General features: G+C 70.5%; 50 protein-coding genes and 4 pseudogenes (1 of these 54 only partly in view). 16 read left to right on the forward strand and 38 right to left on the reverse strand.

What is annotated here, in order from left to right; translation table 11 throughout:
- From ACVJO7_RS23240 to ACVJO7_RS23270, 7 genes are all read right to left on the reverse strand, one after another.
- Positions 1–933 (reverse strand): hypothetical protein (locus ACVJO7_RS23240; RefSeq protein ID WP_491674626.1); only part of this gene is annotated, 933 nt, incomplete at its 3' end.
- On the reverse strand, positions 930–2177 hold the full coding sequence (locus tag ACVJO7_RS23245; RefSeq protein ID WP_491674627.1) for a tyrosine-type recombinase/integrase: 1248 nt from the start codon (positions 2175–2177) through the stop codon (positions 930–932). The genes ACVJO7_RS23245 and ACVJO7_RS23240, both read right to left, overlap by 4 nt.
- Before the next feature lie 673 nt (positions 2178–2850).
- Positions 2851–4512: an AMP-binding protein gene (locus ACVJO7_RS23250; protein ID WP_491674628.1), complete on the reverse strand. Its 1662-nt coding sequence runs from the start codon at positions 4510–4512 to the stop codon at positions 2851–2853.
- 126 nt (positions 4513–4638) lie between these two features.
- The gene (locus tag ACVJO7_RS23255) at positions 4639–5943 is read right to left on the reverse strand and encodes a bifunctional 3,4-dihydroxy-2-butanone-4-phosphate synthase/GTP cyclohydrolase II (RefSeq protein WP_491674759.1); all 1305 of its coding nucleotides are present in this window, start codon (positions 5941–5943) and stop codon (positions 4639–4641) included.
- Between the two features lie 114 nt (positions 5944–6057).
- Complete coding sequence (gene lipP1 / locus ACVJO7_RS23260) at positions 6058–7011, reverse strand: LipP1 family hormone-sensitive lipase (protein ID WP_491674629.1); 954 nt, start codon at positions 7009–7011, stop codon at positions 6058–6060.
- Between the two features lie 33 nt (positions 7012–7044).
- Complete coding sequence (locus ACVJO7_RS23265) at positions 7045–7749, reverse strand: alpha/beta fold hydrolase (RefSeq protein ID WP_491674630.1); 705 nt, start codon at positions 7747–7749, stop codon at positions 7045–7047.
- 80 nt (positions 7750–7829) lie between these two features.
- The gene (locus tag ACVJO7_RS23270; protein WP_491674631.1) at positions 7830–9077 is read right to left on the reverse strand and encodes an LLM class flavin-dependent oxidoreductase; all 1248 of its coding nucleotides are present in this window, start codon (positions 9075–9077) and stop codon (positions 7830–7832) included.
- Between the two features lie 179 nt (positions 9078–9256).
- Between ACVJO7_RS23270 and ACVJO7_RS23275 the strand changes: the two genes are divergently transcribed.
- Positions 9257–9886, forward strand: coding sequence for a TetR/AcrR family transcriptional regulator (locus ACVJO7_RS23275; protein ID WP_491674632.1), 630 nt, complete (start codon positions 9257–9259; stop codon positions 9884–9886).
- A 167-nt stretch (positions 9887–10053) separates the two neighbouring features.
- Here the strand turns inward: ACVJO7_RS23275 and ACVJO7_RS23280 are convergent.
- A pseudogene (locus tag ACVJO7_RS23280) lies at positions 10054–10646 on the reverse strand (AMP-binding enzyme); the annotation flags it as partial.
- A 56-nt stretch (positions 10647–10702) separates the two neighbouring features.
- Between ACVJO7_RS23280 and ACVJO7_RS23285 the strand changes: the two are divergent.
- Positions 10703–11148: pseudogene (locus ACVJO7_RS23285) on the forward strand (phosphotriesterase family protein).
- A gap of 115 nt (positions 11149–11263) precedes the next feature.
- Here ACVJO7_RS23285 and ACVJO7_RS23290 read toward each other — a convergent pair.
- The 9 genes from ACVJO7_RS23290 to ACVJO7_RS23330 form a co-directional block, all read right to left on the reverse strand.
- Entirely contained in the window at positions 11264–12313 is a 1050-nt protein-coding gene (locus ACVJO7_RS23290) for an alcohol dehydrogenase catalytic domain-containing protein (RefSeq protein ID WP_491674633.1), read from the reverse strand.
- Positions 12310–13599, reverse strand: coding sequence for an acyl-CoA dehydrogenase family protein (locus tag ACVJO7_RS23295; protein ID WP_491674634.1), 1290 nt, complete (start codon positions 13597–13599; stop codon positions 12310–12312). The genes ACVJO7_RS23290 and ACVJO7_RS23295 overlap by 4 nt, the downstream gene beginning before the upstream one ends.
- A gap of 40 nt (positions 13600–13639) precedes the next feature.
- Positions 13640–14686: a phosphotransferase family protein gene (locus tag ACVJO7_RS23300; RefSeq protein WP_491674635.1), complete on the reverse strand. Its 1047-nt coding sequence runs from the start codon at positions 14684–14686 to the stop codon at positions 13640–13642.
- On the reverse strand, positions 14683–15426 hold the full coding sequence (locus ACVJO7_RS23305) for an SDR family NAD(P)-dependent oxidoreductase (RefSeq protein ID WP_491674636.1): 744 nt from the start codon (positions 15424–15426) through the stop codon (positions 14683–14685). The genes ACVJO7_RS23300 and ACVJO7_RS23305 overlap by 4 nt, the downstream gene beginning before the upstream one ends.
- On the reverse strand, positions 15414–16082 hold the full coding sequence (locus ACVJO7_RS23310) for a TetR/AcrR family transcriptional regulator (RefSeq protein WP_491674637.1): 669 nt from the start codon (positions 16080–16082) through the stop codon (positions 15414–15416). The genes ACVJO7_RS23305 and ACVJO7_RS23310 overlap by 13 nt, the downstream gene beginning before the upstream one ends.
- Positions 16070–17200, reverse strand: coding sequence for a CaiB/BaiF CoA transferase family protein (locus ACVJO7_RS23315; protein ID WP_491674638.1), 1131 nt, complete (start codon positions 17198–17200; stop codon positions 16070–16072). The genes ACVJO7_RS23310 and ACVJO7_RS23315 overlap by 13 nt, the downstream gene beginning before the upstream one ends.
- Before the next feature lie 67 nt (positions 17201–17267).
- Positions 17268–19298: a hydantoinase B/oxoprolinase family protein gene (locus ACVJO7_RS23320; protein ID WP_491674639.1), complete on the reverse strand. Its 2031-nt coding sequence runs from the start codon at positions 19296–19298 to the stop codon at positions 17268–17270.
- Positions 19295–21451 carry a hydantoinase/oxoprolinase family protein gene (locus ACVJO7_RS23325; RefSeq protein WP_491674640.1) on the reverse strand — a complete coding sequence of 719 codons (2157 nt, stop codon included), beginning with the start codon at positions 21449–21451 and terminating at the stop codon, positions 19295–19297. Before ACVJO7_RS23325 ends, ACVJO7_RS23320 begins: the two co-directional genes overlap by 4 nt.
- Positions 21452–21477: 26 nt before the next feature.
- Positions 21478–23166 (reverse strand): AMP-binding protein, encoded by a 1689-nt coding sequence (locus ACVJO7_RS23330; RefSeq protein WP_491674641.1) that lies wholly within the window; start codon positions 23164–23166, stop codon positions 21478–21480.
- 346 nt (positions 23167–23512) lie between these two features.
- Between ACVJO7_RS23330 and ACVJO7_RS23335 the strand changes: the two genes are divergently transcribed.
- From ACVJO7_RS23335 to ACVJO7_RS23350, 4 genes are all read left to right on the forward strand, one after another.
- The gene (locus ACVJO7_RS23335; RefSeq protein WP_491674642.1) at positions 23513–23986 is read left to right on the forward strand and encodes a transposase family protein; all 474 of its coding nucleotides are present in this window, start codon (positions 23513–23515) and stop codon (positions 23984–23986) included.
- A gap of 263 nt (positions 23987–24249) precedes the next feature.
- Positions 24250–25500, forward strand: a complete 1251-nt coding sequence (locus tag ACVJO7_RS23340) for an IS256 family transposase (protein WP_491674643.1) — start codon at positions 24250–24252, stop codon at positions 25498–25500.
- 498 nt (positions 25501–25998) lie between these two features.
- Positions 25999–26448 (forward strand): reverse transcriptase N-terminal domain-containing protein, encoded by a 450-nt coding sequence (locus tag ACVJO7_RS23345; protein WP_491674644.1) that lies wholly within the window; start codon positions 25999–26001, stop codon positions 26446–26448.
- Positions 26449–26476: 28 nt separating this feature from the next.
- Positions 26477–26704 (forward strand): DUF5372 family protein, encoded by a 228-nt coding sequence (locus ACVJO7_RS23350; protein WP_491674645.1) that lies wholly within the window; start codon positions 26477–26479, stop codon positions 26702–26704.
- 173 nt (positions 26705–26877) lie between these two features.
- On the opposite strand, the gene ACVJO7_RS23355 is transcribed toward ACVJO7_RS23350, so the two are convergent.
- The 3 genes from ACVJO7_RS23355 to ACVJO7_RS23365 form a co-directional block, all read right to left on the reverse strand.
- Positions 26878–27123, reverse strand: coding sequence for a mycobacterial-type methylenetetrahydrofolate reductase (locus ACVJO7_RS23355; protein ID WP_491674646.1), 246 nt, complete (start codon positions 27121–27123; stop codon positions 26878–26880).
- Between the two features lie 423 nt (positions 27124–27546).
- Positions 27547–27924 carry a hypothetical protein gene (locus ACVJO7_RS23360; RefSeq protein ID WP_491674647.1) on the reverse strand — a complete coding sequence of 126 codons (378 nt, stop codon included), beginning with the start codon at positions 27922–27924 and terminating at the stop codon, positions 27547–27549.
- Between the two features lie 4 nt (positions 27925–27928).
- Positions 27929–29233: a hypothetical protein gene (locus tag ACVJO7_RS23365; RefSeq protein ID WP_491674648.1), complete on the reverse strand. Its 1305-nt coding sequence runs from the start codon at positions 29231–29233 to the stop codon at positions 27929–27931.
- 173 nt (positions 29234–29406) lie between these two features.
- Here ACVJO7_RS23365 and ACVJO7_RS23370 point away from each other — a divergent pair, with 173 nt between their 5' ends.
- The 6 genes from ACVJO7_RS23370 (at position 29407) to ACVJO7_RS23395 (ending at position 33615) form a co-directional block, all read left to right on the forward strand.
- On the forward strand, positions 29407–30072 hold the full coding sequence (locus tag ACVJO7_RS23370; protein WP_093355359.1) for a hypothetical protein: 666 nt from the start codon (positions 29407–29409) through the stop codon (positions 30070–30072).
- Positions 30065–30421, forward strand: a complete 357-nt coding sequence (locus tag ACVJO7_RS23375; RefSeq protein WP_177238811.1) for a hypothetical protein — start codon at positions 30065–30067, stop codon at positions 30419–30421. The genes ACVJO7_RS23370 and ACVJO7_RS23375 overlap by 8 nt, the downstream gene beginning before the upstream one ends.
- Positions 30418–31416 (forward strand): tyrosine-type recombinase/integrase, encoded by a 999-nt coding sequence (locus ACVJO7_RS23380; protein ID WP_491674649.1) that lies wholly within the window; start codon positions 30418–30420, stop codon positions 31414–31416. Before ACVJO7_RS23375 ends, ACVJO7_RS23380 begins: the two co-directional genes overlap by 4 nt.
- Positions 31417–31720: 304 nt before the next feature.
- Entirely contained in the window at positions 31721–32368 is a 648-nt protein-coding gene (locus ACVJO7_RS23385; protein ID WP_143105623.1) for a DUF6230 family protein, read from the forward strand.
- Positions 32365–32811, forward strand: a complete 447-nt coding sequence (locus tag ACVJO7_RS23390; protein ID WP_281248747.1) for a DUF6114 domain-containing protein — start codon at positions 32365–32367, stop codon at positions 32809–32811. Before ACVJO7_RS23385 ends, ACVJO7_RS23390 begins: the two co-directional genes overlap by 4 nt.
- Positions 32812–33615 carry a MerR family transcriptional regulator gene (locus tag ACVJO7_RS23395; protein WP_093355350.1) on the forward strand — a complete coding sequence of 268 codons (804 nt, stop codon included), beginning with the start codon at positions 32812–32814 and terminating at the stop codon, positions 33613–33615.
- A 95-nt stretch (positions 33616–33710) separates the two neighbouring features.
- Here ACVJO7_RS23395 and ACVJO7_RS23400 read toward each other — a convergent pair whose 3' ends face one another.
- From ACVJO7_RS23400 to ACVJO7_RS23415, 4 genes are all read right to left on the reverse strand, one after another.
- Positions 33711–34823 carry a BtrH N-terminal domain-containing protein gene (locus ACVJO7_RS23400; RefSeq protein ID WP_218163008.1) on the reverse strand — a complete coding sequence of 371 codons (1113 nt, stop codon included), beginning with the start codon at positions 34821–34823 and terminating at the stop codon, positions 33711–33713.
- Positions 34820–35257: a PaaI family thioesterase gene (locus ACVJO7_RS23405; protein ID WP_491674650.1), complete on the reverse strand. Its 438-nt coding sequence runs from the start codon at positions 35255–35257 to the stop codon at positions 34820–34822. Before ACVJO7_RS23405 ends, ACVJO7_RS23400 begins: the two co-directional genes overlap by 4 nt.
- Before the next feature lie 122 nt (positions 35258–35379).
- Entirely contained in the window at positions 35380–35562 is a 183-nt protein-coding gene (locus ACVJO7_RS23410) for a ferredoxin (RefSeq protein ID WP_342743056.1), read from the reverse strand.
- A 96-nt stretch (positions 35563–35658) separates the two neighbouring features.
- The gene (locus ACVJO7_RS23415; RefSeq protein ID WP_093355335.1) at positions 35659–36960 is read right to left on the reverse strand and encodes a cytochrome P450; all 1302 of its coding nucleotides are present in this window, start codon (positions 36958–36960) and stop codon (positions 35659–35661) included.
- A gap of 201 nt (positions 36961–37161) precedes the next feature.
- Here ACVJO7_RS23415 and ACVJO7_RS23420 point away from each other — a divergent pair, with 201 nt between their 5' ends.
- On the forward strand, positions 37162–37761 hold the full coding sequence (locus ACVJO7_RS23420) for a TetR/AcrR family transcriptional regulator (RefSeq protein ID WP_177238810.1): 600 nt from the start codon (positions 37162–37164) through the stop codon (positions 37759–37761).
- Between the two features lie 99 nt (positions 37762–37860).
- Here ACVJO7_RS23420 and ACVJO7_RS23425 read toward each other — a convergent pair whose 3' ends face one another.
- The 5 genes from ACVJO7_RS23425 to ACVJO7_RS23445 all read right to left on the reverse strand — a co-directional run bounded on the left by ACVJO7_RS23425 (position 37861) and on the right by ACVJO7_RS23445 (position 44024).
- Positions 37861–39063, reverse strand: a complete 1203-nt coding sequence (locus tag ACVJO7_RS23425; protein ID WP_491674651.1) for an acyl-CoA dehydrogenase family protein — start codon at positions 39061–39063, stop codon at positions 37861–37863.
- Between the two features lie 94 nt (positions 39064–39157).
- A complete protein-coding gene (locus ACVJO7_RS23430) occupies positions 39158–40195 on the reverse strand; it encodes an alpha/beta hydrolase fold domain-containing protein (RefSeq protein WP_093355323.1) in 1038 nt (345 codons plus the stop codon).
- A 112-nt stretch (positions 40196–40307) separates the two neighbouring features.
- Positions 40308–41882, reverse strand: a complete 1575-nt coding sequence (locus tag ACVJO7_RS23435; RefSeq protein WP_245773913.1) for an acetyl-CoA acetyltransferase — start codon at positions 41880–41882, stop codon at positions 40308–40310.
- 53 nt (positions 41883–41935) lie between these two features.
- Positions 41936–42586, reverse strand: a complete 651-nt coding sequence (locus tag ACVJO7_RS23440; protein WP_245773912.1) for an enoyl-CoA hydratase-related protein — start codon at positions 42584–42586, stop codon at positions 41936–41938.
- Positions 42587–42872: 286 nt separating this feature from the next.
- Entirely contained in the window at positions 42873–44024 is a 1152-nt protein-coding gene (locus ACVJO7_RS23445) for an NAD(P)H-dependent flavin oxidoreductase (protein ID WP_245773911.1), read from the reverse strand.
- An 87-nt stretch (positions 44025–44111) separates the two neighbouring features.
- Here ACVJO7_RS23445 and ACVJO7_RS23450 point away from each other — a divergent pair, with 87 nt between their 5' ends.
- Together ACVJO7_RS23450 and ACVJO7_RS23455 are read left to right on the forward strand one after the other, a co-directional pair.
- Complete coding sequence (locus ACVJO7_RS23450; protein ID WP_093355319.1) at positions 44112–44735, forward strand: TetR/AcrR family transcriptional regulator; 624 nt, start codon at positions 44112–44114, stop codon at positions 44733–44735.
- Positions 44736–45044: 309 nt separating this feature from the next.
- The gene (locus tag ACVJO7_RS23455; RefSeq protein WP_093355314.1) at positions 45045–45353 is read left to right on the forward strand and encodes a transposase; all 309 of its coding nucleotides are present in this window, start codon (positions 45045–45047) and stop codon (positions 45351–45353) included.
- A 162-nt stretch (positions 45354–45515) separates the two neighbouring features.
- Here the strand turns inward: ACVJO7_RS23455 and ACVJO7_RS23460 are convergent, their stop codons facing one another.
- The 7 genes and pseudogenes from ACVJO7_RS23460 to ACVJO7_RS23490 form a co-directional block, all read right to left on the reverse strand.
- Positions 45516–46667 (reverse strand): acyl-CoA dehydrogenase family protein, encoded by a 1152-nt coding sequence (locus tag ACVJO7_RS23460; RefSeq protein WP_093355310.1) that lies wholly within the window; start codon positions 46665–46667, stop codon positions 45516–45518.
- A 13-nt stretch (positions 46668–46680) separates the two neighbouring features.
- Positions 46681–47469: an enoyl-CoA hydratase/isomerase family protein gene (locus ACVJO7_RS23465; protein WP_093355305.1), complete on the reverse strand. Its 789-nt coding sequence runs from the start codon at positions 47467–47469 to the stop codon at positions 46681–46683.
- Positions 47462–49138, reverse strand: coding sequence for a long-chain-fatty-acid--CoA ligase (locus ACVJO7_RS23470; RefSeq protein ID WP_491674652.1), 1677 nt, complete (start codon positions 49136–49138; stop codon positions 47462–47464). The genes ACVJO7_RS23465 and ACVJO7_RS23470 overlap by 8 nt, the downstream gene beginning before the upstream one ends.
- Before the next feature lie 29 nt (positions 49139–49167).
- The gene (locus ACVJO7_RS23475) at positions 49168–50328 is read right to left on the reverse strand and encodes a thiolase family protein (protein WP_093356739.1); all 1161 of its coding nucleotides are present in this window, start codon (positions 50326–50328) and stop codon (positions 49168–49170) included.
- Positions 50329–50393: 65 nt separating this feature from the next.
- Positions 50394–50837, reverse strand: coding sequence for a class I adenylate-forming enzyme family protein (locus ACVJO7_RS23480; protein ID WP_491674760.1), 444 nt, complete (start codon positions 50835–50837; stop codon positions 50394–50396).
- 79 nt (positions 50838–50916) lie between these two features.
- Positions 50917–51909 (reverse strand): annotated as a pseudogene (locus ACVJO7_RS23485) (AMP-binding protein); the annotation flags it as partial.
- Positions 51906–52766, reverse strand: coding sequence for a CoA transferase (locus ACVJO7_RS23490; protein ID WP_093356738.1), 861 nt, complete (start codon positions 52764–52766; stop codon positions 51906–51908). The gene ACVJO7_RS23490 and the pseudogene ACVJO7_RS23485, both read right to left, overlap by 4 nt.
- Before the next feature lie 127 nt (positions 52767–52893).
- Here ACVJO7_RS23490 and ACVJO7_RS23495 point away from each other — a divergent pair, with 127 nt between their 5' ends.
- On the forward strand, positions 52894–53520 hold the full coding sequence (locus ACVJO7_RS23495) for a TetR/AcrR family transcriptional regulator (protein ID WP_093356734.1): 627 nt from the start codon (positions 52894–52896) through the stop codon (positions 53518–53520).
- A gap of 149 nt (positions 53521–53669) precedes the next feature.
- Here ACVJO7_RS23495 and ACVJO7_RS23500 read toward each other — a convergent pair.
- Both ACVJO7_RS23500 and ACVJO7_RS23505 read right to left on the reverse strand, forming a co-directional pair.
- Positions 53670–54524, reverse strand: a pseudogene (locus ACVJO7_RS23500) (HARBI1 family protein).
- A gap of 131 nt (positions 54525–54655) precedes the next feature.
- Positions 54656–56856: the 3' portion of a Tn3 family transposase gene (locus ACVJO7_RS23505; RefSeq protein WP_491674761.1), read on the reverse strand. 157 nt of this gene lie beyond the right edge of the window; only the last 2201 of its 2358 coding nucleotides appear in the window; its start codon lies off the right edge, out of view — the gene reads right to left on this strand; the stop codon is at positions 54656–54658.

The raw sequence follows: 56856 nt of genomic DNA on the forward strand, positions 1-56856 counted from the left end.
GAGGTCCTTCCAGAACACGTTGGCCAGCATCCGAGCCAGATTGTCCCGGGTGGCGTAGTCGTGGGTGGGCTCCAGCTCGGTCAGGTAGTCGATCAACAGAGCGCGCACCGGTGCGCTGGCTACCTGGTAGCGGTCGACGAGCTCGGTCGCAGATAGTCTCCGGGAGCGGAGCAGCACCTCGATGGTGTCCGGTTCCCCTGCCAGCAGGCCCGCGGCGCGGGCATGATGCCAGGCCATCGCGACTCTGCTGCGGGAGGTGCTGCGGCCGGTGGCATCGAGGAAGTCGCGGTGATGCAGCATGTGCTCGGCACGGATCTGTTCGACGCCGATGCCGTGCCGGATACAGATCCGGACCAACACCGTTGCACTGGACCGTAGCAGCTGCTTCGACGCGTTCGTTGCGGCCCCAGCGGCGAAGAACCGCTCCCAGACCTGCCGATCGTGGTAGTCGGTCCAGTCCCACCACAGCTTGGTCAGATGCGCGGTCAGCAACCATTCGTCGCTGGGACGAATCACCCCGAGCAGGATCAGCGCGCTGGCCGCGACGCGGATGCCCGGGCGTCTGCGCGGGTTGGACAGCCCCGGCGCCCAGTCCGGCCCGCCCTGGTCCGCGCCGCTGGCCACCCACCGCTGCTGATAGGAGCTCCCGTGAAGGGAATCCAGCCAGTCCAGGAACAGCAGCACGTGCCGGCGCGCCGCCGCGACGGTGTCGGAACGGTGGTCGAGGCCGAGAAAGTTGCGGGAGAGCTCACCGGCGGCGACGGCGATCCGCTCGCGTTCCTGCTCGGTGGCTGGTCGTTCAAACCAGGGATGCGGCGGGTCACGGTGAGGAGCGCCATCGGCACGGTCAACGGTGCCGGCCATCGTTTGCGTGCGCACGCCGCCTGCGGCTACTCCGGCTTCGGTTCCGGTGTCGGCGTCGGTCTTGCTCATGCGTCGGGTCCGGTGACCGTGTCCTGGCCGAACAGAACCGCCAGATCGGCCGGGTCGTAGCCGATGGCTGGACGTGGCGGTGGTGCGGGCGGACGTGCGTAATGCGCGAGCAGCCGCTCGACCAGGTCTTCCATCCGGGTTCGCAGATAGACCTGGGTCGTGCTCAGTGATGCGTGCCGCATCAGCTCCTGCACGTCGGTGATCAGCAGTGTCGGGTCGGCCGCTAACCGGTAGGCATACGTGTGCCGTAGGTCGTGGAAGGTGATGTTCGTGCCCAGCGCGGTGTTGGCACGCTCGAGCACCTGCCGCAGCGACCAGTAGGTCATCGGGCGCGGTTGCCCGCGCAGGGCCAGCCACAGCGGATCCGCCGGGCCGAACCCGCCCGGACGGTCCGCCAGATACAGACTGATCCACATCAGCGAGTCCGGGGAAGTCCGGACCGGTTGGTACTCCCGACGGCCCTTACCGATCACCTCGATCGTGTGGGTATCGACCTGCACCCCACACGGGCGCATCGACAGCATCTCCGCCGCCCGCGCCCCGCTGGAGACCGAGGTCGACACGATCGCCCGATCTCGCACCGTAGGGAGCTGGGCGAAGAACTCGTTGAACAACTCGTCCGGGACTGCCCGGGGCGCGCGCTGCTCGCGCTTCTGCCGATACGGCGCCCGGCGCTGCGGTTGCGGAGTCTCCATCGGACCCTGCCGGGTCCGCAGCTCCCGCGTGCGCCGAGCCGGTGACCTGGGCACCGGATTGGCCAACGGCCCCAGCCCGGTTGCTACAGCGAACTCGTAGAACTCGCTGACCACCGACAACAAGTGATCAATCGTGGCCGGCGCGTACTCGTTCCGCAGGTAGGGCTTCGCGGTCCGGGGATTCACCGACCCGGCCGGTGGACGCGTCCCAGCCTGCCCGGCCCGGGATCGCCGCCGCTGCGGATTGTCGGCCATGCGGTACCACCGCACGACATCGCGGACGTCGGCGAGGCTGGCAGCCGCCCAGTCGACGTGCATCGCATCCAGCAACCGAAACCAGGCGAGTAGGTCATATGCATACGAGCGCAACGTCCCCGGCGAGTAATCACTGGCTGCCAGCTCGATCAGCCACCGCGACACCGCATCGATCTCGACACCGTCGGGACCGAGGACCGCCCACGCCTGGTCGGTGCGGCCCGTGGCCGCAACCCGACCGCTCGGCAGGACGACGAGATCAGACACTTCGCGGACTGGATTCAGATCGTCCATTCCCGACCGACCCTTCCTGACAGGCGACCAGCAGGTTCCGGCGGTGGCGACCCTGGCACCACGCCTAACGAGCGCCGGATCAACTTTGATACGCCCGCCGCCGCGGACCTCGAACAGCCACCGTGCGAGTCCACCGACGCATCTGAAATCGCGTGCGGCGTTTGCGACTGCGCAATCTCACGCGGGCGTCCGGACGGACGGGTGCTGGGCTCCTGTGACCTCGACCGGGACGAGGCCGCCGCGAACCAGCCGATCAACCGCCTCGACACCGCCGAGGAGATGGCAGCCGCCGTGCTGGGGCTGTACAGCCCCGCTGCCAGCTCGCCGTCGGCGTCGCCCTCCCCGTCGACGGCGGCCACACCGCCCGCTGACCCCACCGGCCCACTCGTTCTGGTGAGTCCCACTGGCGACCTGGTTCGCCCAGACGGCTCTGGGAAGCGCCCGCCGCCGTTCACCCAGCGCAGACTTCGGCGCGCCCGTGGCCTCGGCCTTCACGGCTGCCATCCAGGGGGTCAACGTTCACCCGGAGCCCGCGAGTCAGGATTCACCTGGAGCACACCGGCTCGACCATGCGCGAACTCGGCCGCACCGCCGCGGACCTCTGCGCAGGCGCTGTCGTCTGACCCTCCCAAACCTGTGAAAGGACCTTCCATGAGCTCACTGAGCTCCCGCCTCAGGTACTCCGCACGGCTGCGGCGTCGCCGATGCCGAGCAGGTCGACCGACTTCTCCCGCATCTCCACCTTGCGGACCTTGCCGGTGACCGTCATCGGGAACTCGTCGACGGCCAGCACGTAGCGCGGGATCTTGTAGTGCGCGAGCTTGCCGGTGGCGAACTCGCGCAGCGACTCGGCGGTCATCTCCGCCGCGCCCTCGCGCAGGATGACCCAGGCGCAGAGCTCCTCGCCGTAGCGCTCGTCCGGCACCCCGATGACCTGTGCGTCGAGGACGTCCGGGTGGGTGTAGAGGAACTCCTCGATCTCGCGGGGGTACACGTTCTCCCCGCCGCGGATCACCATGTCCTTGATCCGGCCGGTGATGTTGACGTACCCCTCGTCGTCCATCACGCCGATGTCGCCGGTGTGCATCCAGCGAGCCTGGTCGATCACCTCGGCGGTCTTCTCCGGCTGGTCCCAGTAGCCGAGCATCACCGAGTAGCCGCGGGTGCACAGCTCACCGGCCTCGCCGCGGGGCACGGTCTTCCCGTTCGCCGGGTCGACGATCTTGACCTCCAGATGCGGGTGCACCCGGCCGACGGTGGAGACCCGGCGGTCCAGCGAGTCGTCGGCCCGGGTCTGGATCGACACCGGCGAGGTCTCGGTCATGCCGTAGCAGATCGTCACCTCGCCCATCCCCATCCGCTCCACGACCTGCTTCATCACCTCGACCGGGCACGGCGAGCCGGCCATGATCCCGGTGCGCAGGCTGGACAGGTCGTAGGACTCGAACTCCGGGTCGTTGAGCTCGGCGATGAACATCGTCGGGACGCCGTAGAGCGAGGTGCAGCGCTCCTGCTCGACGGCCTTCAGCGTCGCCTTCGGGTCGAAGCCCTGGGCCGGGATGACCATGGTGGAGCCGTTGGTGGTGCAGCCCAGGTTGCCCATGACCATGCCGAAGCAGTGGTAGAACGGCACCGGGATGCAGACCCGGTCGTGTTCGGTGTAGCCGCACAGCCGGCCGACGTAGTAGCCGTTGTTGAGGATGTTGTGGTGCGACAGCGTCGCGCCCTTCGGGAACCCGGTCGTCCCGGACGTGTATTGGATGTTGATCGGGTCGTCCGCGGTGAGCGACGCCTGGATCTCGGCCAGCTCGGCCCGGTCGGCAGCGGCACCGCCGTCGGCCAGCGCCGTCCACTCGTCCGACCCGATGATGACGACGCGCTGCAGGTCCGGGCAGTCCCCCCGGACCTCGCCGATCATCTTCTCGTAGTCCGAGGTCTTGAACGCGCTCGCCGCGACGAGCGTCGAGATCCCGGCCTGCTTCAGCACGAACTCGAGCTCGTGCGTCCGGTAGGACGGGTTGATGTTGACCAGGACGACGCCGAGCTTCGCGGTGGCGTACTGGACCAGTGTCCATTCGGCCATGTTCGGCGCCCAGATGCCGAGCCGGTCCCCGGTCCGGACGCCCGCGGCGAGCAGGCCGCAGGCGAGCCGGTCGACGTCCTCGCGCAGCTGGGAGTAGGTCCAGCGGCGAGCGGTCGCCATCTCGACCAGTGCGTCGTTGTCGCCGAACGCCGCGGCGGTGCGGTCGAAGTTGTCGCCGATGGTGTCACCGAGCAGCGGGGTGTCCGAGGTCCCGGAGGCGTACGAGAGCAGTGGCAGACCCGTGTCGGCCATGGTCGATCTCCTATCGCTACGTTCTGGTTGCGGCGGTACCTACCGTTCGGCGGCTCGTCGGGTTGCATTCCGGCTGTGAGCCGAGTGTCGTCGTGTCGGGCGGGGACGGGGCATACCCCGCACAGGTCACGAGACCTCGATCCCGCCGAGCCGATGGTCCAGGCGAGTCCTCTTCGTGGCCAGGTAATGGAGGTTGTCGGGGTTCGGCGCGACAATGATCGGCTCTCGTCCGGCGATACGGATGCCGTGTGCTGCGAGGCCGCGGTACTTGACCGGGTTGTTGGTCATCAGGCGGATGTTGTGTACGCCGAGGTCGCCGAGGATCTGTGCGCCGATGCCGTACTCCCGACTGTCGACGGGCAGGCCCTGTGCGGTGTTGGCATCTACGGTGTCGAGGCCGGCGTCCTGCAGCGTGTAGGCGCGTAGCTTGTGCGACAGGCCGATCCCCCGGCCTTCGTGGCCACGCAGATAGACGATCACGCCACGTCCACGCTCGCCGATCAGACCGATCGCCGCGTCCAGCTGCTCGCCGCAGTCGCAGCGCCGGGACCCGAAGACATCGCCGGTGAGACACTCGGAGTGAACCCGGACGAGAACCGGCTCGGCGTCTGGCTCACCGCGCTGGTTGACGTCACCGAGGATCAGCGCGACGTGCTCGATGCCGTCGGTGGTCGACCGGAACGAGACCGCGGTGAACTCGCCGTGGTCGGACGGTATGCGTCCCATCGCCTCGCGTTGCACGAGGGCGTCGCGCCGCCGACGGTAGGAGACGAGGTCGGCGACCGACAGGGTGACGATGTCGTGTTCGGTTGCGAACCGACGCAGCTCTGGCCGACGCGCCATGGTGCCGTCGTCGTTTGTGATTTCGGCGAGGACTCCGACCGCTTCCAGCCCGGCGAGCCGGCACAGGTCGACGGTGCTCTCAGTGTGTCCGCCGCGCTGGAGCACGCCACCCGGCCGGGCGATGAGGGGGAAGACGTGACCCGGACGGCACAAATCCGTGGGGCGGGTCGCCGGGTCGGCCAGAGCCCGGACGGTGAGGGCGCGGTCCGCCCCCGACACTCCCGTCGTCGTGCCCGCGCGCAGGTCGACCGAGACTGTGAAGGCCGTCCCCTTCGGATCGTCGCCGTCGACCACCATGGGAGGCAGCTGCAGCTCCTCGGCACGCTCTTCGGTGACCGCGACACAAAGCAGGCCGCTGGTATGGCGGATCATGAACGCCATCTGCTCGGCCGTGGCCAGCTCGGCGGCCATGATGAGGTCGCCCTCGTTCTCGCGGTCCTCGTCGTCGACCACAAGAACGAGCCGACCGCGACAGAGCTCGGCGAGTGCCCGCTCCACGCGTTGTTCGGATGTGGTGGGGCCCGGTGACCGCTTCTCGCCCGTCGAGCCTGTGCCCACGGTGCTACCTCCATGAATAACTCTGTTCACACACGCCAAGGACGCTGCCGATGACGACGGCGGTGTCCGGTGCGCAGCCATCAGCCGCTCACCGGACACCGGACACCGGTCCGACTGACTACCGATGTGGCCGTCCCTGCGAGGTCAGCCGATGGACGAGACTCCACTAGGCTCGAAAGCCCGAGTCAGATGTGCGACGGCGTCCTCTACCGCTTCGTCGGTACGGCTCAGCACTCCGACCATGCTGAAGAATCCGTGGAAGACCCCGGGGTAGCGCTTGAGGACGACGTCGCCCCCGGCCTCGCGGAGCCGTTCGGCATACTGCTCACCGTCGTCCCGAATCGGGTCCTGCTCGGCGGTGAGTACGAAGGCGGGCGGAAGCCCGGCCAACGAGGAGGCGTTGGCCGGGGTGGCACGGGGATCGACCCGGTCTGCCTCGTCGCGGAGGTACTGTCCCCAGAACCAGGTCACGTCCTCCGAGGTCAGCATCGGTGCGGAGGAATGTTCGACCCACGACGGTCGCTCGACCGCATACTCCGTGGCCGGGTAGGCCAGCAGCTGGAGGGCGATCGACGGTCCACCCCGGTCTCGGGCGAGTAGGCAGATCGCCGCGGACAGGTTGGCCCCCGCGCTGTCGCCGCCGACGGCGATCCGTCGCGGGTCACCGCCCACCTCGTCTGCATGGGTGGCCACCCACTCGACTGCGGCGTAGCAGTCGTCGACGGCCGCAGGGAACTTGTGTTCCGGTGCGAGGCGGTAGTCGACCGACACCACTGCGCAGCCAGCCTTGGCCGACAGTGTGCGACAGAGCGCCTCCACACCGTCAAGACCGCCGATGGTCCAGCCGCCTCCGTGGTAGTAGACCAGTACCGGAAGGCCTTCGGTCGGACCTGGTCGGTAGACGCGTATCGGGATCGGGCCGCCCGGGCCGGGGACCGTCCGGGCCTCGACGGAGTGTAGCGGCGGGGGAGGTGGGCTCTGCTCGCCGAGCTGGTCGACGAACGCGCGGGCCCCCGTGACACCGAGTGAGTACAGCGGGCCCGGCATGAGCGAGGACAGATTCTCGGCCAGTTCCTGGGCATCAGGGTCGAGCGCCATGGAGGAACTCCTTTCGTACTCGGTCGGCTCAGCTCAGGCCAGGAAGTCGAGAACTCGGCGACTGACCGATTCCCGCTGCTCGACGTGGGGGTAGTGGGCGGCGCCCTCGACGATCTCGACCTGCGCGGCTGGAAGGTGGCGGCGGAACTCTTCGGCGTAGCGCGGAGGAACGAGCCCGTCCTCAGCACCCCACAGCAGCAGCGCCTCGGCCCGGACCCGGCGGAGACGCTTGGCCAGGCCCCGTTCGGGGATCGGTGAGGTGAAGTGAGCGACGCTCGACAGAGATACAAACTGTTTGATGACCTGCGTCTGTGCCTCGGCGACGTCGTCGGACGGCGTGATGCGCTCGGCGACCTCAGGCTTGGTGACGTCCGACCAGAGCTGCGAGAGCAGGACTTCTGGTGAGACGGTGATGAAGTCCTCGACCGGGACCTCGTCGGTCCACAGTCCCATGCTGTCGATCAGAACCAGCTTGCGGACCTTTGCCGGGTGGGCCGCCGCGTACTCGGCGGCGATCATCCCGCCGTAGGAGTGCCCGATGAGGTCGAACGGGACGTCGAGGCCGAGGTTCTCGAAGAGCTCGTCGTAATAGAGGACGAGGTCGTGCATGTCGTCGAGGAGTTCGAGGTCTCCTGGCTCCTCGGCACCCGGGTTCGCCGGAGCCAGGACATGGTGTGCACCCGCGAGATCCTCGAGGAAGCCCGGCCACTCCTGACCGAACGGACCGTGCAGGAACACGACCGGTGATCCACTGCCCTCACCGATCACCGGGTTCGGGCTGAACGCGCCACTGAGCGCGACACGGTCGGACGCAGTGGTCATCGTGCCTCCCCCGTGGACACGGCGGCGGGCGCCGACTGGTTGCGCGTGGCGCCGGACGGCCACCAATGGTCCTCGTAACCCTTGTCCTTCCAGACCTCGCGAAGCCTCGGCATCACCTTCTCGGCGAACAACTTGGTACTGCTCTTGGTGAGCTCAGTCGGCATCGACTGGATCTGCATCAGCGCGATGAGGTGGCCGATGTGCAGGTCCTTGATCGCCTCGATCAGCTGCTCGGCCACGGTGTCCGGGCTGCCACAGATCGCGGCACCCGACTCGATCGAGTCCTTGAAACTCGGATCCTTCTTCGTCAGGAACGGGCTGGAGCTACCCGCCTTGGCCAGCATGTTCTCCAGGCTCTTCTTCGTGACGTAGCCCGGTGCCATCAGAAAGTGCTGCGGGATGTGCATCGACTTGTTGTAGAAGTTCTCGATGTGCTTGCCGTAGAGCCGCTCGGCCTCGGCGTCGGTGTCGGCGACAGCGATGAACTGGGCGAAACCGGCCCGGTACGGGTTGTCGTCGAGCCCGCTCTCCTCGATGACGTCCCAGAACCCCTGCATCAGCGACTTCGCGTACTTGGCGCCGTTGAAGCTCAGGTAGCTGTAGGCGAGGTCGTACTTCGCGGCGTACTGGTAGGTCTCCAGAGACCCGCCACCCGCAAGCCACATCGGCGGGTGCGGATTCTGGTAGGGCACCGGCCACGGGTTGACGTGGCGGATCTTGTTGAACTTACCGTTGAAGGGGAATGGACCGGGGCGGGTCCAGGCCTGACGCAGCAGCTCCATGCCCTCGTACCAGCGGGGCCGCACCTGATCCGGCGGAAGACCGGCGACGCCGCACGTGTCCATCGCCGACCCGACCGGCAGGCCGGCGATCATCCGGCCTCCGCTCATGCAGTCCAGCCAGGCGATCTCCTCCGCTACCCGCATGGGAACGGTCGTCGGCAGGGTCATACCGAGGATGCAGATCGCCGCATCGGACTGGCGGCGGGCCAGCGTCGCCGCTGTGACCGCGGGCGAGATCGGAAAACCGTAGACGTTGGAGTGGTGCTCGTTCGTGCCGATCCCGTCGAACCCGAGATCGTCGGCGTACTCCAACTCGTCCAGGTTCCAGTGCAGGTACTTCCTGACCTGCTCCGGGTCGCACAGCTCGCGGTTGGGCGGAGTCACCCAGCTGCTCTCGTAGCGTTGCTTGAAGTCGGCGGGCAGGTCTCGATACCCCTGCATGTGGAACCAGATGCTCTTCAAGATCAGCTTCCTCTCGGCGCGTCGTCATTGGCGTGACCAGGGAGAACTGCAACCAGCTCCGAGTGAGCTAGCTCTCACAACTGTCTCGGAGGACATACTGTTGTGTCAACCGTCTCCTTGTTGTCGTGATCGTTAAGGTGTTGGGCGGGTGAGACTTCGGTGCCGGTATCGTCGCCGCCATGGCTTCATCGCCCCATGACCGGCCCGGAGCAAGGCTCACGTTGCGCGACGAGCAGCGCGACGTGACCCGGCGGCGGCTCGTATCCGCAGCCAAGGTCGTCTTCGAGCGGACCGGGTACGGACAGGCGACGGTCGGCGACATCGCTAACGAGGCTTCGATCAACCGGGCGACGTTCTATCTGCACTTCAACAACAAGTCAGAGGTGTTCAAGGCGGTGGCCGCGCAGGTGACCGCGGAGACCGCGCCCTACTGGCGGCTACTCGACGACGCGCTGATCCAGGACTCACGCAACGCCGTCCGGGAATGGCTCACCATCGCCGTGCGTTGGTGGGACGACAACGCCGCCTTTCAGCCGGCGTGGCAGGAGGCCACGGTAGCCGACCTAGACATCGCAGCCGGGTGGAAAGGAATGTTCGATCAACTCGCGCTCGAGCTTGAGCGATACCTCGACCGCCTCCCACCCGCCGAACGGGACGATGCACGGACTCGCGTTCAGCTCCTCGTCGTCCAGCTCGATCAGATCTGTTTCCGCTGGCGAGTTCAGCGGGTCTTCGAAGCCGATCAACAGCGCCTGCTCGACCTGCTCACCGAGATGTGGTGCGCGGTCCTGCGCATTGATGCGCCGTGATCAGGACAGGCGACGCGGGGTCGCCCGGCTTCCCGTCGCCGTCCTCCAGTTCGAGGAAACGCTCATTGTCCGATGCGTTGTTCACGAAGAGGGTGACACCATGTCGCATGGCTTGTGAGTTCTCCTATCGGTCTCGGCAGGTAGGTGGGGAGTAGAGGCGGCGCCGCTCAGGACCCTGTTTCCACGACCACCACCCTTCGTAGCTGCGGGGACTGGTCGTCGCGCCATTCGGTGAGCTGGGTTTGCCCGGTGGCGGCCAGTTCCTCGCGGCTGCGCAGGTCGACGCGACGGATCTTGCCGGACAGGGTCTTGGGTAGCTCGAGGAACTCGATGCGTCGGACCCGCTGGTAGGGAGCCAGGTTCTCTCGGGCGTGTTTGAGGATCTCGAACGCCGTCTCCTTCGACGGCTCGTAGCCGGTGGCCAGACCGACGTAGGCCTTGGGCACGGCGAGGCGGAGTTCATCCGGAGCGGGGACGATCGCCGCTTCCGCCACGGCGGGATGCTCGATGAGCACCGACTCCAGTTCGAACGGGGAGATCTTGTAGTCCGAGGCTTCGAACACGTCGTCGGTGCGGCCGATGTAGAAGATGTAGCCATCCTTGTCGCGGGAGGCGACGTCGCCGGTGTGGTAGTAGCCGCCGGCCATGGCCTCCGCGTCGCGTTCCGGGTCGCCCTGGTAGCCGGTCAGCAGGCTCATCGGCGCTTCGCCAGGTCGACACAGATCTCGCCCTCCTCGGTGGGCTCCCCAGGATCGAGCAACTATCCGAGTCGACGGCCCGGCAGTATGCGCTGGCCGTCTGGGGTTGAAGGGCACGATGTCGGAGGCGGAGCTGCACCTGCTGGCCGGGCGGCTGCCGGACGGCGAGGTGATCGCCGCGCAGATCGCGAAGGCGCACCTGCGCACCGGCGCGGTGATCTCGACCCACTCGCACGCCGGCACCCGCCAGGGCCTGGTCCAGCAGGAGGTCCTGGCCGACGCCGGGGTCGACCTCGGCCGGGTGGTGATCGGGCACGCTGGGACAGCGCGGACCTCGACTACCTGCTGCGGCTGGCCGACGCGGGGTCCTGGCTGGGCATGAACCGGTTCGGGTTCGCCCCCGCCGCGTCCTTGGAGCAGCGCATCGACGTCGTCGTCCGGCTCTGCGAGCGCGGCTACGTCTCGGGGATGGTGCTCCCGCACGACACCAACGTGGTGTCGGACATCGTCCCCGACGAGCTGTGCCGCAGGCCGACATGGCGGCGGACTGGCACTACCGCCTGATCCCCGACCGCGTCCTGCCGGCCCTGCGCGAGCGGGGCGGACATCGAGGCCATGATGGTCACCAATCCCCGGACCATCATGGACACGTCATTCTGAGCGGAGACCGCCGCGACGGTCACCGCGGGTCGTGGGTGATGACGACCCGCATGGCCGACGAGGACCGGTCCCGCAGGGTGGCGAGGCCGTCGGCGTAGTGATCGAGGGGGAACCGGTGGCTCACCCCGCCGTCGAGGTGCAGCGTGCCGGCGTCCATCAGGGCGAGCACGTCGACGATGTCCTGCTGTAGAAAGCCGATCGAGCCGGTGAGGCCCAGCTCGCGGGCCACCAGGGTCTCCAGCCGTACCGAGAGCGCGAGCCGGTCCGGCGACACGCCCACCGCCACGCAGCGCCCGCCGGGTCGCAGTGACCGCAGGCACTGCTCGACGACCTGCACTGATCCGACGACGTCGAACGCCGCGTCGACCCCGCCGTCGGACGCCTCGACCACCTCTCGGGCGGGGCGCCCGACCCGGGCGTCGACGACCTGGTGGGCGCCGAGGGCGAGGGCGCGCTCCAGCGCGCTGTCTTGGGTATCGACCGCGATCACCCGGGCGCCGAACACCTGGGTGAGCAGCATGATCGCGTGACCGCCGAGACCTCCGGCGCCGTAGACCGCGACGGTCTCCCCGGGGCGTACCGCGGCGCCCCGGATAGCGTGCATTGGGGTCGCGACGGCGTCGGTGACCACGGCGCCCTCGGCGAACCCGATCCCCTCGGGCAGCGGCACGCAGTTGGCCGCCGGGGCCAGGAAGTACTCGGCGTGCGCCCCGTTGGCGCCGACCCCCAGGATCGCGAGCCGGGCGCAGAGGTTCGGCCTATCGCGCCCGCATGCCGCGCAGTCCCCGCAGGAGAGCATCGGGTTGACGACCACGCGCTGCCCGATCTCGACATCCTCGACGCCGGGGCCCACGGCGTCGACCACGCCGGCGGGCTCGTGCCCCAGGGTGATCGGCAGGAAGCCGGTCGCGGTGCTGCCCTCGATCAGGTGCAGGTCCGACCCGCAGATGCCGCAGGCACGCATCGCAATGCGTACTTCGCCGCGCCGCGGAGCGGGTACGGGCACCTCGACGATCCGGGGGTCGGTGCCGACGGCCTCTTGCCGGACGGCACGCATGAGCGGGGTCATGCGGACGCGGCCTCGAGCAGCCACCGGAACCGCTCGCGCGCCTCGTCCCGTCGGGTCGGGACGTGCTCGCTCGGCACGTCGTCCTTCGGCGCCGCGTAGCCCTTGAGGATGAGCCGGGCGACGCTGTCGCGGTGCACCTCGTCCGGACCGTCGTAGAAGCGGGCGGCGCGGGCGGCCCGGTACATCGACTCCAGCGGCAGGTCGGTGGAGAAGCCGAGCGAGCCGTGCACCTGGATTGCGCGGTCGATCACGTCGTGGAGGACCCGGGCGCCGAAGTACTTGATGTAGGCGATCTCCTTGCGGGCGGCGGCGAAGCCCTGCGTGTCGGCGATCCAGGCGGCGTGCAGCGTCATCAGCCGGGCGGCGTGCATCTCGGCGGCGGAGTCGGCGATCCAGTCCCGGATCGTCCCCTTCTCACCGAGCACCCCGCCGTGGGCCCGGCGGTAGGTCGCGCGCTCGCACATCATGTCGAAGGCGCGCCGGGCCTGGCCGAGCCAGCGCATGCAGTGGTGGATCCGGCCCGGCCCGAGCCGCTGCTGGGCGACCGCGAAACCCGCGCCGCGCGCTCCGAGCATCGCCGAGGCGGGCAGCCGCACGTCGGTGAGTCGCATCTCGGCGTGGCCGGGGAAGTAGCCCGCGCGGGGGTGCGGCTCCTCCATCGTCCCGAGGGGCCGCACGACCTCCATGCCGGGGGTGCCCGCCGGGACGATGAACTGGGAGACGCGGCCGTGCCGCGGCCCGTCGGGGTCGGTTACCGCGACCACGATGACGAAGTCCGCGGTCTCCGCGTTGCTGATGAACCACTTGTGGCCGTTGATCACCCAGTCGTCACCGTCGGGCACCGCGGTGGTGGCCAGCTGGGTGGGATCGGACCCCGGCGTGTCGAGCTCCGTCATCGCGAACGACGAGAGCATGTCGCCGGCGAGCAGGGGCTCGAACCAGCGCTCCTTCTGTTCGGGGGTGCCGGACAGCGCGAGGATCTCGGCGTTGCCCGAGTCCGGTGGCTGGTTGCCGAACACCAGCGGGCCCAGCGGGGAGGTACCGAGGATCTCGTGCATGAGTCCGAGCTTTAGCTGCCCGAAGCCCTGCCCTCCGTGCTCGGGTGAGAGGTGGGCGGCCCAGAGACCGCGCTCCTTGACCTGCTCGCGCAGCGGCGCGATCGCGCGGCGCAGCTCCGGCCAGGGCAGGTCGAGGGTCTCCAGTGGCCAGATCTCGGTTCGGACGAACTCGGTCATCCACGACAGCTTCTTCTCGAAGTCCTCGTCGGTGGAGAAGTCCCATGCCATCGTCGTCTCCAGGGGGCGTCGGGGGAGTGGGGCAGGTCGGTCAGGTCGACTCGACCAGGGAGCGGGCGCGGGTGAACAGGCGGTTCGCCCGCTCCCGCAGGGCGGCGCCGGTGGCGAGGTCGGCCCGCCCGGTCAGCGACCGCAGGTAGGTGCCTTCGAGCAGGATGCCGAGCTTGAAACAGGCCAGGACCGTGTACCAGTCGATCGACGACGGGTGGGTGCCGGTGCGCGCGCCGTAGCGCTCCACCAGCTCTCCAGGGTCGGGCAGTCCGCCCGCTCTGCTCAGCGGGCTGTCGAGCAGGTCGGAGCCGCCCGGTTCCGGCGCCCAGGTGGCCAGCAACCAGCCGAGGTCGAGCAACGGGTCGCCGATCGTCGCCATCTCCCAGTCGACGACGGCGGCGACCGCGGCCTCGTCGCGGGCGAACAACACGTTCCCCAGGTGGAAGTCGCCGTGCATCAACCCGGGAGCCCAGGCGGTGGGTCGCCGGGCCTCCAGCCACTGCGCGAGGTCCGCGACGTCGGGTGGCCCGGACCGCCGGTACGGCTCGTGGGTGGCGTAGCCCGCCAGCTCCGCCGACCACCGCGCCACCTGGCGCTCGAGGAACCCGGTCGGTCTCCCGAAGTCACCCAGACCGACGGCGACGTGGTCCACCGACCCGAGCCGCGCCACCGCGTCCACCGCGGCCAGCGCCGTCTCGCGACGCAGCCCGGCGTCGTGGGCGAACCGATCGGGCAGCTCGACCGCGGCGTTGAAGCCGTCCACCGGATCCATGAGGTAGAAGCTGGCGCCGAGGACGTCGGTATCCGGGCACGACCGGATGATCCGCGGATGCGGGACGTTGGTCTGCGCCAGCGCGGTGAGCACGCGCATCTCGCGCCGGATGCTCGTGTCGCTGCCCTTCCGCAGGTGTTCGGGGCCGCGGCGCAGCACGTAGTCCCGTCCAGCCCGGCCGAACCGGATCATGACGTTTTGGGTGCCCCCGCGCAGCGGTGTGACGGGGCCGATCGGTCCGCCGCCCAGTCCCTCGGTGTCCATCCAGCGGGCCAGCCGGTCGAGATCGATTCCGGCGATCGCCGTGTTGCTCACGGGTAGCCCCCGTCGAGCCGCAGGATGGCCCCGGTGCAGAAGGACGACGCGTCCGTGGCGAAGTACAGCGCGGCACCCACGATCTCGTCGGGCCTGCCGCACCGCTCCAGGGTCAGCGACCGGTTGAACGACTCCAGGGTCTCCGGGGTCCAGGCGTCCGAGATGTCGGTGAGGAACGGACCGGCCTGGATCGCGTTGACCCGCACCGTTGGGCCGAACGCCCGCGACAGTCCCTCGGTCAGGTTGTTCAGGCCCGCCTTCGCCGCGGCGTACGGGATCGACTCCGCGCGCGGGCGGATCGCCTCGATCGAGCTGACGTTGACGATGGACCCGCCGCCGCCCGCCGCCATGCGCGTGCCGATCGCTGCGGCGAGCCGGAACGGCCCCTTGAGGTTCACGCCGATGATCTTGTCGAACAGCTGCTCGGAGACCTCGTCGAGGCTCGGGTACAGGGGCGAGAGCCCCGCGTTGTTGACCAGGACGTCGACCCGCCCGAACTCACCGTAGGCGCGGTCGACCAGTGCGTCGCAGTGGTCCCAGTTCGACACGTTGCAGGCGACCGGCAGCGCCCGCACGCCGTACTCCTGCTGCACGCTCGCCGCGAGCTCCTCGCAGCTCTCGAGCTTGCGGCTCGCGATGACGACGTCTGCTCCCTCGGCTGCGAACGCCTCGACCATCGCCCGGCCCATTCCCCGGCTGCCACCGGTGACCAGGGCCGTGCGTCCACTCAGCTTCCCCACCTGGGGCTCCTTCCATCGCTGCCGGAGGACGGCCACCCCGACGGGGTGGGACCGCCCTGTCCGGACAGCAGCATGTCGATGATCCGATCGCCCACCTGCTCCGGCGTCGACGGTCCGTCGGCGTGGAACCAGAGCACGGAGTAGTTGAGGGCGCCGAGCGCGACCTTGACGAACAGCGGGTCGACGGCCGTGAACTCGCCGTCCGCGTGGCCTCGGCGCACGATGTCGTTCCAGATGTCCTCGACCTCGGCGCGCAGGCGCAACATGGCCGCGCGGCGTTCGCCCGTCAGAGAGTCCACCTCACGGAGCTGGACGATCAGATCGAGGCGCCGGTCCGCGACCAGACGCATGTGCTCGCGGCCGAGCTCGTGCAGCTTCTCCCGTGCCGTCCCCGGTTGTTCCTGCAGCCCTCGGCCGAAGACGATGACCTGCTCCAGGTGCCGCCGGATGATCGTGAGCAGCAGCTCCTCTTTGGAGCCGATGTAGTGGTAGAGGGCGCCGGACCCCAGGCCGACGGCGCGACCGAGCTCGGCCACCCCAGTGGCGTGGTATCCGCGCTCGGCGAACAACGCTGTGGCAGTGGCGACGATGCCCTCCAACGCTTCCTCGCGGCGGCCAGTGGCCCGCGCCGCCATTTGCTCCGTCATCTCACCCATCCCTGAGCCAGCGTGGCCCGCCCGGCGCCGCCCGCCGCTGCCCAGCCCGCCAGGACCGTCTCGACCGCGACCGGCGTGGTAGGCGCGGCCGGTCGTGCCGCCGGAGTCCGCGAGAACCGGGGCGCCGGGGCCGCCTGGGCGACGCCGTCGACCTCGACGACGCCGCGGCGCGCGGCGATGTGCGGGTCCCCGGCGACTTCGCCGAAGGCCAACACCGGGGTCGCGCAGGCGTCGCGGGCCCCGAACACCTCGACCCAGGCGTCCCGGTCACGGGTGGCGAACGCGGCGGCGAAACGTTGTCGCAGCGCGGGCCAGTTCGCCTTCTCGTCGCGGTCGGGCAGGTCCTCCGGCGCGAAGCCGAGGCCCGCCACCAGCTCCGCGTAGAACTGGGGCTCCATCGCGCCGACCGCCATCCACCGGCCGTCGGCGCACGCGTAGGTGTCGTAGAAGGGGGCGGCTCCGTCGAGTAGGTTGTCTCCCCGCGCGTCGGACCACGTTCCCTCCCCGCGCATGCTCCAGGCCATCTGCAGCAGCAGCCCCGCGCCGTCGACCATCGCCGCGTCGACGACCTGACCCCGGCCCGATCGCTGCCGCTCGTGGAGCGCGGCGAGCACGCCGACCACCAGCAGCATCGAGCCGCCGCCGAAGTCGCCGACCAGGTTCAGCGGCGGCACCGGCCGCTCGCCGGCCCGCCCGATGGCGTGGAGCGCGCCGGTGAGGCCGATGAAGTTGATGTCGTGGCCAGCTGACGAGGCGCGCGGGCCCTCCTGTCCCCAGCCCGTCATCCGGGCGTAGACCAGCCCCGGGTTGCGCCCGAGGCAGTCCTCGGGCCCGAGGCCGAGTCGTTCGGTGACCCCGGGGCGGAACCCCTCGACCAGGACGTCGGCCGCCGCGATCAGCTCCACGGCCCGTTCGACGTCGGCGGCATCCTTCAGGTCGAGCTCCATCACACGACGGTTGCGGAGCAGCTGGTCGCGTCCCGGCGTGGCCCGTGCGGCCGCGGGACGCTCGATCCGGACCACGTCGGCCCCCAGGTCGGCCAGGACCATAGCGCCGTGGGGCCCGGGCCCGATGCCCGCGAGCTCCACCACGCGCAGCCCGCCCAGCGGACCGGCCATGACTTCTCTCCCCTCGTCGTGTGTGCGGTGAGACGGTGGGGCGGGCGGGTCGCCCGCCCCACCGCGGTCACCTGCCCTGGGCGGCGACCTGGATGTCCACCCGCAAGAGCTCACCGGTCTCCGGGTCGGCGATCTCCACGACCTCGACTTCGTCAATCGGGTGGGACCACTGGCCCCAGCCGCCCAGGCGGGCGGCGGCGAGACCCCGGCGCACCCGGTGCTCGCCCTCCTGCGGCCAGGTGCGCCGCTCCGCGCGCACCTCGTCCCGACGACGTGCGGTCGCGGCACGGTCCACGTCCCCGTCCTCGGCCAGCACGACCCCGTAGGCCTCCCGCGCCGTCTCGGCGGAGATGGCCCCCGCGGCGACATCGGTGGCGACCGACACCGGGTCACGCAGCAGCGGGTCGCCGAACCCGCCGCCCCCGCCGGCGTGCAGCCGCAGCACGTCGCCGGGGCCGACGACCAGGCCGAACTGCTTGCCGTCGAGCGCGGTGGCGGTGCCTGCGATCTCGTCGAGCCGGGTCGGGAGCACGCCCTGGGCGAACCCCTGGTCGACCGCGCCGCCCGTCACCAGGTCGAAGCCGCTCGTCGAGCCGGGGTAGCCGCCGAAGACCCCGGGCGGTGGCACCTGCCAGCACCCGACGAAGACGTGCGCCTGGCCGCCGGTGGTGTACCAGGGTGTCCAGGCCAGGTCGACCCCATCGCCGCCGCGGAAGGTCCCGGGCCCGCCGGAGTTCTGGTTGAGCCGACGCCAGAGGTACAGCACGGGGAACCCGAGCTCGTTGATCTCGATGTCCGGCACGCTATTCTGCGGCTGGGCCAGCGCCCCGCCGACGTCCATCCCGTCCAGGACGGACTGGGCCCCGGCGCCGCTGCCGCCGCCGTGCATGTCGAGGAAGGGGGCGAGCTGACCGGCCTCGTCCGGCGCGTAGAAGATGCCGCCGTTCCAGGAGTCCTGCCACGGCGCCATGATGTGCTCGCGGACGAACGTGTCGCTGCTCTCGGCCTGGACCTCGGCGAGCAGCCGGGTCACAACCTTGCACACTCGCAGCCCGGTCTCGAGGTGGCCCGACGACACCGGTGCCGGCATCTGCACGTCGCAGATCGAGCCCGGCTCGGTGAGGACCTCGATAGGGCGCAGCGTGCCCTGGTTGATCGGCAGGTCGGCCAGCAGCGAGATCAGCAGTGGGGTGGTGGCACAGCCCAGTGTCATGGGCGCGCTGCAGTTGACGAAGCCGTCAGTCTGCGGCGCGGATTTCGTGAAGTCGAAGACCATGTGGTCGTCGGCCACGGTGAGGGTGCAGTGGAGCCGGTGCAGCCCGTTGGTGTGCCCGTTGTGCTCGACGTAGTCCTCGGCCTCGTAGACCCCGTTGGGCAGGGTCTGGATGCGGCGGCGGACGGCCTGCTCGGCCAGGTCCTTGGCCACGGCGATGTAGCGGCGGAAGGCGTCGACACCGTAGCTCTCGAGCAGGTCCTGCATCCGGTCGTCGCAGCGGTTGCAGGCCGCCATGAAGCAGCGCAGGTCGCTCTGGACGAGCTGGGGGACCCGGATGTTTGTCTCAATGATGCGCCAGACGTCGTCGACGATCTCGCCCTGGTCGACGATCTTGACACCCGGCAGGCGCAGCGCCTCGCCGTAGGTCTCCGTGGCCATCGGCGCGAATCCGCCCGGGGCGATGCCGCCGAAGTCCGCGACATGCGCCTCAGCCCAGCACCAGGCGATCAGCTCGTCGCCTGCGAAGATCGGCCGAACCACCCCGACGTCGACCTGGTGGGCGTTGCCGGTGGTGAAGGGGTCGTTGCAGATGAACATGTCGCCCGGGCGGATCTTGTCCCGGGGCACGGTCTCTAGGACGTGTCGGACGGCTTGACGGGCGGTGCCCAGGTACATCGTGATGTACCCGCCGTAGCAGATGATGTCCCCGTCGGCGTCCGCGATGAAGGTCGAGAAGTCGACGGCCTCGGCGATCACCGGGCTGCCCGAGGCCCGCATCATGACGAGGCCCATCTCCCAGGCGATGTTCTCCAGCGCCTTGGAGAAGATGTCGACGGTGACCGGGTCGACGTCGCTGTCGGATAGGATCGTGGGGGTGCTCATCGCGCCGCCTCCGCGGTCGGGCGGGCCGGGATGTTCCGGCTCTCGCTGGTGTCTGTCTCGTCGGTCCCGGTCGAGCTGCCGTCGGTGAGGACGAGGTTGCCCCACTGGTCGGCCCTGAGGCTCCAGCCGGCGGGCACCTGGATGGTGGTCAGCGGGTGCTCGACCATGGCCGGGCCGGGCAGCTCACAGCCCGGGGCGAGCCCGGTCGCGTCGAAGACGTCGACCGTCGTGCGCTCGCCGCTGAGCGGGAGGTAGACCTCGCGCCTGCCGGACGGCGTCGGGGCCGGGACGCCGGACGGGTCGACCTCGGAGGGCACCGGTTCGAAGGTCTGCACCCGTCCCGTTGCCACGACCCGGACCGACATCAGGACGACCGGGCTGCCGACCCAGGCCGTGCCCGCGCCGTACTCGGCCTCGTAGCGCTCAGGGAAGGCTTCCTGCAGGGCCACCAGGTCGGCCTCGGCGAGGTCCGGCTTGCGTGGGATGGGGAGCCGCAGCTCCCACTGCTGGCCCGCGAACTTCAGGTCGCCCTGCCACTCGACGTCGATGTCGTCGTCGGAGTAGCCCGCCGCGTGCAGTGCCGCGACCTGCGAGGCCTCCAGGTCCCGCAGGTTTCGCGCGACCTCGGAGGCGTCGCCGCCGCTCCACATCACCGACCGCGCCTGGGTGCGGACGTCGTCGGAGGCGAGCAGTCCGTGCGCGGAGAAGACCGCGGCGTCGGCGGGCAGGACGACCCGGCGGATTCCTGTGGTGCGGGCGATGTCGGCGGCGAAGATGCCGACCGCACCGCCGAAGGAGAACAGCGAGAAGGTGCGGGGGTCGTGGCCGCGCTCGACGGTCACCGACCGCACCGCGTTGCTCATGTTCGCGGTGACCATCCGGTACACCGCAGCCGCCGCCTGCTGGGCGTCCAGCCCGAGCGGCTTGCCGACGTCGCGCAGCAGCGCCTCTGCCGCGGGCTCGACATCGAGCCGCCGGCTGCCGCCCAGGAACGCCTCCGGCGCCAGCAGCCCGAGCACGACCGCCGCGTCGGTGACCGTGGGCGTCGTGCCGCCCTTGCCGTAGCAGATCGGTCCGGGCTCCGCGCCCGCGCTGTGCGGTCCAACCTGTGGGATGCCGCGGGCGTCGAGCCACGCGATGCTTCCGCCGCCCGCACCGATGGGGAACACATCGATCTTGGACAGCGCGGTGAGGAACTGGTCCCGCAGCATCACGCGCTGGGTAACCATCGTGGTCGCGTCCTGGAGGACCGAGACGTCGAAGGACGTACCGCCCATGTCGGCGGTCACGACGTTGCGCAGGTCGAGGCGCTTGGCCAGGGCCTGGGCGCCGATCACGCCGCCCGCCGGGCCGGAGTCGATCAGCGTGATCGGGTGGCTTCGCGCCTCGTCGGCGGACAGGGTGCCTCCGAAGCCCTGCATGAAGGCGATTGGTACGCGCAGACCGCGCTCGGCGAGCTCGTTCTCGATCCGGCCGGTGTACTCGGCCACCCGCAGTCCGGTGAAGGAGTTCAGCACGGTCGTCATCGTTCGCTCGTATTCCCGGATCACCGGGTGCAGGCGTGAGGAGACGCTGAGGAAGACGGCCGGGTGCTCCTCGGCGACGATCCGGGCCAGCAGTTCCTCGTGCGCCGGATTGAGGAAGCTCCACAGCAGCGACACGGCGATGGCCTCGACACCGCTGTCGACCAGGCGGGCGATCGCAGCCCTTGCCTCGGCCTCCTGCAACGGCACCACCACCTCGCCCTTGCGGTCGATGCGCTCGGTGACCTCGACGACGTCGTCGCGGCGCACGATCTGCGGCAGGTTGGCCTGCTTGTGATGGTCTCGGTGGGCGTTGCGGGCGGACCGTGCGATCAGCAGGTTGTCACCGAACCCCCGGGTCGTGACGAGCCCGACCCGGGCCCCTTTGAGCTCCGCGATGGAGTTGGTGACCGCGGTCGTGCCGTTGACGAACCGGGTCGTGTCGCGGAGCAGTTCCGAGAGGGGCAGGCCGATTCGACCCGCGACGTTCTCGAGGGCCTTGATCAGTCCCTCGGCGAGGTTCAGCGGAGTCGTGTCCGCCTTGTCGGTGAAGACCAGGCCCCGATCGTTCACTGCGGCGACATCGGTGAACGTCCCGCCGATGTCGCAACCGATGTGATACTGCGTCATTGCATACCCACCTTCCGAGGTGTCGATTACGGTGCTAAGGAGGAAGCGGCGGCGTGCTCATCACGGAGGACGTTGCGGCGGATCTTGCCGGTCTCGGTGCGTGGCAGGGCGTCGACGAAGTCGACGATGCGCGGGTAGGCGTGGCGGCCGAGGCGCTCGCGGACCGCGGACTGGATGTCCGCCAGGAGACTGTCCTGCGGCACAGTGCCGTCGGCGACGACGACGGCACGAACCACCGACCCCCGGGAGGGCTCGGCCGCGGCGACGACCGCGACCTCGGCGACGCCGGGGCGGCTCAGGACGACGTTCTCCACCTCGGTCGGTCCGACGTTGTAGCCGGAGGTCACGATGAGGTCGTCGTCCCGACCGACGAACCACCAGCGCCCCTGCTCGTCGCGGCGGGCCAGGTCCCCGGTGAGGAACCGGCCGTCCCGCCACCGGGCGTCCCAGCGCTCCTGGGCGTTCCAGTAGCCGGTGCTCGCGAGGTAGCGGGGGTTGCGCAGCGCGATGATGCCCTGCTCGTCCTGGAGTTTGCCGTCCTCGTCCACCAGATCGACCTCGAACCCGGGGACGACCGAGCTGAGGGCGCCGGGCACGACCGGGGCGTCCGGGTAGGCCAGGTTGGCCAGCGGCATTCCGGCCTCGCTCTGGCCGAAGCCGTCCTGGATGTCGCTCGCAGTGCCGAAGGCCCGCCACGCCTCGACGAGCGGGGCGTCGAGCGGCTCGCCCGCGCTCGTCGCGCCGCGCAGCCCGTACGGGAGGCCGCCTGAGCGGGCGGCCGCCGTGACCACCCGACGGTAGGCGCTCGGCGCGCCCGCCACGTAGGTGACCCGCTCGTCGGTCCACATGCGGAGCCACTCCGCAGGGTCGAAGTCTCCCGCGTAGACCACCCGTGGCACACCGAGCGCCATCACCCCGGCGCCCGTGGTGTAGAGGCCGTAGGACCAGCCGGGGTTCGCGCCGGTGAAGAACAAGTCCGACGGCTCGAGCGCGAAGGTGTGCCGGACGAACGGCTGCAGGGCCAGGATCAGCGAATGGGGCTGGACGCAACCCTTCGGCGCTCCGGTGGTGCCGCTGGTGTAGATCAGCGTGGCCGGGTCCTGCGCGGCGGTGCGCACCGCCGGTCCCGCACCCGCGTGGCGGTCGATCTCCGCCCAGAGACTGCGGTCGCCCGCGCGGAGCCCGCGACCGCCGTTCCCGGCGACGGTGTAGATCACCGGGTCCCCGGTGAGCAGCGCCCGGGTCGCCTCGAGGTTCTCTCGATAGTGTTGGTCGACCACGATCGCGGAGGCCTCGGCGGCGTTGAGCCGCTGCGCCAGCGCCTCCGGCCCGAACCCGACGAAGAGCGGCATGAACACCAGGCCGGAGCGCCACGCGGCGATCGCGCAGATGTAGGCCTCGATCTGCTGGGTGCAGAGCGAGGCGAAGCGGTCCCCGCGCCGTAGACCCGCCCCGTGCAGTGCGGTCGCCAGCCTGCTCGAGGCTTCGGCCAGGTCGGCGAAGGTCCATCGCTCGCTGCGGCCGCCCGGGTGGCGCACGACGATCGCCAGCCGCGCCCGGTCGCGAGCCCACCGGTCGCAGACCTCGTGCGCGGTGTTCAGTTCCTCGGTGACCGGCCGGTCCAGGCGTCGCTCCGCGGCGTCCCACACCTGCTCGGGCGTCATGGTGCGCTCCGCGAGCAACTCCTGGACGTACGGCGATCCGGTTCCTGTCATCACACGGTTTCCCTCCCCGGGGGTCCGCCCCGCCCGGAACGGCGGCGGCGAACACACCTCACTGTGTATGGAGTGATCACTACACCGGACCGTACTGCACGGAATGCCAGAGGCGCCAGCACGGCGAGACGCCGCGCGAGGGTCAGCCCCGCGCGGCGAGGGCGACGCTGCGTTCAGTGCCCCCGACGAGTTCCCCGGGCCGCCAGCCGTCACGCAGGGGGTCGGCAAAGTCGCGGTGACTGGGCGCTGAGCTGCGACGACACGCGGCCGTAGGTACGGGTGCGGGCACGACCCTGGCGGTGATCATGGCGGTTCTGACGCCAGCCTTGATCATCGGAAGAGAGCCGTGCCCGCGCCTGCATCATTGTCGATCGCTGCCGTCGCCGACCAGGTGGGCGGGGTGGAACTACCCGATCCGGTCGTGCTTGCCCCGAACCTGGCCGATGTTCTGGGCGAGGTGATCGATCCGCGCAAGCGTCGCGGGGTCCGACACGGGCTGGTCGTGGTGCTGACCGCCGCGGTGTGCGCGGTCGCGGCTGGGGCTCGCTCGTTCGTTGCGGTCGCCGAGTGGGTCACCGACCTGCCGGCCGATGTCGCCGCCGCGCTGAGCGTGGAGCATCGGTGTCCGTCGGAGTCGACGATCCGCCGGATCCTCGGTCAGATCGACGCCGACCGGTTCGAGGCGGTGATCGGCGGGTTCGTGCAGCGGCTGTGCGCGTCGAGTGCATCCGTCTGGCCCTGGAGGGCAAGACCGTGCGCGTGCGACACGAGGTCGCATGTAGTGAGTGGATCACCGTGGAGGAGGTTCCTGTGGTGGTGACATGATCCCCGGCTCGTGCTCGATGGCCGGTCTCCTCCTTGGCGTGCGTCGTGGGTAACTGCGGGGTGCGGAGCCCAGGGTTCAAGCCGAAGGGCCCTCGTTCCTTCCCGGGGGCCACGGGCGAGGAGAGGACGGGGGGCGGGCGGGGTTGCGTCCACGGATGTGGTGTACGGCGTCGTTGCTGGTGATCGGCGTGGCGTCGGGATGTGAGACGGCCACCGCGTGATCCTTCGAGTGCTCTGGTTCTCGAGGGAGGAGACGCGATGGCCGCGTCAGACAGTGTGAACGACGTTGCCGGTTGGCTCGATGACCGGCTCGCCGAGGCCAGCCCGGATCTACTGCGGGCGATGATCAAACAGTTCGCCGAGACGTTGATGTCCGCAGAAGCAGACGCGGTGTGCGGGGCCGGGTACCGCGAACGCAGCGACGGGCGGGTGAACTCGCGCAACAGATATCGGGCCCGGGACTGGGACACCCGCGCCGGCACCGTCGAGCTGGCGATCCCCAAGCTGCGCACCGGCTCGTATTTCCCGGAGTGGCTGCTCGAACGCCGTCGGCGCGCCGAGCAGGCCCTGGTCTCGGTGGTGGCGACCAGCTATCTGCTCGGGGTCTCGACCCGGCGGGTGGAGAAGCTGGTCGGCCAGCTCGGGATCGCCGGGTTGTCGAAGTCGCAGGTCAGTGAGATGGCCAAGAGCCTGGACAGCCAGGTGGAGGCGTTCCGGTCTCGCCCGCTCGATGACAGCCCGTATGCGTTCGTGTGGCTGGACGCGCTCACGCAGAAGGTCCGCGAACACGGGCGCACGGTGATCGTGCACGCCTTGATCGCGGTCGGGGTCACCGCCGACGGGCAACGCGAGGTGCTCGGGCTCGAGGTCGTCTCCGGTGAGGACGGGGCCGGCTGGCTGGGGTTCCTGCGCTCGCTGGTCGCCCGCGGCCTGTCCGGAGTCGCCCTCGTGATCTCGGACAGCCACCAGGGCCTGGTCGGCGCGATCGAGGCCACGCTGCCCGGGGCCAGCTGGCAGCGGTGCCGCACCCATTACGCCCGCAACCTGGCCACGAAGGTGCCCAAGTCGGCGCAGCCGTGGGTGCTCACGCTGCTGCGCACCGTCTTCGACCAGCCCGACAAGGCCTCGGTGCACGCCCAGTTCGACCGGGTCGTCGACGGGCTGGCCGAGAAGTTCCCGGCTGCGGCCGAGCACCTCGACTCCGCTCGCGGTGATCTGTTGGCGTTCACGGTGTTCCCGCGGGAGCTGTGGCGCCAGATCTGGTCGAACAACCCCCAGGAGCGGCTGAACAAGGAGATCCGGCGGCGCACCGACGTCGTCGGGATCTTCCCCGACCGCACCGCCGTGATCCGCCTCGTCGGAGCGGTGCTCGCCGAGCAGACCGACGAATGGGCCGAAGGCCGCCGCTACATCAGCCTCGAACTCCTCGCCAAGGCCCGCGCCGCGACCAACCCACCAGCCGCCGAGACGACGACCGTGGAGGTGACGACCGGCGCGATCAGCGCCTAGATTGACCACGAAGGCTCACACGGTGGTGTCGATCTCTATCCACCACGTCCGCGGACGCGACCACGGGCGGGCGAACGAGAGTGAACCCTTGGTTGATGCCTCGTCATCTTGAAGGTCCGGGTGGAAGGGATGTCAGGACCGGGCCGAGATCAGGGACTGGCCGCTGAGAAGCGGCGAATGCCGGCTGCGAAACGCACCGCGGCCGGGTGAGCACCATCGTCCCCGGGGTACAGAGGGCGCCCACTCCGTCCGTGTCTCATGCATGTGGAACGTGGAAACCCCGTCTGGGTCCAGCCGCTTGGGCTGGTAGGTCGACCGCGAGGAAGGCGGAATCCCTGGGCGGGAACAGGATGACCCGAGAAGCGAACGCCGGCACGCCGAAAGGCGACGGGAAGACAGCACGAGTAGCGGCCGCCTCCTGGCCGTATGCTGTCGAACCGGCCGGATACGGGCAGTGTGCTCGGCCCGAAAGGGAGCCCACGCGGGTCAGGTGAGTCTGTGGAGACGACGATGAACGTGACGTCAGCACCTGCGGGGACGTTGGACGCCACCACTTCGGTGGTGGTGGACGGACCGCGGGACTTCCCCGAGGACTGGGACCAGGTGAACTGGGCCCGGGCTGAGGACGAGGTACGGCGGTTGCGGCAGCGGATCTTCACGGCATCGAGGGCAGGTGAGCACCGCAAGGTGCGCAACCTGCAACGGTTGATGCTGCGGTCCCGGGCGAACGCGTTGCTCAGCACGCGACGGGTCGCGCAGGACAACCAGGGGCGACGGACCGCCGGGATCGATGGCCGGACCGCGCTGTCGAGCCCTGAACGGGTAGAACTGGCTCGTCGGGTCCAGCAGCACGGGCATCGGTCTGCGGCTCGAGCCGTTCGTCGGATCTACATCCCCAAGGCGAACGGTAAGCGGCGTCCGCTCGGTATCCCGACGGTCACGTCATAGCGCGACCGCGTCCAGTGCACCCTCGGACTTGCTGATCGTCCATCCGTTCCATGTGTTGGCCGGCCAGCGGGTGCCGGTGCTGTTCGTCAAGCGCCGGGCCGGGGAAGTCGTGTTCGTCTGCGAGAGCGGCCCGACCGGGCGGGTCACGGTGCCCGAGTCGTGGACCGACCGCGCCCCGGCCCCGGCTGCGCAGCGGCTCAGCCTGGAGGCCCTGCTCGAGCTCGACACGCTGCGCACGGTGCTGGAGGAGCGGTGACCACGCCTCTACTCTTGTGCGTTAATGGCACACAAGAACGATCTGGCCGGGTTGACGGTGAGGTCGTCGGGGTGCGGTCGCAGTGACTGGTCGTGGCGTGCCGTGGAGCTGCTCGGCGCGGAGCTGACGGGTCTCCCCCCAGTCACGATCAACAGCGCGCCACAGTAGTGCAGTCAACGGGTCGGAAGCTCGGGCGAGATCGTCGACCAGAAGTCGAGGACATCCATCTTCGGCTTCATCGCCACCGGACGGTCGTCGTCCTCCTCGATCATGCCGGGGATCAGAATGTGCCCAATACGATCCTGCATGCCACACGCTGCCGAGTGCTCCAGCACCTTGCCTGCCTCCTCGACGGCGCGCTGCCGACCGAGGTCGACGTTCGGCGCCACCAGCTCGAACGCAATGGTCTCAAGGGCCACGGGGTCACTCCTCCTGAACCGTCACACCCTCGGGCAGGTGTCCGGTTTAGACGTTCGGTCGCTATCGACCGTAGTCGGCGTGCAGTGCTCGACGGCCGTGTATCAGGGGCAACAACGGCGCCGGCCCGGTGTCCAGCGCTCCGGGTCGCCCGGATCGACGGACGCGGCCGGCGGTGGCGGGTCAGCACCGGTCAGGTCTGGATCACCGATCGGGCACGACGGGTCGCAGGCCGTGTCGGTGCAGGTCACGGCGTGGTAGAGACGCGGGGGCCGGCTCACGCCGTGAGCATCGCACGGTCCCCCGACAGATCGTCTGCTACGCGGCCCCCGGGTTCGCCCCGCGCGGAAATGGGCCGAGCGCAGCGCCGAGAACGCACGCGGCGAGTCGCCCGTCGCACGGGTGCTGAGCGGGCAGGGGTGCGCTCAGGACTGGGCCGTCGGGCGTGTGGTGGGCAGGAGTGCGTCGACGTCGGCACGGCGATGTTGGTAATCGGCCAGGGCGTCCTCGAGGCCGGCGGCCGAGGTGTCGTCGTCGGCGGTCAGCAGGCATTGCAGGACGGCCCCGCTGGTGGCTTCGACGTCGAGGGCGTCGGCCAATGCGGGGTGTGCGGTCTGACGGATCGCGGTGGTGATGCCCTGCAGCCGGGCCTGGGCGTCGGCGAGCGGGTCGGAGTGTTCGGCGGCGAGCGCGGCCCGGTGGATGGCCTGGGTGGCGCGGTGGGCGTGGGCGAGTTGCAGCGCTCGGGCCTGCTGCTGGGTGGCCGCGGCACGGTCGGTCTGGGCCGGGGTGGTAGTCGCCATGGTGCTACTCCTGCGGCTGCTCGGGCGGTTTCTGGGATGTGTCGGTGCCCTCCGGTGACCGCCCGCCGCTACGGCTGGCGCGCCGGCGCCGTGTCGCGGCCGGCGCGGCTTCGCCACGGGGTGGCCGATCGGGTCCGGCGGCGAGTTGGGTGCGGAGTTCGATGATCTGCTGGTCGTAGCGGGCGGCCTGGTCGTCGAGGCGCTGCTGGGCGTGGGCGCGTTCGGTGGCGATGTCGTGGGCGAGCTGGCGGGTCAGGGCCTGGTTCTGGGCCTCGGCTACCGCCTGGGCGGTGCGGGCCTCGCCGGCCTCGCGGCCCGCCTGCTCGGCGCGTTCGCGGGCCTGGTCACGTTCGGCACGCAGCTCCTCGCGGGCCGCGGTGGCGGTGTCGCGGTCGTGTTCGGCGGTCGCGGCCCGGCGCTGCTGGCCCTCGGCCTCCTCGCGGGCGGCGGCGAGCTCGGAGCTGGTCTGGTCGCGCTCGCCGGTGACCTGCTCGTGCGCGACGCGCAGCCGCTCCAACTCGGTACGGACCTGCTCGAAGTCGTCGGCCAGCCGGGCCCGGGCAGCCTCGGTGTCGTCGCGAGTGTGCTCGGCCTCGGCCAACCGAGTGCGGGTCTGATCGAGCTGCTGCTGGAGCTGCTCGCGGTCGGCGTGGGCCTGGTCGCGCTGCCGGCGGGCCTCGTCACGCTCGGCCTGGGCCTGGTCGCGCTCGACGGCGGCGTCGTCGGCCTCGGCCAGTGCGGTCTCGGCGGCGGCTTCGGCGTCGGCTTGAGCCCTAGCGGCGGTGGTGGCCGCAGTCTCGGCGGCCCGGGCGCGGGTGGCCGCGTCGTCGCGGGCGGCCTCGGCGGCGTCGATACGGGTGCGGGCGTCGCGGTGCGCGGCACTGATTTCGGCGGCGGCGGCGTCGGGGTCGGTCGCGGTGGCCAGCTGCGCCTCGAGGCGGGCAGCGAAGTCGGCGGCCCAGGCCTGGTGGGCGGCGAGCTGGTCGCGCAGCTCACCGCCGAGGCCCTCGATCGAGGCGCGGGCGTAGGACACCGGCCGCACCGGGGCCGGCTCGGGGTCCGGGCGCGAGCCGGGGGTGGGCAGGGTCAGCTTGCCCTCCCGGACGCGCAGGGCGGTGTAGCGGGTGTGCGGGACCCCGTCCACGGTCTGGCCGCAGTACTTGGGCTTGCGCCCGCCGGTGCCGGCGTACTGCTCGATGACGTGCGGGCAGCCGCCCGGGATCCCGGGCATCTGACAGGCGAACCGCTCCAACAGCCCGGCCCCGTCGACGCCGCCTCCGGTCCCGCCGCTGTGCTCGCCCTCACTCATGCGGGAGACGCTAGCGCATGCGTTACGTTCTTGTCAATAACGTTTGTTTACGTTATTGCACAACGCTACGAAATATATACAGGATAATGCCTCTTATCCTGCTCTGCGCTCAGTGGTGGTTCTGGTGTCGCGGAGTCGTTCACTGACCCCGTACCCGGTGCTAGCTTGTTTCCATGACCACAGTGGCGGCCGCGGCGGCTCCGGCGTTCGCGACGACCCCGCAGGCGCGGCGCGCGCTAGGCCGCAGCGCCTACCAGGTGCGCAAGCTGATCGATGCGAAGGTGCTGCCCGCCGGGGTGCACGGCCGCGGGCGCGGCGGCACGCTGCTGCTCGACCCCGCCGCGCTGGCCGCCCTGGCCGCCCGCCCGCGGCTGCCCCAGAGCCCCGAGGGTCCGGGCAGCGAGCCGGTCGCCCTGGCGGTGGGCCTGCGCCCGGCCGCCCCGGACCCGGATCCGGACAATCAGCGCGCGGTGGCCGGCTGGGATGCCGCTCGCCGGCCGCCGGAGTCGGCATGGGTGGGCTGGTGGCGCACCGGGCCGGTGGTGGCCGACCTGTGCGTCGGGTTGGCGCTGCCGATCCTGGGCGCGGTGTCCGGGTTCGTGGTCGCCGCCCGCACGATCCGGGGCTGGACCCCGCACCCGCGGGTGCCGGGGCTGATCCGGTTCGCCACCGCGGCGCTACCGGCCGAGCTCGAAGCCGCCTACCTGCACCGGCAGTACACCCCGTCGGCCGGTTCGCCGTGGGAACTGCTGCGCGCGCCCCGGGCGGCCGGCGCCCCGGCCCTACCCGCGGCCCCCGCCCCGGTCACCGACACCGAAGGAGCGCCCCACGATGGGTAGGCACTCGCACCTGCGCGTGGTCCCGTCGCTGCCCGCCCCGGCCGTCGAGCAGCGCAGTGCGGCCGCCCGACCGCGTGAGGGTCGCGGGACCGATCCGCGCACGGCGGACCAGCTGCGGGCCCGGACCCGCGCGAGCCTGGACGGGTTCACCGTCGACGACATCGCCACCCTCGCCGCCGCGATCCGCGCGCAACTCCACGGGCACGCCCGCCGGACGGCCGACGGCTCGGCCACCGCCGCCGCCGCGGCCGCCGCGACCGCGCTGCGGACCGCCCTCGCCGCCCACGACGAGGTGCTGGCCTGGCTGGTCGACACCGACACCAGCGTCTACCACGGCCAACTCCGATGAGCCGCCCGCACCCGGCCGACCGGCCCACCCTGCTGCTCGACACCGCGCTGGCTTCGCCCCGAGACCACCGGCATGACGATCCGGCCTGGCGGCTGGCCACGGCGTTCGTGCTCTCCCGGCGCTCCCCGCACACCCGCCGCGCCTACGCCCGCGACATCCGCGACTTCTACACCTGGTGCGCCCAGGCCGGCCTGGATCCGCTGCGGCTGCGGCGGGTGCACATCGACGCCTACGCCCACGAGCTCGCCCAGCCCCAGCCGCGCACCGGGCGCCCGGCCGCCGAGTCGACGATCGCGCGCAAGCTCTCCACGCTGGCCGGGTTGTATGCCTACGGCGTCGGCGAGGACGTCCTGGACCGGTCCCCGATGACCGGAGTGATCCGCCCCCAGAGCAGGCAGGACTCGGTGTCCACCGGCCTGGACCGCGACGAGGTCACCCGGCTCCTGTCCGCCGCGGCCGCCGACGGAACCCGGTCCCACGCCCTGATCAGCCTGCTCGTGCACAACGGGCTGCGGATCGACGAGGCACTGTCCCGCGACGTCGAACACCTGCAGACCGAACGCGGACACCAGGTGCTGCGGCTGCGCCGCAAGGGCGGCCACACCGCGACCGCGCCGCTGGCCCCACCTGTGATCCACGCCCTGGCCGTCTACCTGGCCGGGCGCACCAGCGGCCCGCTGTTCGCCACCCGCACCGGGCGCAGGGTCGACGAACCCGCCGCCTGGCGGCTCATCCGGCGCCTGGCGCGGCGCGCCGGGCTGCCCCAGGCCGACCGGATCAACCCGCACAGCCTGCGCCATACCTTCGTCACCGCCGCCCTCGACGCCGGGGTATCCCTGCGCGATGTCCAAGATGGAGCCGGACACCGCGATCCGCGAACGACCCGCCGGTACGATTCCTCGCGGCACAACCTGGACCGGCACCCCAGCTACGCCGTATCTACCTTCTACGCCGCCGGCCAGTCCACCGACACGACAGGTCGCGGCGGCAGCTGAGTCCCCCGGATCCTTGGTGGGCGCCCCCCTGCTGCCCCCGACTCATCGCTCTGGTCACAACGTCTTTAGGTAAACCAGCGCCGCCACCAGCTGGCCGGGGGTCGAGGAACAACGGAACGAAGAGTCGCGTCGGCGGCTTGGGCAGACTGAGCCAGTTCGTTGAGCGCGTCGTCGTGTGAGGTTCGGTTCCCCCGGTTTCCCGGAGTCTGCTTACGGTTCTGTCAGTTGCGGGCAGCAGGCAACATAACCATCGATCAATGGCCTTGTTACGGTTGGCTCATTGCTCACAGACGAGGAGCTCGCTATGGATGTCGATCCGCGCAGCTGGCCCGAGGTCACTCGACACCGCAAGAAGCCGCCGGGGCGCGAGGGGTGGGTCTCGTGGCGTCGGTTGGTGCTGGTGCTGACGCCCGCAACCCTGTCGATCGGCGCCATGGCTGTTGGTGCGCTGACCGGTGCGGTGCCGGTCGCTCTGGCTCTCGAGGGCCAGCAGACCTTGAAGATCAGTGCTCAGCGGTTCAACGGGGAGGCGTTCGGTGCGCTTCCTTCGTTCGTGCAGAATCCCGACGGGTCGAGACAGCCCGTCGTGGTGCTTGATCTACGTCGGGTCCGGGTTGCTGGGCTGTGTGCCTCCACTGCGGTCGACACTCCCGCTGGACGCTATGTGTTGAGGGCGACGACCCCGACGGATCGTGACGTGACCGCTGGTCGGTTGCAGCTCGCCATCGAGAGCATCGATGGTCTCGGCGCGGCGGGGCAGCAACTTGGGCTCAACCGTGAGCAGACCGCCCCCGACGGTACCCCGATCGACACCTCTACCGGAGGTGTGCCGGCGACGATCGACGGGCTTGTGCTCGACGTCAGCGCCACGGCTCGCTGGGCCACGGTCAACCAACTCCAGCTCGCTGGCGCCGAGGTACGTGTGGGCAGCGATCAGCCGGAGTGCTTGTGAGCGGGGCGCACACTCGTTCCACGTCGGCCTACAGGCACACCGGCTCCTGGCGGTCATGGGGGCGACGTCGGCCGCTTCTCGGCGGCGTGCTCACCGCGGCAGCCGGGGTAAGCTTGCTGATCTTGCCCGGTGCCTCATTGTCGGTTGTCCTGCTTCCCGGGGTCGCCGGGACCTCAGGTTTCCTTTTCGGGGCCGGACTGTGTGTCCTCGGCCTGTTCCTCGTGTTCCAGCCCCGCAGCCACGCCTTCGCCGGGGTCGGGGCCGTCATCATCGCGGTCGCCTCGGTGGTGACTACCAACCTCGGAGGGTTCGGGTTGGGCCTCGTGCTTGGAGTGCTCGGCGGTGCATTCGGTTTTGCCTGGGTTCCGGACGATCGAGGGGAGGCGACAGCCGGGGCGATACCGTCCGCCGAACAGACCTCCGACCATCGCGAGGACGGCTAGATGTCCGAGTACCGGATCGACGAGCTGGCGCGAGCAGCAAACAGCACCGTACGCAACGTCCGAGCCTACCAGGAGCGTGGCCTGCTCCCGCCGCCTCGACGCGAGGGCCGGGTCGGGATCTACGATGGAACCCACCTGGCGCGACTCCAGCTGATCGGGCGTCTCCTCCACCGCGGATACACCGCCAGCAACATCGCTGAACTCCTTCGCGCTTGGCAGGACGGCCGCGATCTCGCCGATGTCCTCGGCCTCGAACAGGTCGTCACCAGCTTCTTCGCCCAGGAACTTCCGGAAACCATCACTTGCTCGGAACTGCTGTCGCTGCTGTCTCCTTCGGACGGCGAGCCGTCCGAAGCGCAGGTGCGGGAACTGGTCCGAGCCGCCGCGGACGTCGGCCTCATCGAGCTTCCGCCGGGAGGCCACCTCGCCGAGCACTGTGCCGACTTTCGCGTACCGAGCCCGCGGCTGCTCCGGACCACTGCCGACCTTATCGCCGCCGGCGTTCCGACCAGTGAGGTCCTCTCCCTCGGAGCGCAGGTCCGCCGCGCCGTCGACGACACCGCCCGACGGTTCGTCGAGATCATGTCCGATTACCTGTTCAGGAGTCGGGCCCCGGGCTGGATGCCGTCCCCCGGCGAGGTCCCGGCAGTGGCGGCGTTCATCGACCGCATCCGGCCTGCGACGGCCGGAGCGCTTCAGGCGTCGCTCGCCCTTGCGCTCGACCACCACGTTGATGCGGCATTCGGCGAGTACATCGACCGGCTGAGTTCACACCTCTCTGGGAGGAACGAAGACTCGGTCTGAGCGGCGTTGTGGTCACCACGCTTCGGGAAGTGCGGAAGGTGGTCGACATCGGCGAGGGCCCCCGGGCGGTCGCTTCTCTCCTGCGCGGCCGCGCGTCATGTGGCACGGTCTGCGAGACTCTGCAGCTCGCCGAGAGCTGCCGCTTCACGGTGGGGTAGCTCGGAAACGAGGTCGCGTGTTGTCCGCCAACGCCGTGAGGCAGTCGATGGCTCTGGGTCGCTGACCGCAGCGGCGGCGACCTGAGTCCAGCGGTCGGCGAGATCGCGGTAGGCGCGAGCGGCTGGCTCGGCGTCGGCGTCAGTGGCGGCGAGCCAGGTGAGGAAGTCAGCTTGCAGGCGTCGGAACAAGCCGCCGCCGGTGCCGGCCTTCTCGATGAAGGCCGCGAGTGTCATCAGAGCGGTATGGAGGTCTGGTCCGTTGGCCGACCCGGTGCCGAAGAGTTCGGGCCAGCGGTCGAGGTCGTCGGCGAAGACGGCGATGCCGTCGAGCCCGGCTGCGGCCACCCCTTCGGTCGCGGACTGGAGTGCAGGCGCGGGGTGGCGCATGGCGTGGACGGCACCCGCGGCGGCGCTGGTCGCGGCGGACGCGCGGTCCGGCAGCGCAGCAGGGAAGCACATGGGGTAACACGTGTGACGAGTCGGTTGGGGGAAGCCGGTCGAGGCGCGGGCGGTGGCGAGCGCGGCGGCGGGAATGAGCTGAGGGTCGGGGCGATCGTTGTCGATGACGCGGACCTGATCGGTTCTGGGATCGTAACCCGTGACGACGATATCGTGACGGCTCATCTGCATGCGGACGCGCAGGTAGGGCAGTTCGCGCATGTCGGCCCAGCACAGAAGCGGCCGGCCGGCGTCGAGTTCTTCGTGGAGCCAGGCGCGTCCCTGCTCGGCGTCGTCCGTGGCGCGGACCTCGAGGCCGATGCCCAGGCGGCGGCAGAGGTTTTCGGTCAGGTCGGGGCCGCGACCGACCAGGTAGAACGGTGAACCCAGGCCAGGACCGCGGGTGTAGCCGAATCCCAGCTCTCCGCTGAGGCCGAAGACGGTTCCTTCGTCGAGAGGGTCTTCGCTCCAGGACAGGCCGGCCCATTCCAAGAGGTCGCGCAGCGAACCGGAGCCACAGTGTCCAGCGGGGCGGTGCGGGTAACCGGCAACGCCGACCATGTCGTCGGTCGAGGTGCCCGCGCGATGATCCCCGGTGCCGATGCGTGTCATGAGGTCGTCTCCTGATCGTTGGCGCTCGTGCCGGAGCTGGTGGGTGGGGCGGGGGGGGCGAAGACGTGCTCGAACCGTGCAGGGCCGTAGCGGGTGAAGTGCTCGATGCCGACCACGATGAACACCGCGCGGGCGTCGAAACAGAGAACGCCATCGGGGTCGGTGCCCTCGGCGACGAGGTGGAGCTTCCGACCCTCCCGGTGCACGAGGCGGGCACGGATGCGGTGGGTGATACCCAGACGGACGGGGCGCCGGTACCCGACCTCGAGGGTGCGGGTGACGGCGGGTTCAGCCACCAGGTAGAGCACGAACCCGAACAGGTCGTCGCAGGCTGCGGCGACCGCGCCGCCGTGGGCAAGTCCGGGCGCGCCGACCTGACGGCTGTCGAAGACGTGGTCGCAGACCACGTCCTCGCCTTCCCGGCGGACCTGCATCGCCAGTCCGGCGGGGTTGGCGAGGCCGCACCCCATGCACTGCTCGCTGTGCGGGGGAAGGACATTGGCGGGGATATCGGCGGGGCCGCCAGGCGGTGAGACCGGGTGTCTGTGGGGTCCGGTCATCCGCTGGCCGACAAGGCGCGGGTCGGACACTCGGCGACCGCCTGGTCGACCTCGCCGCGCCGGTCTGCGTCGGGATCGGCCAGCAGGTGGGCCATGCCGTCGTCACCGACCTCGAAGATGTCCTCCGCCACGGCCTCACACAATCCGTGGCCGGTGCAGCGGGTGGTGTCAATGTGCACCTTCAACAAGAAGTCCTTCCCAGTAGCGGGCCGATCGCCTGGCGGTGCCTGTGGCGGTTCCCTGTCCTGCTGAATCGACGAGGACTACCGAACCAATCAGCTCTGGCGCCAGCAGGACATCCGCTTGACGACGTTCAAGAAGTTGCCGGGGGTCAGTTCCGGTTCACCGGCCTGCAGATCGGGGAGACGCGTCAGGAGCTCGGTGAACAGGGCCTTAAGCTGGAACCTGGCCAGCTGGTTGCCCAGGCAGTGGTGGATGCCCCCGCCGCCGAAGCTGATGTGCGGGTTCGGGTGGCGCGAGAGGTCGAGTTCGTGCGGACGCTCGATGCGGCTCTCGTCGCGGTTGGCCGAGGAGTAGAACATGACGACCTTGTCGCCTTCGGTGATCTGCTGGCCGGCGAGCTGGCAGTCCCGGCCGGCCGTGCGGCGGAAGGTCATGATCGGCGTTGCCCAGCGCACGATCTCCTCGACCGCGTCCGGCATCCGCTCCTCCAAGTCGTCGAGCAGCCAGGCGCGCTGAGCAGGATAGTCGGTCAACGCCCGCAGGCCGTGGGTGGTGGACTGGCGGGTGGTGTCGTTACCGGCGATGGTCAGCAGGACGAAGAACGCACCGATCTCCTCGTCGGTGAGCGTCTCTCCGTCGACCTCGGCGTGGGCGAGCGAGCTGATCAGATCCTCGGTCGGGTTCTCCCGGCGCTCCCCGGCCAGCGACGTAGCCAGCCCGTGGGAGAAGGTCATCGCCTGGAACAGTCTCCCGAGTACTTCCTCTTTGGTCTCACCAACGAACTCAGGGTCATTCCAGCTGGTGCCGACCTTCATCTCATGCGCGGCTTGCTGTCGCTGGCCGTCCGGCACGCCCATGATGTCGTTGATGTTGTGCATCGGCAGCAGCTCGGCGCACTCGGCGACGAAGTCGGTCTGCCCGCCGTCGCGTTCCAGCGCCTTCTCGAGGTCGTCGACCACCATTCGCGCGTTGGCCTGGATACGGTCGTCGATCCGGCGCATCTGCTTGGGTGTGAACGCCGCGGCCACCAGTCGCCGCATCTTGGTGTGCCGCGGCGGGTCCATACCGATGATCGACTGAGCAGCCTCGACCAGCTCCGCGGGCAGGTTCTCCATGAGGATGCCCGGCCCCGAGAGGAAGTCCTCGTGGCGCTTGGTGACCTCCACGAGGTCGTCGTAGCGGGTGACGGCCCAGAACCCGTAGTCGTCGGGATCCTCGAGCAGCTGCTCCTGGAACGGCGGGTGCCAGGTGACCGTGCCCCGTTCGCGCAACAACGAGAACGTCTTCTCCCGGACGTCCGCCGAGGTGGACCAGAACGCCCGCGAGGAGATGTCGAGCTCGTCGTACGGCCGGTCCGGGCTTCCGCTCGCCGAGCGGGTCACATGCTGGGTCATCGTTGACGCTCCAAACTTCGCCGCCCGGCCGGGCGCGACTGCCGAGTCCGTACCTGACATCGTCACCGTGGACACGGTCCCGGTTGTTGTCAAGTTCTGGCGCTGGGGCGAGTGAGTTCGACTGGAGGACGACGGTGCCTTGGTGCCCCGGCGCATCGTCGCCGACCCGGCCATGCGAACGCGATCGCTAGTCTGGGGCGCGTGCGTGCCTCATACGACAGCGGTCGTCAAAGGATCATCCAGGGCGCCCTCGACATCGCGGCCGACGAGGTCGCCACGCACGGCTGGCACGGCCTGCAAGTCCAGACCGTCGCGATCCGCCTCGGGGTGAGCCGCCAGACAATCTACAACACTTTCACCAATAGGCGGGGTCTCGCCCAAGCGCTAGTCCTACAGCTCACCGACCACTTTCTGAACGGCGTCGACCAGGCTCTCGCGGGTAGCGACGATGTGTTCGAGCAATGGCGCGCAGCAGTCTTATACACCCTCGACACCGCCGCCACCAACCCGTTGCTCAAGTCCATTCTCACCGCCGATGGGCGCGACGAACTGCTTCCGCTGCTCACCACCGACGCCGAGCCGGTCATCAGCGCCGCACGGGGGAAACTCGCCGACGCGGTGATCACTGTGCGACCCGACGTCTCACCCGAAGACGCTCGCGACGCCGCCGAGACCGCCACCCGCCTCGCCATCAGCCATGTCGTACTACCTCTGCACCCCAGCGCGCACGTAGCGAACCACATCGCCATGCTCGTCACTCGGTTCCTCGGGGATAAAGCCTCCAGTTGGCACGTCTCCTAATACTCCAGCCGTAGATGGGACTGAAAGAACATGTACTTGCAGTCCCTTGATGTTGCGTCGACCACCTGAATCTGGGCTGCACCCGCACCTTCGGTTCGCTCAAATCTGCATGAGCTTGGCGATGATCTCTTTCATGATTTCGGTGGTGCCGCCGCCGATGGACAGAATGCGGGCGTCGCGGTAGTGGCGCTCGACCTCGGATTCACGCAGGTATCCCATGCCGCCGTGTAGTTGGACGGCGGTGTCGACGGCGAGGTCGCATGCTCCGACGGCGACGTTTTTCGCCATCGAGATCTTGGTGACGTCGGGGTTACCGGTTAGTGCCCGGTCGATCGCGTCGCGGGTGTAGGTGCGGGCGGCGTCGACGGCGGTGGCCACGTCGACGATCTTGTGCCGGATGACTTGGCGGGAAGACAGGGTGCGTCCGAAGGTCTCGCGTTGGCGGGCCCAGGCCGTGGTGAGGTCGAGGCAGCGCGCGGCGGTGGCGTAGGCCTGCACGGCCAGCGAGGCGCGTTCGGTCTGGAACTGGTGCATGATCTGGAGGAATCCGCTGCCTTCGGCGCCGATCAGGTTCGCGACCGGGACCCGGACGTCGTCGAAGTGCAGCTCTGCGGTGTCCGAGCAGAGCCAGCCCATCTTGTCGAGCCGTCGGGATACACCGAGTCCGGGTGTGTCGGTATCGATGACCAGCAGCGACACCCCTTTCGCTCCCGGTTCGCCGGTGCGGACTGCGGTGGTCACGAAGTCGGCGCGGGTGGCCGAGGTGATGAACATCTTGGCGCCGTTGACCACGTAGTGGTCCCCGTCGCGGCGGGCGGTGGTGCGTATGCTGGCCACGTCCGAGCCGGTGTCGGGTTCGGTGATCGCGAGGCTGCCGATCGTGTCTCCGGCCAGGGTGGGGCGGACCCACTGTTGGATGTGGTCGGGGTCGCCGTGCTCGATCATGTGGGGAAGCGCGATGCCGTGGGTGAACAGGCCGGCCATCAGCCCGGTCGAGCCACCGGCCGCCAGGATCGCCTCGGTCATGATGACGGTATCGCGCAGGTCGCCACCGGCGCCGCCAATGTCCTCGCCGAACCCGATCCCGAGCAATCCGGCCTCGGCGGCCTTGCGGTGCAGGCTGCGGGGCAGCTCGCCCGCGGACTCCCACGTCGCCAGGTGGGGCACGATCTCGCGGCGGGTGAAGTCGGTGGCCAGCTCGCGCAGCGCTCGACGTTCGGACGTGTTCCACGGGTCCGGGACCGGACCGTCCTGCGCAGCCCCCTGGGCGGTGTCGGTGGTGTGTTGCTCGAGCTCGGTCATGGCCGCTCCTCTGCTTCGTCCGGAAAGGCTGGGGTGTCGACCGCGCTGGGTCAGCGGTGCGGGCGCGGTGGTGCCCGACGGCGCTGGCCCCGGGTCATGCGGGGTCGTCGGTGACGGGTCGGTTGTCGGTCGGGCGAGCGCGTTCGAGATGGTGGTGGGCGAAGGTCGCCGCCGCGCGCAGCGAGTGCGTCGCTTCGGGCACGAAACCGGGCAGGGCCTGGAAGACGTGGAGCTGTCCGGGCCAGAGCTGCAGCTCGGTCTGGCCATCGGCGGCCTCGATCATCTCGACGAGGTGGCGGGTGTCGGCATAGAGGAACTCGGCATCGCTGACGTGGATCTGCATCGGGGGGAGACCGCGCAGACCCTCGGAGGTGAAACGCAGTCGCGGGGAGGTCATTTCGGCACCGTCGAGATAGACGCGCAGCAGCCGCTCCACCCGGGCCGCGGAGACCAGCGGGTCGCGGCGTCGGCCGCTCTCCCATTCCCGAACCCGGGCCAGCGAGAGGTCGACGAGCGGGGAGAAGAAAAGCAGGGCCGCGACGGCGGGGCTCTGGGTTCGGGCGGTGTACTCGGCGGCCAGCGCGAGACCGAGCTGAACACCCGCGGAGTCGCCGGCGATGACGACCTGGTCGGGCCGTGCGCCGTGGTCAATCAGCCAGGTGAAGGCCGCATCGACGTCGTCGGCGGCGGCGGGGAAACGGTGCACCGGTGCGAGCCGGTAGTCGCATGCGAACACCGGCCGTCCGGTCCAGACCGCCAGGCGGGAGGTGATCGCGCGGTGGGTCCGGGCCGAGGCCACGGTGTAGCCGCTGCCGTGGATGTAGAACACGGCGCCGCCGCGCAGGTCGGGGACACCGCCACCGGGGACACCGTCACCGATGCCGCCGACGGTTTCCGGTGGCGGGGTCCCGGGTGGCAGGACCCATTCGCCGCGGACCTCGATGCCGTCGGGTGCCGGCGCCGCGACCCGCACGATCGTTGCCTCCGGGTGCGGGCGGCAGCACAGATCGGTGAACACGCAGAGCAGTCGGCGCGCCGTGCGGGCGACCGACACCGTGTCGGGGACGAGCTCGACGCCCGGTCGCACCCCCCACCGCACCAGCAGGGTGGACACGCGGGCCTGCCAGGACATCACCGGTCTCCTCTCGGAGCCAGGCGCGCGGCGCCTCGCCGCGCGGTGTGTGCGCCGGCCGACATTTGCAGTCCGGACGGTGGCCGGCGGTGCGGTCGTGGGTGCCCTCCGATCACGGCCGGCTGACCTCGACAGTGTTGTGGCGATCGGCGCGCCGGGCGTGCACCGGCATGCCGATCGGCTCGTCGGCGCTGCTCAGCGCGTCGAGGGTGGTGTCGTCGGCGGCCAGGGCCAGGAACCGGGCGCCGGTGGCCTCGAGGCGGCCGACGACGATGCCGGTCCGGGCCCCGCCTCGGTCGTGTTTGACGGTGTAGGTCTCGATGGTCGCGGGACCCTCGGCGGCGGCGACCTGTGCGGGGGCCGGCAAGGCCAGCACCTGGTCCTGCAGCTCGGCGCTGCGGTCGGCGCGCCAGCCGGTCGGGGTGGTGGAGTACACCCCGGCCGAGTACTTGCTCAGCACGCCGCCGTTGGCGGCGACCAGCCCGTAGGCGCCCGGGCTGCGGCGGAGCCGGTCGACGATTTCGGCGATGGCGTGCATGGAGTAGTTGTTGCCGGCCCCACCGAAGAACGGCAGCCCACCGGTGACGGTGAGCCCGCGGGGGTCGTCGGCGGCCAGGTCGAACGCGTCGGTGATGGTCGAGACCGCGACCGGGAAGCAGCTATAGAGGTCCAGGGTGGCCAGGTCGGCGACGCCGATGTCGGCGAGCGCGAGGGCGTGTCGGGTGGCCATCACCGCGGCCGGGCTCGTGGACAGGTCGGCACGGTCGAGCAGGTCGCGTTCGCACAGGTCGGCGTGGCCGTGCAGGAACACCCAGCGCTCGGTGTCGACGCCGAGCCGGCGGGCGGTGGCCACCGAGGTGATCAGGACGGCGGCGCCCTGGTTGACCTGGTCGCGAGCCACCAGGTACCGCAGGTAGGGGTCGGTGATGGGGCGGTTCGCCGCGGTGGGGGTGGCCAGCTCGGTCGCGCTGCGCTCGGTGGGCGCGGCGGCGTGCGGGTTGGTGGCGGCCACGGTGGTGAACGGCGCGAACAGCTCGCCCATGCCGCGCAGGTAGTCCGCCCGGGACTGGCCGAGGCGGGCCCGGCGGGCGTTGTCGAACAGCGCGTACTGAGTGGGCGCGTCGGTGAGCCCGTGCGTGAGGGTGTACTCGGTGGCCAAGCCCTCCAGGCCGAAGCCACGGTCCTCGAGGCCCCCACCGGCCGACTCGGTGAAATCCGGGCGGTCCGGGGCGTCGGCGAGGTGGCGCACGGTGGAGGTGGCCTCGGACCCGAACACCAGCGCCGCCTCGCCCCGACCGGCGGCGATGTCGGCGGCGAGCTCGGTGACCAGGTGCTGCGGGCCCTGGCCCCCGATGACCTCCAGGACCGCCCGGGCCGGGCGGGTGCCGAGGCGGGCGGCGACCGAGCGGGGGAAGTTGTCCGAGCGGCCCAGCGGCGCCGCGACCCCGGGAAACGAGATCTCGAACTGCCGGATCCCGGCCACCGTGTCGACCGCGGCCGCGACCGCGCCGGGATCGGCGCCGGTATCGGCCAGGGCGTCCCGGGCCGCGGCGGCGGCCAGCTCCACCGGGGACAGCCGCTGGTAGCGGGGGCCGTCGATGGGGTCGCTGACCTGCCCGACCCCGATCAGGACCGGGGTGCGGGGATCCAGCGATGAACTCGGCGATGAACTCGGGGGTCCTGCCACGGTGTGCTCCTGAAGCGCTAGGGGGTGCCGGGTGCCGGGTGCCGGGGTGCGGGTCAGCGAGCCCGCCAGTGCGGGGCACGTTTCTCGGTGAAGGCCTGCATGCCTTCGACGACGTCGGCGCTGCTCATCAGTGCGGTGATGGCGTCGTTGCTGCGCTGCCACGCGTCGGTCTCGGCGGGGACGTCGTCCTCGGTGATTCCGGCGGCGACGCGCTTGCTGGCCTGCACCGCCAGCGGAGCGTTCGACGCGATCCGCTGGGCCAGCGCCACCGCCGCACCCAGCACCTCGGAGTCGTCGACGACCTGGTTGACCAGGCCCCACCGCGCCGCGGTCTCGGTGTCGACAGGGTCGCCGGTCAGGATCATCTGCATCGCGATCTTGCGGGGCAGCTGTTCGGGCAACCGGCTCAGACCGCCGGCCGCGGCGATGAGGCCGCGGGTGACCTCGGGCAGCCCGAACCGCGCTGAGCGGCCCGCGACCACCAGATCCGAGGCCGAGGCCAGGACGAGCTCGGTGCCGCCGCCGAGGGCGAACCCGGCCACCGCGGCCACGGTGGGGGTGCTGATCGGGTGGGTGACGTAGCCGGCGAACCCCCAGTCCTGGTGCCCGGGCGCGGTGATGTCCTCGCCCCGGGCCAGGGCCTTGAGGTCGGCCCCCGCGCAGAACGCCTGATCACCGGCGCCGGTCAGGACCACCGCCCGCACCTCGGGGTCGTGCTCGGCCTGCTCGAGGGCCTCGCCGAGCAGCGCGGATACCTCGGTCGTTGACGGCGTTTTTGGCTTCGGGCCGGTTCAACGTCACGACCTGGACGTGGCCGTCGCGTTCGACCCGCACGGCAGGCGGGGCGCTCGCGACCGGCGCCGCGGATTTGTCGGGCAAGCTCATCGTGGGGTCTCCTCAATCGTGGGTCTCCTCAACAGAGCGGGAGCGGACGGTTCGGGCGGGCGCCGGTGGCGCCACAGACCCGGGGGCGGGGTCGAGCGGGGGCCGTCAGGGCTCGCCCGGGGTCGCGGTGAGCCGGGCGAGCTCGTGGAGCCGGGCCTCGCAGTCGGCGATGATCTCCCGGGTGATCTCGGCGGTGGGACGCAGCCGGCGGAAACCACCGACGACCTGGCCGATGAAGAATGACTCGAGTGCCCGGGCGTCCTCGTTGCCGGCGTCGGCGGCGGCGTCGATGCGGTTCCAGGCGTCCTGGACCAGCATCGGCTGCAGCGGCATCGGCAGCGGCGACGGGGCGCCGAGCGTGTCCCACTCGTCATGCCAGGCCGTGCGTAGCTGCCGGGCCGGTTTGCCCGTGCGCGTGGGCGAGCGCACCGTATCGGCCGAGGTCGCCTCGAGATACTTGCGCTTGACCGCCTCGCCGGTGACCTCCTCGGTGCTCGACAGCCACACCGACCCACACCACACCCCGGCCGCACCCAGCGCGAGCGCCGCAGCCATCTGCGGCCCGGAGGCGATCCCGCCCGCCGCGAGTACCGGCACCGACCCGGCCAGCTCGATCACCTCGGGAGTCAGCACCATCGTCGCGACCGTGCCCGTGTGCCCGCCCGCCTCGGTGCCTTGGGCGATCAGCACGTCGACGCCGGCCTCGAGCTGGTTTGCGACGTGCTTGCCCTGCCCGACCAGCCCGGCCACCGGCACCCCGGCTGCCTTGGCGCGCGAGACCAGCTCCGGTGGCGGCGGACCCAGCGCATTGGCCACCAACGAGATGCGGTGCGAGAACGCCACATCCAGCAACGCCTCCACCCCTCCGCCACCGGTGGCCAGGGCCGAGGCGATCTCGTCGGTCGCCACGGTCGGTGTCCCGGCCGGCAGCTCGGGGATGCCGTAGCGCTCCAGCAGGCCCTCGACGAAGTCCCGGTGGCCCTGCGGGATCTGCGCCCGCAGTGACGCGATCAGGTCCGCAGGATCGCTCTGGGCCGTGTGCCCCGGCACCAGCACGTCGACCCCGTAGGGCCGACCACCGACCTGCTCCTCGATCCAACTCAGGGCCGCGTCCAGCTCGGCAGGGGTGAAGGTCGAGGCGCCCAGCACACCGAACCCACCCGCATTGCTCACCTCGGCGACCACCGCCGGGGACCGGTTGAACCCCACCAGCGGGGCCTCGATCCCGAGCATGTTGGTCAACGCCGTCCTGACCACCAGCACCTCCTCGACGAGTTACGGACGATCTGTGTCCGGAACGGAGACGATATGGTGAACGTGATCCGTTCAGCAAGGAGGGTGCCGATGGCCAGGGCCAGGACGATCACGGGTTCGGGACGTCCGCGGGACCCCGAACTCGAGCGCCGGGTGGCCCGGGCCGCCCTGACCGTGTTCGGCAGGGTCGGGTGGCCGGGGTTCACCCTCGACGCCGTCGCCGTCGAGGCCGGCGCCGGCAAAGCCTCGATCTACCTACGCTGGCCCAACAAACAGGCCGTCCTGGTCGACGCCCTGCACAGCTACATCGGGCAGGTCACCGACGTCGACACCGGCAGCCTGCACGGAGACCTGCTCGAACTCGCCCGCCAGTTCCTCGCGTTCTACCTCGGCGACGTCGGCAAAGCCGTCCTGCGCCTGGGGCCCGAGACACGCGCCGTTCCCGAGCTCGCCGAACACTTCGACACCCTCTGGCGCTCCCAGGTCAGCACCGGACGCGAGATCGTGCGCCGCGGAATCGCTCGCGGAGATGTCGGCCCCGACACCTCCGCCACGCTGCTGCTCGACTGCCTGGTCGGCGGGGTCACCAACCACATCCTCACCACCCCACCCGAACTCGAGGCCGCCGTCGCAGCCAACGCCGACCAGTACGCCGCCGACCTCGTCGAGTTCCTCCTGCGATCACTGAGCGCGCCGAGCCCGCCACATTCGTGAAGCTTCGCGTTCCTGTGACGGGCTCCCCCCGCACCCAGGGTCGGGCACCAACGGCGGGCTGCACTCGGCGGCGTCCCACCCGATCTGTGGGCCCTCCTGGAGCGAGGATGGTGATCAACGTGGCCGAGTGGAACGGGCGCCGCCGACCTCGAAGCCGTGACTGCTGCCCCTCCGGAGTGAGGCTTCACGCGCGCCGCCGGTGTCGGCGACGCCCACGCTGCCAGGCGTTCACCCGCGCAGCCGTCGGCGAACGATTCCGACCGACCGGTGCAGCGCCCCGGGTTCGGTGGAGGCTGAAGCCACGGGAAGGTGGTCTTCGTGCCGGCACCGAGGAAGTACAACGACGAGATGCGTGAGCGGGCCAAGCGCATGGTCGGCCAGGCTCGCCAGCAGGAGCCTGGGCTGTCGGTCAACGCCGCGTGCAAGCGGATCGGACCGCAGCTGGGGATCCTGCCGGACACGCTGCGGGGTTGGTGCAAGCAGGCCGATATCGACGACGGGCTGGCGCCTGAGCCTGAGACCACGAGCGGCGACCACGACGAGTTGACCCGGCTGCGTCGGGAGAACGCCGAGCTGCGGCGGGCGAACGAGCCTCAAGACCGCGTCCGGCCCGCTTGAGGATCTCCACCTCGGTCTCGAATACCCGGTTGCGGCGGCGCAGCTCGCCCAGCTCGGCCTTCTCACAGGTGGTCAGCCCCCTCGGCGGGGCCGGTGTCGACATCGTTATGGCCATCCGTTCCTCTCGTGGGATATCGGCGCTCCGTCTGGTGGGCGGCCTTCTCACAAGGACCGGGCCACGAGTTCCTTCATGATCTCGTTGGAGCCGCCGTAGATCTTCTGCACCCGCGCCGAGGTGAACATGCGCGCGATCGGGTACTCGTTCATGTAGCCGTACCCGCCAAACAGCTGCAGGCAGCGGTCGGCGACCCGGTTCTGCACGTCGGTGCAGAAGAACTTCGCCATCGACGCCGACGCGGCGTCGAGCTCGCCCGCGACGTGGCGGGGGACGAACGCGTCCACCATGCTGCGGGCAGCCGTCACGTCGGCGACGCACTCGGCGAGTACGAAGCGGGTGTTCTGGAAGCTCATGAGGTTCTGGCCGAACGCCTGGCGCTCCTTGACGTAGGCGACCGTCTCGCGGACCGCGGCGGCGGCGGCCGCGGCGGCGGCGACCGCGATGATCAGGCGCTCCTGGGGGAGCTGGTTCATCAGCTGCCCGAACCCGCGGCCCTCCTCGCCCAGCCGGTTGCCCACCGGCACCTGCATGCCGGAGAAGAACAGCTCGCGGGTGTCCTGGCCGTGCTGCCCCATCTTGTCCAGCACGCGCCCCCGTTCGAAGCCTTCCAGGCCCTCGGTCTCCGCGACGATCAGGGACAGGCCCTTGCCGCCGTCCTCCTCGCCGGTGCGGGCGACGATGATCAGCAGGTCGCAGTGGGTGCCGTTGGAGATGAAGGTCTTGGCACCGTCGATGACGTAGTGGTCCCCGTCGCGGCGGGCCCGGGTGCGGATGCTCTGCAGGTCCGACCCGGTGCCGGGCTCGGTCATCGCGATCGCGCCGACGAGGTCGCCGGAGGCCATGCCGGGCAGCCAGCGCTGCTTCTGCTCCTCGGTGCCGAAGGCGGCGACGTAGTGCGCGACGATCGCGCTGTGCACCATGTTGGCCCACGCGTCGTCGCCGACGCGGGACTGCTCCTCGGCGAGGACGGCCTCATGCGCGAAGCTCGCGCCGCCGCCGCCGTACTCCTCCGGGATGCTGATGCACAGCAGGCCGGCGCTCCCGGCGGTCCGCCAGAAGTCGCGGTCGACCTGGTGCTCCGACGCCCAGCGCTCCTGGTGCGGCACGACCTCCTTCGCGACGAACGTGCGGGCGAGCTCGCGCAGGTCGTCCAGCTCCTGGTTGGCCCAGGGGGCGCGGTAGTCGTCGAGGATCATCGGGTGCTTCCTTTCATCTGCCGGTGAAGGCGGGTTGACGACGTTCGGTGAATGCGGACAGTCCCTCGCGGGCGTCGTCGGTGCCCAGGGCGAGCAGGAAGTTGCGGCGTTCGGTCGCCAGCCCCTCCTGCAGCGGCTGGTCGTGGGCCCGGCGGGCGGCGTCCGCGGCGAGGACCACCGCGCGCGGTGCGTTCCGCGCGATCCGGGCGGCCAGCTCGAGCGCGGCCGGGACGACCTGCTCGTCGTCGACCACGTCGGCGACCAGCCCGGCGTCACGGGCCCAGGCGGCGTCGACCGGGTCGCCGGTGAGCAGCATGCGCATCGCCTTCGGCTTGCCGACGGCGTGCACGAGCCGCTGGGTGCCACCGGCGCCGGGGAGGACGCCCAGCTTGACCTCGGGTACGGCGAACCGCGCGGAACGGCCGGCGATCGCGATGTCGCAGGCCAGCGTCAGCTCGCACCCGCCGCCGAACGCGGTGCCGTGCACGGCCGCGACCGTCGGCTTCGGGTAGCCGGCGAGGGTGTCGAAGAGCCGGTCGAACGGCAGCTCGTCGGTCGGCGAGGCGCCGATCATGGCCGGGACCTCGGTGATGTCCGCGCCCGCGCAGAACGCCGGCCCGGCGCCGGCGATCACGACGGCGCGCACCTCGGGGTCGGCGGCCGCGTCGGCGAGCCGGCCGGCCAGCTCGGCGACCAGGCCCCGGCTCAGGGCGTTGTGGGACGCCGCGCGCTGCAGGGTGAGCAGCGCGACCGGGCCGTGGCGCTCGGCGGAGACGAGGGTCTCGGTGAGCTGGTCAGTCATCGGCCCCTCCGTAGTGCCCGGCCCAGGTGGAGCGGATGACCTTCTTGTCGACCTTGCCGACGCTGGTCCGGGGGATCTCGGTGACGGTGGTGAACGACTCCGGCAGCTGCCAGGACGCGAACGCCGACGACAGGTGCGCGTGCAGCTGCTCCAGCGTCACCTCCTGGCCGGGGGCCGGGACGACGAGCACGAACGGCCGCTCCTGCCACTTGGGGTGCGCGAGCCCGACGACCGCCGCCTGGGCGACGGCGGGGTGGCTGGTCAGGAGGTTCTCCATGTCGATGGAGGAGATCCACTCGCCGCCGCTCTTGATCACGTCCTTGAGCCGGTCGGTGACCTTGAGGTAGCCGTCGGGGTCGATCGTGCCGACGTCGCCGCTGCGCCACCAGCCGTCCGCGAAGCGGTCGTCGGCGTCGGTCATGTTGTGGTACCGCGTGGTGATCCACGGGCCGCGCACGCAGATCTCGCCCTGGGAGACACCGTCGTGGGGCACGTCCTCGCCGGCGCCGTCGACGAGCCGGACGTCGACCAGCGTGGCCGGGAGCCCCTGCTTGCGCTTCAGTTCGAGCAGGTCGTCCCCGGACAGGCGGGCGCGCACGCTGGGCTTGTACCGGTTCACGGTGACCAGCGGCGTGGTCTCGGTCGCGCCGTAGGCGTGCACGATCTCGGCGCCGGTGAGCTCCGCGAAGCCCTTCATCAGCGACAGCGGCGGCTCGGTCGCGCCCGACAGCATCCGCAGCCGTCCCAGGTCGGGCTTGTCCTCCAGTGAGCGGATGTAGTCCAGCATCGGCCCGAAGATCGCGGGAGCACCGTTGGTGATCGTCACGTCCTCGGCGATCAGTGCGTCGGTGAGCGGCTTGATGTCGTCGGCCGTGTACCGCCCGGGCAGGACGATCTTGTTGGCGGTCAGGATCGCCGCCTGCGGCAACCCCCAGGCCTGCCCGTGGAACATCGGCGTGATCAGCATCGTGCAGTCGTCGAGCGTCATGCCGATGTTCGTGGCCAGCGAGAACGAGTGCAGGCAGATCGCGCGGTGCGAGTAGTAGACGCCCTTCGGCCGGCCGGTGGTGCCGGTGGTGTAGCAGGCACCGTAGGCCGAGCGCTCATCGATCTCCGGCCAGTCGATCCGCGGCTCGGCGGCGGCGACGAGGTCCTCGTAGTGGTGCACGTTCGGCAGGGTCGTGCTGATCTCGTCGAGCGGCTTGTCGGTCAGCACGACCCACGCCGTCACGCCGAGCAGGTTTGGTGCCACGGCCTCGGCGACCGGCAGCAGCGTCTCGTCCACGCAGACGATCGACGTCCCGCTGTCGGAGACGACGAAGGAGAGGTCCTCGGGGCCCAGGCGCAGGTTGAGCTGCACCATGACCGACCCGAGCCCGGGGATCGCCCAGTAGAGCTCGAAGTGCCGGCGGCTGTTCCAGTCGAGGATCCCGACCCGGGTGGCGGGTCCGGCGCCGAGACCGGCCAGGGCGTTCGCCCCGCGGACGATGCGGTCGTAGGCGTCCGCGTAGGTGTAGCGGTCCCAGCCGCCGTCCGGACGCCGGTGGACGATCTCGCGGTCGCCGTAGGTCCGGGCGGCGTGCCGGATGAGGGTGGTGGTGTTGAGCTGGACATCGTCGCCCATCGTGGACGGGTATCCCGTCACGACGGTGCGGCTCGGTGCGGGCACGCGGGACTCCTTCGTCGGTGCGTGTGGGATCAGGTGAGGCGTTCGATCACGGTGGCGTTGGCCATCCCGCCGCCCTCGCAGACGGTGACCAGGCCGTAGCGGGCGTCGCGGCGCTCCAGCTCGCAGACGAGCTGGGTGAGCAGGCGTCCGCCGGTCGAGCCGAGCGGGTGGCCGATGGCGATCGAGCCCCCGTTCACGTTGAGCTGGTCGTCGGGGTAGCCGAACTCGTCGCGCCAGAGCAGCGGGACGGGCGCGAACGCCTCGTTGACCTCGGCCAGGTCGATGTCGCCGATGCCGAGCCCGGCCCGGTCGAGCGCGGCGCGGGAGGCGGCGAGGACGGCCGTGAACTGCAGGACCGGGTCGTCGGCGGCGACGGTCATCGACACGATGCGCGCCCGCGCGGGCAGGCCCGCCGACTCCGCGTACGCGCGGTCGGCGACGAGCAGCGCGGCGGCGCCGTCGCTGACCTGCGACGAGTTCGCGGCGGTGATCGCCCCCGCGGGGTCGAAGACGGGCTTCAGCGCGGCCATCCGCTCCCGGTCGGGCGTGGCACGGATGCCCTCGTCGCGGGTCATCGGTCCGTCGGCGCCGTCGAGCGCCACGAGCTGGGACGCGAAGTACCCGGCCTCGGTGGCCGCGGCGGCACGCAGGTGACTGCGGACGGCGAACTCGTCGAGCTGCTCGCGGGTGTAGCCCCACTTGGCCACGACCAGCTCGGCGGACGGGCCCTGGGCCGGCAGGTTGCCGTCGAACCGGGCGAGCACCCGCTCGCCGTACCACTCACCCCGCGGCCCGCTCGGGTCGAACAGCGGACCGAGGTCGGTGCGCGACATCGACTCGAGCCCGGCGCCGATCGCGACGTCGTACTCGCCGGACTTCACGCCCTGCGCGGCGAAGTGGACCGACTGCTGGCCCGAACCGCACTGGCGGTCCAGCGTGGTGCCGGGCAGGCCGATCGGCAGGCCGGCGCCGAGCAGGGCGTTGCGGGCGACGTTGCCGGCCTGCTCGCCGCGCTGCAGCGCGCAGCCCACGACGACGTCGGCCAGGGTGTCCGGGTCCGCGCCGCTGCGGGGGACGAGATCGCTCAGGGTGTGCGCGAGCAGGTCGACCGGGTGCCAGTCGCGCAGCTGCCCGCCGCGCTTGCCGACCGGGGTCCGGACGGCGTCGACGATGACGGCTTCTCGGGTCATGGGGTGCTCCTGGTCAGCGGGCGCGGAAACCGGCGAGTGGGTGGACGACGAGGACGGTCCGGGAGTCAGGCATCCAGGGCCGCCCGGAGCTGGTTCTTGAGGATCTTGCCGGACGGGTTGCGCGGGATCGTGCCGATCGTGAGCTCCCGCGGAAGCTTGTAGCCGCTGAGATGCCGGCGTCCGAACTCGCGCAGCTCGTCGAGGGTGAGCGTGGTTCCCGGCGCGAGGTCGACAACGGCGACGACGACCTCGCCGTACTCCTCGTGCTTGCGCCCGATGACGGCCAGGTCGCCGATCGAGGGATGCGCGGCCAGCGCGCTCTCCACCTCGGCGGAGTAGACGTTGGCGCCGCCCGTGATGATGAGGTCCTTCAAGCGGTCGACGAGGGTGATGTAGCCATCCCCGTCGATCCGGGCGAGGTCGCCGGTGTGGACCCATCCGTCGCGGACGGTCTCGGCGGTCGCCTCCGGCATGCGCCAGTAGCCCTTCATCATCGACTCGCCGCGCATGATCATCTCGCCGACGTCGACCCGGCTCGACGTCGTTCCCGCTCGGGTCGACGACCCGCACCTCGGTGTTGGGCACCGCGACCCGGCCGCTGGCCTCCGGCCGCGCGACGACGTCGTCGTGGTGCAGCAGGATGCCGCCCGGGCCGCCCTCGGTCTGGCCGCACGCCTGCACGATCGAGGTGTCGGGCAGCGCCGTGACCAGGGCCTCGGCGGTGCTCGCGGGCATCGGTGCGGCGCCGTAAAGGCAGATCCGCAGGCGGGAGAGGTCGCGCGAGCCGAGGTCCGGCAGCCGCAGCAGGTGGGTGTACATCGTCGGGACGCCGAAGAAGAACGTGATCCGCTCGCGAGCGAGGACGTCCGCCACCGTGGCCGGTTCGAACGCCGGGAGGATCACATGGGTCGCCCCGAGCATTACCCCGTTCAGCAGCAGCATGTTGAGGCTCGCGGAGTGGTACAGCGGTGCGACGTGCAGCATCCGCTCCCCGTCGCGCAGACCCACGCCGATGCTGGAGTTGATCCCCACCCACAGCACCCGGCAGTGGTCGAACAGCGCCCCCTTGGGCCGGCCGGTGGTCCCGGACGTGTAGATGATCAGCGCGTCGTCGTCCGCGGAGACCTCGACGGGGGTGGGGCGAGCACCGCGGTCGCGTGCGGCGGCGCGGACGTCCTCGTATCCCTCGAAGGGGCCCAGCGCCAGCGGCTCCGCGGCGCCGGTCCGCCCGGGAAGCGACTGCCACGCCCGGACACCGGCCGCGACCTCCGGACCGAACAGCAGCAACCGTGCCTCGGTGTCGGAGGCCAGGTAGTCGATCTCCGGCGGGGCCGAGCGCGGGTTGATCGGCACCACGATCGCGCCCAGGCGCAGACCGGCGTAGACGGCGACGACGAACGCGTCGCTGTTGCCGGCCAGCAGGAGCATGCGGTCGCCGTGGGCGGGACCGCGGATGGCCGCCAGCTCGTCGACCTCGCGATCCAGCTCGGCGTAGGTGAGTGCCACGTCGCCGAACCGCACGGCGACGCGGTCGGGGCAGCGGCGGGCGGTGCGGGCGAGGACACCGGCGAGGGTGGTCATCGCACCTCCTCGAGGGTATCGTCGGCGACAGTGGGCCCGACCGCGATAATCGGGATGTCGAGCTCGTTGCCGAGCTTCTGCCAGTGCTTGCCCTCCGCCGTGGCGAACCGGGCGGTGAGCTCGGCGCGGGTCCGGCCGAGGGCGTCGCCGAGCCGGGCGGCGAAGTGCGGCTCGACCGCGCCGACGGCGACGTAGCCGTCGCTCGTCGGGTAGACCCCGTACGCGGGGATCGCGCCGCCGAGGGCGTCGCCGGGTCCGGTCAATCCGTGCCGCACGCTGGCGGCCGCGTCCCGGGCGACCCGGTCGAGCACGACCGGCTGGTGCACGGCGGCACCGCTGCGCTCGCGCAGGCGCAGGCCGGCGACGGCGACGAGGGCGGCGCGCTCCCCGCCGAGCAGGTCCGCGACCGGGACGGTGGGCATGGCCGGGGGCAGCAGCGTCCCGTGCGCGGCCTGGTAGGTCAGGTCGTGCCCGGCCTCCTCGGCGCGCTCGCCGTCGAAGCCGACGATCTCGACGTGCACCAGCCGGTGCCGGGCGACGCTCTTGCGCAGGCCCAGCCGGTCCAATGCCGCCGGGCGCATCGCGGTGAGCAGGACGTCCGCCGTCGCGAGCCTCTCCTCGAGCGCCTCGCGGCCGGCCGCCTCGCGCAGGTCGAGGCGCACGACCTCCTGCCCGTCGGCCAGCTCGCGGTACCACCCGGGGGCCGCGGCCTGCAGCCCGTCCCCCTGCGGCGGCTCCACCTTGACGACGTCGGCGCCGAGATCGGTGAGCCGCGCCGCGGCTGCCGGGCCCGGCAGGTTCGTCGCCAGCGACACCACGCCTACGCCGTCCAGCGGCGCGGCCGACCCTCGATCCACGTCGTCCCCTCCCACCGTGCTGTACGAATGTACAGTAGATTGGAGTGAGCGTATAGTTCGCTATGTGATCGACACAAGCGCGGGTTCGTAGGATGCGTGCCGTGACGACGGCAACCCGGGCGGCGAGATGAGTGAGCGGGAGCGAGCACAGTCGCCCCGCACCGAAGACCTCACGGCGCGGGCACGGATCCGCCACGCCGCCCTGGATCTGTTCGCAGAGCGAGGGGTCGACGGCACGCCGATGCGCGCGGTCGCGGCCCGAGCGGGGGTCACGGTCGGACTGATCGTGCACCACTTCGGCACGAAGGAGGCGCTGCGCGAGGCGGTCGAGCTCGACATCGTCGACCGTTTCGCCGAGGCGATCGCGACCGCGCCGGCGGAGGGGTCGGGCACGGACGTGGCCGGGGCCCGTGACCATGCCGTGGCCGCCATGCTCGCGGCGAGCCCGGCCGTCGTGGACTACCTGCGGCGCGCTGTGCTGGACCCGCACGGCGAACGCGGCGACCTCGTGAGCAAACTCAGCGCGCTTGCCGCGGACCAGGTCGGCGGCCTACGCCGCCGCGGCCTCGCCTCGCAGCGCAGCCCGATCGGCGAGCAGGTCCTCACGATCATGATCAGGCAGCTCGGGCAGCTGTTCCTTCAACCGCTCGCCGACCGGATCATCGACGAGTTCGGCCAGAGTTCGGACGATGCGCCGTCGCCCCTGATCATTGTGCGCCTGGAGAACCGAATCGACACGTCCACCAGTCAGTGAACCTGCGACGGCTGGATACGTCAGGGCGCGGCCGCAGATGCAGCCGAGTCGCGTCGCGACTCCGTCACGACTGACTGCTAGTTTTGACGGTCGCGAGGCTTGGCCTCGTGACCGCCGCGCTCACTGAGGTGTTCTCAGTAGCGCGGTGATCATGTTGTGCGGTTGTGTTCGACATGGAGCAGCACGAGCGCGGCAGCGGTGATTGCGCCAATCCGCCAGGGACACAGCGTGACTCGCCGCAACGCCGCGAAGGTGGACTTGAGCAGGGCGTTTCCTCGTTCGGCCAGCGCGCGGACGGCCGAGTGCAGGCTGTTGACGGTGCGCTGGTTGACCGTTCGCCCGCCGCCGGGGACGGGTTTGATCGGCACGGTGAGCCGGTCGGCCTCGCCTTCGTAGCCGAGATCGCCCAGCGCGGCGTGGGTGTCGTCGGTGAACGCGGCCAGGGTGTCGAGCAGACCGGAGTGGGTGCGAGCGCAGCGGGTGTCGTGCTCGCGGCCTGGTCGCACTGGGGAGGTCCACAACGGCCATCCGTCGGGTGCGGTGACGACCTGGATGTTGCCGCCGTGGCGGTGGTGCTTGCCCGACCACCACAGGTCCACCCCGGCGGTGGGTCCGAGCGCGCGGCACCGGCCGGTGGCGATCAGGGTGCCGTCGAGACTCACGTGGGTGTGCCCGGCTGCACGGGCGGCGAGCAGGGCGCCGTGGAGCCCGGGCGCGGCCGAGGCGAGGACGTCGATGCCTTCGTGCAGGTAGCGGTAGGCGGTCGCGGTGCTGACCTCGTGTCCGCTGCCAGGCGCACCACCCGGGTCGCGTCGAGGAACCATCGCAGGACCGGCACCGCTTGACCGACCGGGTCCAGGGCCCGGCGGCCGGCTCGGGTGCCGCGACGGGCGCGTTCGCCGGCCAGCAGCTCAGCCAGGTAACGCACGGTGGGTTCCCCGATCGGGAGTACGCCGGTGTAGATGACAGGATCGGGCACGCAGGACCTCGGTAGCGGAGTCGATCTTTGGTCGGACCGACCTGATCTACCGGGGTCCTGTCCAGTCTCCGGTCACCTCACCGCCCTCGGCGTGTCGCACGACCTGCCACCGCGCTACTGAGAACACCTCACTGAGCGTCCCGCAGAGCGATCCGCTTATGGGACGGCTCCTTTCGGGACCGTAGTGGGGACGGCGAGGTCAAGGCGGGTGTCCATGTCGAGGCTGAACCGGCCGTAAGGGTTGATGTTCGACCAGAACAGCGGAGTCAGGCCGCGCTGGTCGTCGATCTCGAGCCGAGCGGCCCAGCTCGGGTCGTCAAGGACGCGTTGGAGCAGCAGGGTGTTGATGTGCACGAGCGCGGACTGCAGCAGGTGCAGCGCGAGCATGGAGACCTCGGCGTGCTCGCGGTCGGGCCCGGCGAGGTCGCCGTCGTTGCCGTAGCGGATGACCCCGTTACCGGAGTTCCAGTGCTCGACGACCTGCAGCCCGCCGTGGACCTCGCGCCGCAGGTCGGGGTCGGCGAGGTAGTCGCAGGCGAAGATGGTGCGCACCGCCCGGCCGAGCTCTTCGAGGGCGGCGTAGGTGGGGTGCTTGGGCCCGCCCCGGGTGAACCGACGCAGGATCGACTCCGACTCCGCGGTCCCGAGCCGCAGCGCGGTGGCGTACTTGACCATCTGGTCGTACTGCTGGGCGATCAGCTCCCAGCGGATCGGGCGGGTCATCACGTCCCCGAGATGCGCGTACATGGCGGTGTCGTCGGGGCGGTAGAGCCGGATGGAGCCGATGTTCTTGAGCCGGGGCAGCAGCCGGAACCCGAGCAGCTCAGTGAACGCGAACCCGACGACCGAGGCACCGTGGGTGTCGACGTAATTGGTATCGATGCGCCGTTCGTCGTCGGTGTCGGTGCAGTGGCGCAGCAGGCCCTCGATCATGGCCGCGACCTCGGAAAAAGAGCAGGACTTGAGCTGCGAGTAGATGCACGTCGAGCGCCGCTCCACGTGCCAGTAGATCATTACGCCGGGGCCGCGGTAGCGCTGGTGCCACTCGGTCATCAGGTTCGACTCCCAGGAGCCGAACTTCTTGGAGTCCGAGGCGCAGGCGGTGCCCTGGCCCCACCAGGCCGGGTCGCGGGCGGCGAAGGTCGCCGAGGCGAGCTTGGTGACCGCGCGGCGCAGGTTGTCGCGGGTGACGAAGTGCCGGCGGACGTGCCGAAGGGCGGCGTCGGTCTCGCCGTGCTCGCCGGTGGTCACGACCTGCCGGATGCCGATGTTCGTCCCCAGGGCGAACAGCACCAGCAGGAGCCGGCGGCGCAGTGTGGCGCGGTCGATGACCTCGCGGGAGGCCACGGAGGTGAACCCGCTGGTGAAGTCGGTGAGGAAGTCGGCTTCCTTGGCGACGTCGAGCAGGTCCAGGGTGCCCCACCGGCCGATGACCTCCTGCTTGAGCGCGGTCAAGTTCTGGGGCTCGGCCAGCTTGTCGAGCTTCGGCACCCGAATCCAGGGCTCGCCGCTGCGACGTGTGACCGCGACACCGCCGGCGGTCCCGGTGTCGAGGGCGGCATCGAGGCCCTCGAGCCCGCCGGTCATGCGCTGCTTCAGGTCAGCGATGAACGCCGACGGATCGAGGGGTTGGCGAATGGCGGCGTAGTGGACCTCGCGACTTGTCTCGAAGTCGCCGGGTAGGTCGTCCTCGGGGTTGCGCCACCGGCCGGCGCCGTCGACGTAGACCTCGCGGCGGCGCAGGGCGTCGCGCAGCGCGACCAGCACGCACAGCTCGTAAGGGATGCGCTCGACCCGACCCTGCTCGTCGACCACGGCGTCGCGCCATGCGCCCGGGACGACACCGTCGAGCGGGACCGGGGTGGCCGTGTCGTAGAAGCGGGTCTTGCCCGAGATCGACGCCCATCGACCCAGCAGGGCCAGGGCCTGCATCACGGGGCGGTAGGCAGTGTTGTTGCAGCGGAACTTCATCGCCCCGAGCAGCGCGGGCAGCATCTGGCGATAGTGATGGGAGTACGACGAGCGCAGCACCACCCGCACCCGGGCCTGGAAGGCGCGCTCGTTGGCCTTGGCCTCGCGGACCAGTTCGCGCAGCGTCCTCTCGGCCACTACCGGGTACAGCGCCTCGCGCACCAGCTCGTCGGGGTGCTCAACGGCGGCCTCGGCCAGGCGGAACAGGATGCCTTCCTTGCCGCGGACCCGGCGCAGGTCTGCGGTCAGCTCCCGATCGACCCGCCGCTCTGCCCGGGTGTTGATCTTATGGACCAGCCCGATCAGCAGGTCGACCAGTGCGTCAGTGATCTCGGTCTGGCGCCGCCAGCACAACGCGGTCAGCAGCGTGAGCCGCACCTCCCGGG

The sequence above is a fragment of the Pseudonocardia sp. DxW genome (assembly GCF_058448985.1).

Coding starts and splice junctions, on each gene's coding strand:
- ACVJO7_RS23325 (WP_491674640.1), bottom strand. CDS start 21,451: ATGACGCAGTATCACATCGGTTGCGACATCGGCGGGACGTTCACCGAT.
- ACVJO7_RS23495 (WP_093356734.1), top strand. CDS start 52,894: ATGAGTGAGCGGGAGCGAGCACAGTCGCCCCGCACCGAAGACCTCACG.
- ACVJO7_RS23315 (WP_491674638.1), bottom strand. CDS start 17,200: ATGGCCGGTCCGCTGGGCGGGCTGCGCGTGGTGGAGCTCGCGGGCATC.
- ACVJO7_RS23320 (WP_491674639.1), bottom strand. CDS start 19,298: ATGAGCACCCCCACGATCCTATCCGACAGCGACGTCGACCCGGTCACC.
- ACVJO7_RS23460 (WP_093355310.1), bottom strand. CDS start 46,667: ATGATCCTCGACGACTACCGCGCCCCCTGGGCCAACCAGGAGCTGGAC.
- ACVJO7_RS23380 (WP_491674649.1), top strand. CDS start 30,418: ATGAGCCGCCCGCACCCGGCCGACCGGCCCACCCTGCTGCTCGACACC.
- ACVJO7_RS23385 (WP_143105623.1), top strand. CDS start 31,721: ATGGATGTCGATCCGCGCAGCTGGCCCGAGGTCACTCGACACCGCAAG.
- ACVJO7_RS23290 (WP_491674633.1), bottom strand. CDS start 12,313: ATGACCCCGCTCATGCGTGCCGTCCGGCAAGAGGCCGTCGGCACCGAC.
- ACVJO7_RS23275 (WP_491674632.1), top strand. CDS start 9,257: ATGGCTTCATCGCCCCATGACCGGCCCGGAGCAAGGCTCACGTTGCGC.
- ACVJO7_RS23415 (WP_093355335.1), bottom strand. CDS start 36,960: ATGACCCAGCATGTGACCCGCTCGGCGAGCGGAAGCCCGGACCGGCCG.
- ACVJO7_RS23480 (WP_491674760.1), bottom strand. CDS start 50,837: ATGCGCGGCGAGTCGATGATGAAGGGCTACTGGCGCATGCCGGAGGCG.
- ACVJO7_RS23475 (WP_093356739.1), bottom strand. CDS start 50,328: ATGACCCGAGAAGCCGTCATCGTCGACGCCGTCCGGACCCCGGTCGGC.
- ACVJO7_RS23450 (WP_093355319.1), top strand. CDS start 44,112: ATGGCCAGGGCCAGGACGATCACGGGTTCGGGACGTCCGCGGGACCCC.
- ACVJO7_RS23340 (WP_491674643.1), top strand. CDS start 24,250: ATGGCCGCGTCAGACAGTGTGAACGACGTTGCCGGTTGGCTCGATGAC.
- ACVJO7_RS23310 (WP_491674637.1), bottom strand. CDS start 16,082: ATGGGTGAGATGACGGAGCAAATGGCGGCGCGGGCCACTGGCCGCCGC.
- ACVJO7_RS23405 (WP_491674650.1), bottom strand. CDS start 35,257: ATGCAGGTCCGCCGGGAAGGCGAGGACGTGGTCTGCGACCACGTCTTC.
- ACVJO7_RS23250 (WP_491674628.1), bottom strand. CDS start 4,512: ATGGCCGACACGGGTCTGCCACTGCTCTCGTACGCCTCCGGGACCTCG.
- ACVJO7_RS23330 (WP_491674641.1), bottom strand. CDS start 23,166: ATGACAGGAACCGGATCGCCGTACGTCCAGGAGTTGCTCGCGGAGCGC.
- ACVJO7_RS23245 (WP_491674627.1), bottom strand. CDS start 2,177: ATGGACGATCTGAATCCAGTCCGCGAAGTGTCTGATCTCGTCGTCCTG.
- ACVJO7_RS23375 (WP_177238811.1), top strand. CDS start 30,065: ATGGGTAGGCACTCGCACCTGCGCGTGGTCCCGTCGCTGCCCGCCCCG.
- ACVJO7_RS23425 (WP_491674651.1), bottom strand. CDS start 39,063: ATGACCGAGCTCGAGCAACACACCACCGACACCGCCCAGGGGGCTGCG.
- ACVJO7_RS23400 (WP_218163008.1), bottom strand. CDS start 34,823: ATGACACGCATCGGCACCGGGGATCATCGCGCGGGCACCTCGACCGAC.
- lipP1 (WP_491674629.1), bottom strand. CDS start 7,011: ATGGCGCTCGACCCTGATGCCCAGGAACTGGCCGAGAATCTGTCCTCG.
- ACVJO7_RS23465 (WP_093355305.1), bottom strand. CDS start 47,469: ATGACTGACCAGCTCACCGAGACCCTCGTCTCCGCCGAGCGCCACGGC.
- ACVJO7_RS23360 (WP_491674647.1), bottom strand. CDS start 27,924: ATGGCGACTACCACCCCGGCCCAGACCGACCGTGCCGCGGCCACCCAG.
- ACVJO7_RS23295 (WP_491674634.1), bottom strand. CDS start 13,599: ATGGCATGGGACTTCTCCACCGACGAGGACTTCGAGAAGAAGCTGTCG.
- ACVJO7_RS23370 (WP_093355359.1), top strand. CDS start 29,407: ATGACCACAGTGGCGGCCGCGGCGGCTCCGGCGTTCGCGACGACCCCG.
- ACVJO7_RS23365 (WP_491674648.1), bottom strand. CDS start 29,233: ATGAGTGAGGGCGAGCACAGCGGCGGGACCGGAGGCGGCGTCGACGGG.
- ACVJO7_RS23395 (WP_093355350.1), top strand. CDS start 32,812: ATGTCCGAGTACCGGATCGACGAGCTGGCGCGAGCAGCAAACAGCACC.
- ACVJO7_RS23430 (WP_093355323.1), bottom strand. CDS start 40,195: ATGTCCTGGCAGGCCCGCGTGTCCACCCTGCTGGTGCGGTGGGGGGTG.